This is a genomic window from Methylobacterium sp. HJ2, assembly GCF_056431005.1.
Map to the genome: position 1 here is coordinate 159,723 of NZ_JBWJYM010000005.1, position 57,311 is coordinate 217,033.

General features: G+C 73.0%; 47 protein-coding genes (2 of these 47 cut by a window edge). 24 read left to right on the plus strand and 23 right to left on the minus strand.

The annotated features are described in order from the left end of the window. The 5 genes from ACS5RC_RS14285 to ACS5RC_RS14305 all read left to right on the plus strand — a co-directional run. Nucleotides 1-90, plus strand: the 3' portion of a protein-coding gene (locus tag ACS5RC_RS14285; RefSeq protein ID WP_478344535.1) for an ABC transporter ATP-binding protein. Its footprint begins 654 nt before the window's first position; 90 of the gene's 744 nt are visible here — the last part of the coding sequence; its start codon lies beyond the left edge, outside the window; the stop codon is at nt 88-90. 25 nt (nt 91-115) lie between these two features. Beyond that, nucleotides 116-1,012, plus strand: a complete 897-nt coding sequence (locus tag ACS5RC_RS14290; RefSeq protein WP_478344536.1) for an ABC transporter permease — start codon at nt 116-118, stop codon at nt 1,010-1,012. An 11-nt stretch (nt 1,013-1,023) separates the two neighbouring features. Next, nucleotides 1,024-1,659, plus strand: a complete 636-nt coding sequence (locus ACS5RC_RS14295) for a hypothetical protein (protein WP_478344746.1) — start codon at nt 1,024-1,026, stop codon at nt 1,657-1,659. Between the two features lie 251 nt (nt 1,660-1,910). After that, a complete protein-coding gene (locus ACS5RC_RS14300) occupies nt 1,911-4,451 on the plus strand; it encodes a TonB-dependent receptor (protein ID WP_478344537.1) in 2,541 nt (846 codons plus the stop codon). A gap of 213 nt (nt 4,452-4,664) precedes the next feature. After that, nucleotides 4,665-5,021, plus strand: a complete 357-nt coding sequence (locus ACS5RC_RS14305) for a hypothetical protein (protein WP_478344538.1) — start codon at nt 4,665-4,667, stop codon at nt 5,019-5,021. Between the two features lie 46 nt (nt 5,022-5,067). Here ACS5RC_RS14305 and ACS5RC_RS14310 read toward each other — a convergent pair whose 3' ends face one another. Both ACS5RC_RS14310 and ACS5RC_RS14315 read right to left on the minus strand, forming a co-directional pair. Then, nucleotides 5,068-6,180 (minus strand): polyamine ABC transporter substrate-binding protein, encoded by a 1,113-nt coding sequence (locus ACS5RC_RS14310; RefSeq protein ID WP_478344539.1) that lies wholly within the window; start codon nt 6,178-6,180, stop codon nt 5,068-5,070. Then, nucleotides 6,177-6,533 carry a RidA family protein gene (locus tag ACS5RC_RS14315; RefSeq protein WP_478344540.1) on the minus strand — a complete coding sequence of 119 codons (357 nt, stop codon included), beginning with the start codon at nt 6,531-6,533 and terminating at the stop codon, nt 6,177-6,179. Before ACS5RC_RS14315 ends, ACS5RC_RS14310 begins: the two co-directional genes overlap by 4 nt. 244 nt (nt 6,534-6,777) lie before the next feature. Between ACS5RC_RS14315 and ACS5RC_RS14320 the strand changes: the two genes are divergently transcribed. Then, complete coding sequence (locus ACS5RC_RS14320) at nt 6,778-7,047, plus strand: GlsB/YeaQ/YmgE family stress response membrane protein (protein ID WP_478344541.1); 270 nt, start codon at nt 6,778-6,780, stop codon at nt 7,045-7,047. A gap of 167 nt (nt 7,048-7,214) precedes the next feature. Here ACS5RC_RS14320 and ACS5RC_RS14325 read toward each other — a convergent pair whose 3' ends face one another. The 5 genes from ACS5RC_RS14325 to rpsO form a co-directional block, all read right to left on the minus strand. Continuing rightward, on the minus strand, nt 7,215-7,436 hold the full coding sequence (locus ACS5RC_RS14325; RefSeq protein WP_478344542.1) for a YgaP-like transmembrane domain: 222 nt from the start codon (nt 7,434-7,436) through the stop codon (nt 7,215-7,217). A 131-nt stretch (nt 7,437-7,567) separates the two neighbouring features. Continuing rightward, nucleotides 7,568-8,209, minus strand: coding sequence for a glutathione S-transferase family protein (locus tag ACS5RC_RS14330; protein ID WP_478344543.1), 642 nt, complete (start codon nt 8,207-8,209; stop codon nt 7,568-7,570). Nucleotides 8,210-8,479: 270 nt separating this feature from the next. After that, on the minus strand, nt 8,480-10,444 hold the full coding sequence (locus ACS5RC_RS14335; RefSeq protein WP_478344544.1) for an autotransporter domain-containing protein: 1,965 nt from the start codon (nt 10,442-10,444) through the stop codon (nt 8,480-8,482). 274 nt (nt 10,445-10,718) lie between these two features. Further along, nucleotides 10,719-12,959 (minus strand): polyribonucleotide nucleotidyltransferase, encoded by a 2,241-nt coding sequence (pnp, locus tag ACS5RC_RS14340; protein WP_478344545.1) that lies wholly within the window; start codon nt 12,957-12,959, stop codon nt 10,719-10,721. 233 nt (nt 12,960-13,192) lie between these two features. Then, nucleotides 13,193-13,462 (minus strand): 30S ribosomal protein S15, encoded by a 270-nt coding sequence (rpsO, locus tag ACS5RC_RS14345; protein WP_478344546.1) that lies wholly within the window; start codon nt 13,460-13,462, stop codon nt 13,193-13,195. A 588-nt stretch (nt 13,463-14,050) separates the two neighbouring features. Between rpsO and ACS5RC_RS14350 the strand changes: the two genes are divergently transcribed. Beyond that, nucleotides 14,051-14,947: a hypothetical protein gene (locus tag ACS5RC_RS14350; RefSeq protein WP_478344547.1), complete on the plus strand. Its 897-nt coding sequence runs from the start codon at nt 14,051-14,053 to the stop codon at nt 14,945-14,947. A gap of 8 nt (nt 14,948-14,955) precedes the next feature. On the opposite strand, the gene ACS5RC_RS14355 is transcribed toward ACS5RC_RS14350, so the two are convergent. After that, the gene (locus ACS5RC_RS14355; protein ID WP_478344548.1) at nt 14,956-15,666 is read right to left on the minus strand and encodes a YoaK family protein; all 711 of its coding nucleotides are present in this window, start codon (nt 15,664-15,666) and stop codon (nt 14,956-14,958) included. 211 nt (nt 15,667-15,877) lie between these two features. Between ACS5RC_RS14355 and ACS5RC_RS14360 the strand changes: the two genes are divergently transcribed. Further along, a complete protein-coding gene (locus ACS5RC_RS14360; protein WP_478344549.1) occupies nt 15,878-17,290 on the plus strand; it encodes an amino acid permease in 1,413 nt (470 codons plus the stop codon). Between the two features lie 191 nt (nt 17,291-17,481). Here the strand turns inward: ACS5RC_RS14360 and xth are convergent, their stop codons facing one another. After that, on the minus strand, nt 17,482-18,291 hold the full coding sequence (xth, locus tag ACS5RC_RS14365) for an exodeoxyribonuclease III (RefSeq protein ID WP_478344550.1): 810 nt from the start codon (nt 18,289-18,291) through the stop codon (nt 17,482-17,484). A 118-nt stretch (nt 18,292-18,409) separates the two neighbouring features. Between xth and ACS5RC_RS14370 the strand changes: the two genes are divergently transcribed. Further along, a complete protein-coding gene (locus ACS5RC_RS14370; protein ID WP_478344551.1) occupies nt 18,410-19,177 on the plus strand; it encodes a lysophospholipid acyltransferase family protein in 768 nt (255 codons plus the stop codon). A gap of 22 nt (nt 19,178-19,199) precedes the next feature. On the opposite strand, the gene ACS5RC_RS14375 is transcribed toward ACS5RC_RS14370, so the two are convergent. Both ACS5RC_RS14375 and ACS5RC_RS14380 read right to left on the minus strand, forming a co-directional pair. After that, nucleotides 19,200-20,174: an outer-membrane lipoprotein carrier protein LolA gene (locus tag ACS5RC_RS14375; RefSeq protein ID WP_478344552.1), complete on the minus strand. Its 975-nt coding sequence runs from the start codon at nt 20,172-20,174 to the stop codon at nt 19,200-19,202. Between the two features lie 169 nt (nt 20,175-20,343). Continuing rightward, entirely contained in the window at nt 20,344-23,967 is a 3,624-nt protein-coding gene (locus ACS5RC_RS14380) for a DNA translocase FtsK (protein WP_478344553.1), read from the minus strand. Between the two features lie 325 nt (nt 23,968-24,292). Between ACS5RC_RS14380 and ACS5RC_RS14385 the strand changes: the two genes are divergently transcribed. From ACS5RC_RS14385 to ACS5RC_RS14395, 3 genes are all read left to right on the plus strand, one after another. After that, a complete protein-coding gene (locus ACS5RC_RS14385; protein WP_478344554.1) occupies nt 24,293-26,353 on the plus strand; it encodes an NAD(+) synthase in 2,061 nt (686 codons plus the stop codon). Between the two features lie 299 nt (nt 26,354-26,652). Beyond that, the gene (locus ACS5RC_RS14390) at nt 26,653-26,883 is read left to right on the plus strand and encodes a hypothetical protein (RefSeq protein ID WP_478344555.1); all 231 of its coding nucleotides are present in this window, start codon (nt 26,653-26,655) and stop codon (nt 26,881-26,883) included. Between the two features lie 102 nt (nt 26,884-26,985). After that, nucleotides 26,986-27,414 carry a PilZ domain-containing protein gene (locus ACS5RC_RS14395; protein WP_478344556.1) on the plus strand — a complete coding sequence of 143 codons (429 nt, stop codon included), beginning with the start codon at nt 26,986-26,988 and terminating at the stop codon, nt 27,412-27,414. 49 nt (nt 27,415-27,463) lie between these two features. On the opposite strand, the gene ACS5RC_RS14400 is transcribed toward ACS5RC_RS14395, so the two are convergent. The 12 genes from ACS5RC_RS14400 to ACS5RC_RS14455 form a co-directional block, all read right to left on the minus strand. Then, nucleotides 27,464-28,405, minus strand: a complete 942-nt coding sequence (locus ACS5RC_RS14400) for a glycosyltransferase family 2 protein (RefSeq protein WP_478344557.1) — start codon at nt 28,403-28,405, stop codon at nt 27,464-27,466. Then, on the minus strand, nt 28,402-29,424 hold the full coding sequence (locus ACS5RC_RS14405; protein WP_478344558.1) for a glycosyltransferase family protein: 1,023 nt from the start codon (nt 29,422-29,424) through the stop codon (nt 28,402-28,404). The genes ACS5RC_RS14400 and ACS5RC_RS14405 overlap by 4 nt, the downstream gene beginning before the upstream one ends. Nucleotides 29,425-29,585: 161 nt before the next feature. Further along, nucleotides 29,586-31,376 carry a histidine kinase famiy protein gene (locus ACS5RC_RS14410; RefSeq protein WP_478344559.1) on the minus strand — a complete coding sequence of 597 codons (1,791 nt, stop codon included), beginning with the start codon at nt 31,374-31,376 and terminating at the stop codon, nt 29,586-29,588. Nucleotides 31,377-31,500: 124 nt separating this feature from the next. Then, nucleotides 31,501-35,022: a PAS domain-containing protein gene (locus ACS5RC_RS14415; protein WP_478344560.1), complete on the minus strand. Its 3,522-nt coding sequence runs from the start codon at nt 35,020-35,022 to the stop codon at nt 31,501-31,503. Nucleotides 35,023-35,289: 267 nt separating this feature from the next. Further along, on the minus strand, nt 35,290-36,909 hold the full coding sequence (locus tag ACS5RC_RS14420; RefSeq protein ID WP_478344561.1) for a cytochrome c: 1,620 nt from the start codon (nt 36,907-36,909) through the stop codon (nt 35,290-35,292). 14 nt (nt 36,910-36,923) lie between these two features. Then, nucleotides 36,924-37,376 carry a hypothetical protein gene (locus ACS5RC_RS14425; RefSeq protein WP_478344562.1) on the minus strand — a complete coding sequence of 151 codons (453 nt, stop codon included), beginning with the start codon at nt 37,374-37,376 and terminating at the stop codon, nt 36,924-36,926. A gap of 1 nt (nt 37,377) precedes the next feature. Then, on the minus strand, nt 37,378-37,896 hold the full coding sequence (locus ACS5RC_RS14430) for a TspO/MBR family protein (RefSeq protein ID WP_478344563.1): 519 nt from the start codon (nt 37,894-37,896) through the stop codon (nt 37,378-37,380). Then, nucleotides 37,893-39,197 carry a geranylgeranyl diphosphate reductase gene (locus ACS5RC_RS14435; RefSeq protein WP_478344564.1) on the minus strand — a complete coding sequence of 435 codons (1,305 nt, stop codon included), beginning with the start codon at nt 39,195-39,197 and terminating at the stop codon, nt 37,893-37,895. Before ACS5RC_RS14435 ends, ACS5RC_RS14430 begins: the two co-directional genes overlap by 4 nt. After that, on the minus strand, nt 39,194-40,585 hold the full coding sequence (locus tag ACS5RC_RS14440) for a BCD family MFS transporter (protein WP_478344565.1): 1,392 nt from the start codon (nt 40,583-40,585) through the stop codon (nt 39,194-39,196). The genes ACS5RC_RS14435 and ACS5RC_RS14440 overlap by 4 nt, the downstream gene beginning before the upstream one ends. Then, nucleotides 40,585-41,481: a chlorophyll synthase ChlG gene (chlG, locus tag ACS5RC_RS14445; protein ID WP_478344566.1), complete on the minus strand. Its 897-nt coding sequence runs from the start codon at nt 41,479-41,481 to the stop codon at nt 40,585-40,587. Before chlG ends, ACS5RC_RS14440 begins: the two co-directional genes overlap by 1 nt. Nucleotides 41,482-41,736: 255 nt before the next feature. Continuing rightward, nucleotides 41,737-43,167 (minus strand): transcriptional regulator PpsR, encoded by a 1,431-nt coding sequence (gene ppsR / locus ACS5RC_RS14450; RefSeq protein WP_478344567.1) that lies wholly within the window; start codon nt 43,165-43,167, stop codon nt 41,737-41,739. 33 nt (nt 43,168-43,200) lie between these two features. After that, nucleotides 43,201-44,154: a cobalamin B12-binding domain-containing protein gene (locus ACS5RC_RS14455; protein ID WP_478344568.1), complete on the minus strand. Its 954-nt coding sequence runs from the start codon at nt 44,152-44,154 to the stop codon at nt 43,201-43,203. Between the two features lie 446 nt (nt 44,155-44,600). On the opposite strand from ACS5RC_RS14455, the gene bchF reads away from it, so the two are divergent. The 12 genes in view from bchF to acsF are tightly spaced (at most 28 nt apart) and all read left to right on the plus strand, a layout consistent with a single transcriptional unit that may run on beyond the window. Beyond that, nucleotides 44,601-45,107 (plus strand): 2-vinyl bacteriochlorophyllide hydratase, encoded by a 507-nt coding sequence (bchF, locus tag ACS5RC_RS14460; protein WP_478344569.1) that lies wholly within the window; start codon nt 44,601-44,603, stop codon nt 45,105-45,107. Between the two features lie 20 nt (nt 45,108-45,127). After that, on the plus strand, nt 45,128-46,396 hold the full coding sequence (locus tag ACS5RC_RS14465; RefSeq protein ID WP_478344747.1) for a ferredoxin:protochlorophyllide reductase (ATP-dependent) subunit N: 1,269 nt from the start codon (nt 45,128-45,130) through the stop codon (nt 46,394-46,396). A gap of 4 nt (nt 46,397-46,400) precedes the next feature. After that, nucleotides 46,401-48,044 carry a ferredoxin:protochlorophyllide reductase (ATP-dependent) subunit B gene (bchB, locus tag ACS5RC_RS14470; protein WP_478344570.1) on the plus strand — a complete coding sequence of 548 codons (1,644 nt, stop codon included), beginning with the start codon at nt 46,401-46,403 and terminating at the stop codon, nt 48,042-48,044. Continuing rightward, complete coding sequence (locus ACS5RC_RS14475) at nt 48,019-51,762, plus strand: magnesium chelatase subunit H (protein ID WP_478344571.1); 3,744 nt, start codon at nt 48,019-48,021, stop codon at nt 51,760-51,762. The genes bchB and ACS5RC_RS14475 overlap by 26 nt, the downstream gene beginning before the upstream one ends. Then, nucleotides 51,759-52,649 (plus strand): ferredoxin:protochlorophyllide reductase (ATP-dependent) iron-sulfur ATP-binding protein, encoded by an 891-nt coding sequence (bchL, locus tag ACS5RC_RS14480; protein WP_478344572.1) that lies wholly within the window; start codon nt 51,759-51,761, stop codon nt 52,647-52,649. Before ACS5RC_RS14475 ends, bchL begins: the two co-directional genes overlap by 4 nt. After that, nucleotides 52,649-53,389 (plus strand): magnesium protoporphyrin IX methyltransferase, encoded by a 741-nt coding sequence (bchM, locus tag ACS5RC_RS14485; protein WP_478344573.1) that lies wholly within the window; start codon nt 52,649-52,651, stop codon nt 53,387-53,389. The genes bchL and bchM overlap by 1 nt, the downstream gene beginning before the upstream one ends. Beyond that, entirely contained in the window at nt 53,386-54,825 is a 1,440-nt protein-coding gene (locus ACS5RC_RS14490) for a BCD family MFS transporter (RefSeq protein ID WP_478344574.1), read from the plus strand. Before bchM ends, ACS5RC_RS14490 begins: the two co-directional genes overlap by 4 nt. A gap of 28 nt (nt 54,826-54,853) precedes the next feature. Beyond that, entirely contained in the window at nt 54,854-55,624 is a 771-nt protein-coding gene (gene puhA / locus ACS5RC_RS14495; RefSeq protein WP_478344748.1) for a photosynthetic reaction center subunit H, read from the plus strand. Beyond that, nucleotides 55,621-56,277: a photosynthetic complex putative assembly protein PuhB gene (gene puhB, locus ACS5RC_RS14500; protein ID WP_478344575.1), complete on the plus strand. Its 657-nt coding sequence runs from the start codon at nt 55,621-55,623 to the stop codon at nt 56,275-56,277. Before puhA ends, puhB begins: the two co-directional genes overlap by 4 nt. Nucleotides 56,278-56,299: 22 nt before the next feature. Then, the gene (gene puhC, locus ACS5RC_RS14505; RefSeq protein ID WP_478344576.1) at nt 56,300-56,758 is read left to right on the plus strand and encodes a photosynthetic complex assembly protein PuhC; all 459 of its coding nucleotides are present in this window, start codon (nt 56,300-56,302) and stop codon (nt 56,756-56,758) included. After that, entirely contained in the window at nt 56,758-57,054 is a 297-nt protein-coding gene (locus ACS5RC_RS14510) for a hypothetical protein (protein ID WP_478344749.1), read from the plus strand. The genes puhC and ACS5RC_RS14510 overlap by 1 nt, the downstream gene beginning before the upstream one ends. Next, a protein-coding gene (acsF, locus tag ACS5RC_RS14515; RefSeq protein WP_478344577.1) for a magnesium-protoporphyrin IX monomethyl ester (oxidative) cyclase crosses the window boundary here: on the plus strand, nt 57,051-57,311 show its 5' end (the start). It continues 843 nt past the right edge of the window; only the first 261 of its 1,104 coding nucleotides appear in the window; its start codon is at nt 57,051-57,053; its stop codon lies off the right edge, out of view. The genes ACS5RC_RS14510 and acsF overlap by 4 nt, the downstream gene beginning before the upstream one ends.

A 57,311-nucleotide genomic window follows, 5' to 3' on the forward strand; every position in this document is an offset into this window, starting at 1 on the left:
GGCACGGCCGCCTCGATCGGGCAGGGGACGGAGAGCCTGGAGGACGCCTTCCGGCGCCTCGTGGCCGAGCCTGGGAGGAAGGCGGCGTGAGCGGCGTCCCCATGAGCAGGTCCCCATGAGCACACCCGCCGGCACCACCGCCGCCCCGCGCCTCGACGCGCCGGCCGGGCGCACGCCCGCCCATCTCGGCCGCCTCGACGCGGTCGGCTATCTGATCTGCCTCGGCGGCATCGTGCGCCGCGAGCTGCTGCGCTTCTTCAATCAGAAGGAGCGGTTCTTCTCCGCGATGGTGCGGCCCCTCGTGTGGCTCTTCATCTTCGCGGCGGGCTTCCGCAACACCCTCGGGGTCTCGATCGAGCCGCCCTACCAGACCTACGTGCTCTACGAGGTCTACGTGGTGCCGGGCCTCGCCGTGATGATCCAGCTCTTCAACGGCATGCAATCCTCGCTCTCGATGGTCTACGACCGCGAGGTCGGCTCGATGAAGGTGCTGCTGACGAGCCCCTATCCGCGCTGGCTGCTGCTGCTCGCCAAGCTCGTCGCGGGCGTCTCGGTCTCGGTGGTGCAGGCCTACGCCTTCCTGGCGGTGGCGTATTTCTGGGAGACCGACATCCCGCCGCTCGGGTATCTCGCGGCGCTGCCGGCCTTCCTGGCCTCGGGGCTGATGCTCGGCGCGATCGGGCTGTTCCTGTCCTCGCTGGTGCGCCAGCTCGAGAACTTCGCCAGCGTGATGAACTTCGTGATCTTCCCGATGTTCTTCGCCTCCTCGGCGCTCTACCCGCTCTGGCGGATCCGGGAATCCTCCGAGACCCTGTACTGGATCTGCGAGTGCAATCCCTTCACCCACGCGGTGCAGCTCGTCCGCTTCGCGCTCTACGGCCAGTTCGAGCCGGTGGCCGCCGCGGTGGTGGTCGGCACCACGCTCGCCTTCTTCAGCCTCGCCGTGATCGCCTACGATCCCGGCCGCGGCATCATGGCCCGGCGCGGCGGCCCGGCCGGAGACAACGCATGACCGTTTGCACGATGAGCACCCGCCCCCTCGCCGGGGCGATCCTGACGCTTCTCCTCCTCGCCGGCACGGCGCAGGCGCAGCCCAAGGGCGATCCGGACTGGCCCTGCGTCCAGCGCAAGGTCGCGACCTTGAGCCCCGGCCAGTTCTGGACCGGGCCCGATCTCGCGGCCGCCGCCGGGGAATGGGGCAACGACGTCGACGCGGCGCCGCTCGCCCAGAAGCTCGCCTCGCGCCGCACCGAGCTGTCGGAGGTCGACGGCCTGCTCGACGGCTACGTGGAGAAGGTCGGAGCGGACAAGGACGCCAAGGAGAAGGGCCTGACCCGCGTCTACGCGGGCGTGTTCGAGGTGATCAACGGCGAGCGCGACAAGATCATGCACGGCATCGCCCGCTACGCGCAGGGCCAGCGCCGCATGGCCGAGCGCATCCGCGAGGAGGCCGACCAGATCAGCCAGACCAAGGACGCCCCCTCCGCCACGGATGCGCGGGAGCTGCCCAAGGAGCAGTCCGACCTCGAGAGCAAGTTCGCCTGGGACCGGCGCATCTTCCAGGAGCGCAGCCAGTCGCTGACCTACGTCTGCGAGGTCCCCCAGCTCCTGGAGCAGCGCCTCGGCGAGATCGCCCGGAAGATCCAGGCGCGGCTCTGAGGCGCGTCCGCCCTTGCCGGATCATCCCGGGCAGCCTTGCCGGATGGTCCCATAACCGACTGAAAACGCTGGCGAATCTGTTGCAGCCGCGTCACGCGGCCTGAGTTTCGAAGCCCCGTCGACGCCCGCCTCCGGAAAACCCTCCGTCCGGGAGCGTTCGGCAATTGTCCGCCCCGGCCGAGCCTGCGATGACACCCCCATCACGCCCCGGATGACAAGGGGCGAGGCCGGGTCGAGAAGAGGGGCGGGGGATGTTCAGCTGGGGGCTTCGGAGCTGCCTGTTCGCGTCGGTGTCGCTGCTGCCGCTGGCCGCGCAGGCGCAGAGCGCGGTGACGCTGGGCGAGATCAGCGTCGTGGCGACGACGCCGGTCGGCGGAGCGGGCGGCGCGGTCGGCCCCGCCTCCGGCGAGGCGCCCCCCGGCGCGATCCCGACGACGCCGGAGCCGCGCCTGCGCGGCGGCGCCCAGCCGCTCTACAAGATCCCCAGCACCGTGGAATCGGTCACGGCGAAGGATCTCGATTTCGACCGCGCCACCTTCAACGCCGTCGAGACGCTGGCCCGGCGCGTGCCCGGCCTCAACCTGTCGGACAGCCAGGGCAACAACAACCGCGTCGACATCAACTACCGGGGCTTCCAGGCCTCGCCGGTCACCGGGGTGCCGCAGGGGCTCGCCGTCTACCAGAACGGCGTGCGCATCAACGAGGCCTTCGGCGACACCGTCAACCTCGACCTGATCCCCCAGGTCGCGATCAGCCGCATCGACGTCGTCACCGGCAACCCGGTCTTCGGCCTCAACGCGCTCGGCGGCGCGATCAACATCCAGATGAAGAACGGCTTCACCTGGCAGGGCACCGAGATCACGGCGCTCGGCGGCTCGGACGGGCGCATCGCCGGCTCGCTCCAGTACGGCAAGATGATCGGCCCGTGGAGCTTCTACTTCGCGGGCGACGGCCTGAACGACCGCGGCTGGCGCTACGAGAGCCCGAGCACCCTCGGCCGCGTCTACGCCGATGTCGGCTACCGCACGCTGGATTCCGAGTTCCACCTCATCGGCCAGCTCGCGCGGACCTATTACGGGGCCGCCGCCGCCGCGCCCGTCGACTTCACCCATGCCGACCCGCGGGCGATCTTCACCTTCCCGCAGACCACCACGACGGAGCTCGGCACCATCCAGCTCACCGGTCGGGTCGACCTCTCGCCGACCTGGGACCTCGCCGGCAACGCCTATGTCCGCCGTTTCAGCCAGAGCTACGTCGACGGCAACGACGGCAACTTCGAGAATTGCAGCACGCGCTCGTCGTTCCGCGGCCGGCTCTGCTTCGAGGACGACGGCTTCAGCCCCTCGGTCGGCCAGTCGCAGCTCGCCTTCCGCAACCAGTTCCTGATCCTCGGGCGCGGCAGCGCGGCCAACGGCATCCCGTTCACCGCCAACACGCCCTACGGCACCCTCGACGTGACCAACACGGAATCCCTCGGCTACGGCGGCTCGCTCCAGGCGGCCAACCGCGACAAGGTGTTCGGGTTCGGCAACAGCTTCGTGGTCGGCGGCTCGATCGACGTGGCGAGCTTCAGCTTCAAGTCGTCGAGCACGCTGGGCGTGATCAATCCCGACCTCTCGATCACCACCAACCCGAACAACCCCTATTACGGCACCATCCCGGGGCTCGGCACCGACTTCCTGCGCACGGCGGGCGCGCTCGGCATCGCGCCCTCGAACGCCAGCGGCTCCAACCTCTACATGGGCCTCTACACCACCGACACGATCGACCTGACGAGCGACCTCTCCCTCACCGCCGGCGCGCGGCTGAACTTCGCCCGCATCGCCACCCAGGATCTCTCCGGCTTCTCGCCCGACGTGACCGGGACGCACTACTACAGCAAGATCAACCCGCTCGCGGGCCTGACCTACCGCTTCACCCCGAACCTGTCGCTCTACGGCGGCTACTCGGAATCGAACCGCGCCCCGACCCCGCTGGAGCTCGCCTGCGCCAACCCGCAGCGGCCCTGCCTGCTGCCGAACTCGCTGGTCGCCGACCCGCCGCTCAAGCAGGTCACCGGCCAGACCTACGAGGCCGGCATCCGCGGCAGCCTGCCGAATTTCTACGACGGCGGTCTCGTGAGCTACAAGGTCGGCGCCTTCCGCACCGATCTCACCAACGACATCCTGCAGCTCGCCACCCCGGGCAACGCGGCGCGCGGCTACTTCGTCAACGTGCCGGCGACACGCCGCCAGGGCGTCGAGGTCGGCGCCGAGTACGTGGCCGACTGGCTGACCGTCTACGCGAACTACGCGCTGATCGACGCCACCTACCAGTTCACCGGCACGCTCTCCTCCCCCAACAACCCGCTCGCCGCCGACGGGGCGATCTTCGTGCGGCCGGGCAACAAGGTGCCGCTGATCCCCGACCACCAGTTCAAGGTCGGCTTCGACGTGGAGGTGCTGCCGCGCTGGCGCGTCGGCCTCGCGCTGCAGGCCTTCTCGGCCGCGTATTACCGCGGCGACGAGTCGAACCTGAACCCGAAGCTGCCGGCCTATTACGTGCTCAACCTCAACACGAGCTATCAGGTCACGCCCGCGTTGCAGGTCTTCGGCTACGTGACGAACCTGACGAACAACCGCTACGCCAATTTCGGAACCTTCGCCGAGCCGGGCGCGGTCAACCGCGTGCTCTCGATCAACGATCCGCGCACCACCACGCTGGCCCAGCCGCTCTCGATCTACGGCGGCCTGCGCTACTCCTTCGGCGAGGCGCCGGCGCCGATGCCCGAGCCGGTCATCCGCAAATATTGATCCGTCCCGTCTCGATCTGTCCGCCTCGATCGCCTGATCCGCTCAGTATCGAGAAAGCATCGGCAGGCCGGCTCTCCTGGTCCGCATGGTAGGGAGTGCCGGCCTGCGGCCTCAGGTCTCGGGAACGTCCTCGGCGCCGGCCGATTGGCAAGGGCTAGATGCCCCTGCGAATCCGCGGGGCGCCGATGACCGAGATCGACGGAGAGACGCCCGATGCGGATGACCTGTACCCTGGCCGGATTGCTGCTCGCCGCGAGCCTGGGCCCCGCCCTCGCGACGCCCTGCGCGGACGAGGTCGCAACCCTGGAGAAGCGCCTCGACAGCGCGGGCGCGGCGCAGGTGACCGGCACGGTGCCGCCGGGCGGCACGACCTCCTCGCATTCCGACAAGGCCCTCGACAAGGCCCCGAACGTCAAGCCCAGCGACCCGGCCGCCCAGCCCAGCGCGTCCGGCGTCGAGGAGGCGCGCAAGCTCGTGCAGCAGGCCCGCGCCGAGGATCAGGCCGGCAAGGCCGATGCCTGCCGCGACACCATCCTGAAGGCCAAGGAAAAGGCCGGCGCCCTGCCGTAGGGCCCTGTGCCGGTCGCAGCCACGGGCCCCGCGACCGGCACGGATCTCACCGCCCGGTCCGCACCCGCGTCCACAGCCGGGTGACGAAGCGCTGGGTGCGATCGTCCCAGGCGGTGTTGACGGCGAGGCGCTGCATCGTGGCCTCGTCCGGGTAGATCCCGGGATTGTTGAGGATCTCGGGCTTCACCCGGGCCTTGGCCGGCAGCACCCCGCTGGCATAGGCGACGAAGTTGGTGTTGGCCGCCGCCACCTCGGGCCGCAGCATGTAGTCGATGAAGGCCAGCGCCTCGGCCGTGTGGGGGGCGTCCTTCGGGATCGCGAAGGCGTCGAACCACATCAGCGTGCCCTCCTTCGGGATGACGTAGGCGATCTCGATGCCGTTCTTCGCCTCGTCCGCCCGGCGCTTGGCCTGGAGCACGTCGCCCGAATAGCCCACCGCCACGCAGAGATCGCCGTTGGCGAGCGCCTGGATGTACTCGGAGGAATGGAACTTCCGCACGCTGCCGCGCACCTTGTAGAGCGCGTCGGTGACCTGGGTCAGGTCGTCCCAGCGTTTCGAGTCGCTCTTCAGGCCGAAGGCCGGGAGCATGCTGGGGATCAGGTCCTCGGGGCTGTCGAGCATCATGATCCCGCACTCCTTCAGCTTGTTGGCCGAGGCGGGGTTGAGGAGCGTGCTCCAGGTGTTGAGCGGGGCGTTGGGACCCAGGCGCTCGCGCACGGCCGCGAGGTTGTAGCCGATCCCGGTGGTGCCCCACATGTAGTCGACGGCGTAGGCGTTGCCCGGATCGTAGACCGCGAGGCGCCCGGCGATCTCCGGCCAGACGTTGCCGAGGTTCTTCAGCTTCCCCTTGTCGAGGGGCTGGAAGGCGCCGGCCCGGATCAGCCGCTGCAGGAAGGGCCCCGAGGGCACCACCACGTCGTAGCCCGAGCGGCCGGCGAGCAGCTTGGTCTCCAGGATCTCGTTGTTGTCGTAGGTGTCGTACACGACCTTGATCCCGGTCTCCCGGGTGAAGGCCTCCAGCACCTTCGGGTCGATGTAGTCCGACCAGTTGTAGACGTTGACGACGGATTCCGCGGCCGCCGGACCGAGGCCCGCCGCGAGGCCGACGAGGCCGAGCGCCGCGGCCAGGAGGGCCCGGCGCGGGCGGCCCGCGCTCACCGGCGCCTCGCGGCGACGACCACGATCTCCACGAGGTATTCCGGCCCGGCGAGCTTGGCCTCGACCGTGGCGCGGGCGGGCGGGTTCTCCTTGGAGACCCAGGCGTCCCAGGCGGCGTTCATCTCCCCGAAGGTCGCCATGTCGGCGAGGTAGATCGTGGTCGAGAGGATGCGCTCCTTGTCGCTCCCGGCCGCCGCCAGCAGGCGCTCGATCTGGCCGAGGATCTGCTGCGTCTGCGCGGTGACCCCGGTGCCCACCGTGTCGGCGGCGACCTGCCCCGCGAGATAGACCGTGTCGCCGTAGGCGACGCCCTGCGCCATGCGCGCGCCCGGCTCGAACCGCTCGATGTCCATGTCCGTCCCCAGTCTCCGGCGCCCGCGGGATCGTCCGGGCGAGCCCGCTTCTGCGATCCCGACGCGACCGGCGTAAAGGGCTTTTTTCGCGCCGCCGCGGGTCGGCCCCGCGCGGCCTGCCTCTCTGCCCGTAAGCCTGCAGGAAGCGCGGCAAGAAATTCGACACGGCCAAGGTTTGTGCGGCAACCTGCCGCCCTGCTTGCGCGTTCAGACGACATTCGCAGTTCACGCACAGGGGTTTGTCATGGGTGGTATTCTCGGAACGATCATCATCGGGTTCCTGGCAGGCATCATCGCCAAGTTCATCATGCCCGGCCCGAACGAGCCCTCGGGCTTCATCCTGACCACGATCCTCGGCATCGTCGGCGCCTTCGTGGCGACCTTCATCGGCCAGGCGGTCGGCTGGTACGGACCGAACCAGGGCGCGGGCTTCATCGGCGCGATCGTCGGCGCGGTCGTGGTGCTCGCCATCTACGGCTTCATCGCCGGCCGCAGCCGCACCACCACGCTCTGACCGGACAGATCCCGGGCGGACACGACCGAGAGGGGATACGGTGAGGGGCGCCCTGCGGGGGCGCCCCTTTTTCGTGCCGGTGCCGTGTCTGACCGGATCGCGATCATCCCTGCGGGCGGCGGATCCGGGCTGCCTGCGGTCGCCGCCCGCGTCGGGCGGCAGACCGGTCAGAGACGCTGCGACGCGGCCTTCATGGCGCAGTGCCCGGTGGCGCCGCGCAGGGCGAGGCCGACGCCGATCACCAGGGCGGCGAGGCTCAGGAACTTGTTCGGGCGGGGCTGGGCGGCGGCGGCGGCCATGCCGAGGCCGAGCGCCACCGAGACGGCGCGCTCCGTGGTGGTCAGGTTCGGCTCGCCGCTGAAGATGTCGTGGATCAGGTCGTTGGCCATCGGGGTCTCCGGGCTGGTCTCTGGCTGGGAAAGCGCGGGGCGAACGCGGCGCGCGCGGCGGCGTTCCCCGGCCGGGTGCGGGGGCGCACCCGCAATGCCCGGAACGGCCTCGCGGCGGCTCCGCGCGAGGCTCAGCCCGCAGCGGCCTGCCCGGCCAGAAGCGCGTCGTCGATCGCGCGCGCCCGGACGGCGGCGGGGCGGTCGATCAGACGGGCGACATAGGCCGCGTAGGCCGGACGCCGCTCGATCGTCCCGAACTGCATGCCCCAGGCGAGGTGCGAGCCGACATAGAGGTCCGCCGCCGAGAACCGCCCTCCAGCGAGATACTCCGTGCCGGAGACGGCGCCCTCCAGGGCATCGAGCACCTGAGCCAACGAGCCGTAGCCGACCATGCCCTGCTTGCGCGGGTCATCCGGGACGACGACGCCGAGGTTCTGATTGGTGACCGCCGCCTCGACCGGGCCGGCGGCGAAGAACAGCCAGCGGTAATAGGAGGCCCGGGCCCGGTCGCCCGGGGGCGGCGCGAGCCCGGCCTCCGGGAAGGCGTCGGCGAGATAGGCACAGATCGCGGCGGTCTCGGTCACGCAAGCCGCGCCGTGGCGCAGCGCCGGCACCTTGCCGAGCGGGTTGATCGCCCGGTAGGCCGCCTCCTTCATCGACGTGCCGTAGCCCAGGATCTCGGTGCGGTAGGGCGCGCCCACCTCCTCCAGCATCCAGCGCACGATCCGGCCGCGGGACATCGGATGGGTGTAGAAGACCAGTTCGTCGCTCATGACCGGCTCCGGGTGGGTGCGAATCGCCGCGCTGGGAACAAATCATAAACGCGCCCCGGGCGTCGCCCAACCCGAAAGCGCGGCCCCGAAAGGCCCACGCTCCCCGGTCCCCCGCGCCGCGGTGCGGCCTCCCGTTTCCCGGCGAGGTCCTCGCCGATCTGCGGGGCGACGACCCGCATCGAGAGACGGATCTCGCCGCGCTCGCCCCGGCCGACCCCACCGCCGCGGCCCCGGTGCGGCCCCGTGCGGAGGCCGGCCGGGACGGCGGGCTCAGAACCGGTAGCGCAGGCCCGTGCTGACGGTGCGGTCGTCGCCGCCGGCGCGGGCGAAGCTCGCCGAGCCGGTCAGCACCCCGCTCAGGCCGTTGCCGAGATCGAGGTCGAGGCCGCCCGAGGCGCGCCCGTAGACGTCGTCGCCGACCCGCCCGGTCTGGGTGCGGATCAGCAGGGTCGGCGCGTAGGTCTGGAACGAGGTCACGGTGCGGACGCCATCCAGGAAGGCGTGCTGGGCCGTCAGGTTCACGAACGGGCTGACCAGGCCGCCGAACAGCGGCAGGGTGGTGCGCACCTGCACGCCGCCGCCGGCCGTCAGCCCCTCCAGGCTCTGCCGCCTCGTGCCGATGGTCAAGAGCGCGTCGCCCCGCTCCCGGTAGGCATCGACGTCGACATGGGCGTAGGCCACCTCGCCGACCGGCCCGGCCCGGAAGCTGCCGAAGTCGAACAGGTAGCCGGTCCGCGCCGCCACCGTGACCGTGTCGCCGGACGGCGTGGCGGTCAGGCGATCGTTCAGCACGCCCGGCCGGTCGAGGGTGTAGCCGTTGCGGCCGTAGGTGCCGACCACGTCGGCGAAGAAGTCCGGGAACGACAGCGAGGCGAAGCCCGCGCCCTGGAAGCTGTCCATGTCGATCCGGCCGTTCGAGAGCCCGCGCAGGTCGACGCTGGTGTTGAGGTAGTTGAAGGCCGCGCCCAGCACGAGGTTGGGGCTCGCCCGGTACATCAGGCCCGCGGTGACGCCGCCGAAATCCGCGCTGAAGCTGTTGCCGAGGCCACCGCCGCCCGCGCGGTTCTGGGCGGTGCGATCGACGTTGAGGTAGGTGCCGAGCGCGAAGACCGAGAGCGGGCTGCCGACCTGGACCGGGATGGTGACGGGCGGGGCGGCCCGGCCCGGCAGGTCGGCGGTGAAGGTCGCGGGCACCGACAGGGCCTGGTTGCGGCGGCGCTCGGCGCTGAGGAAGTCGACGAGGGTGCCCGAGAAGGCGAGGCCGGCGCTCTGCCCGAGATCGCCCTGCGGGCCGAGGGTGAGCGGCGCGTTGAGCTGGTTGGCCAGGAATCGGGCGATCCAGGTGTTGGTGCGGCCGGTGTTGTGGATGCCGTCGGGCGAGATGTACTGGTTCTCGATCGCGCTGTTGTTGGCCGTCCCGTTGGCCAAGCAGACGGCCACGAGGGTGCAGGGCGTGTTGGCGTCCGGCCCGAAGCCGTAGGCGGTGGGGTCGGCGCGCAGGCGGGTGATCAGCGCATCGACGTCGACGTAGTGGATGTTGAGGCCCTGCGCCGAGAGCGCGGCGAGCGCGCCGGGCAGGGCCGCGTTGACCGCCTGGGCGACGTCTTGCCCGCCGATCTGACCGGTCAGAAGCGGGGGGAGGCTCACGAAGCCGCGGTCGGTCTTCTGGTTGAAGACGACGAACTCGCGACCGCCGGCGGCGGCGAGGCGGCCGATCGCCGTCGCGGTGTTGGCGAGGATGTCGCCGACCGCCTGGGCCTTCTGCGCGGCCGTGCCGAACGCGACCGGCGTGATGTCGTTGTAGCCGATCCAGAGGTTGATCAGGTCGCGCGACCCGAAGCGTCCGACGCGCGCGAGCGCCTGATCGACCTGATCCGGCAGGCCCCAGGCGAAGGCCGGCGAACTCAAAGGATCGGGCGCCTGCCGGATGGACCGGGCGCCGCCGACCGCGAAGTCGTTGGCGGCGGTGTAGGGCGTGCCGATCAGGCCCGGCACGACCTCGAAGAAGTTCGGTGCGTTCGACCAGCGGCCGCCCTCGAAGACCTTGGCCCCGGTGAGATTCTGCAGAGAATCCGAGACGCTGTAGCCGCCCACCTCGCGCGGGATGCGCCCGTTGTCGGTCAGACTGTCGCCGAAGCCGTAATACCGGGTGAAGTAGGCGTCCGCCGCCTGGGCGGCCTGCGACATCAGAAGAGCCGGCGCCAGGGCGAGCGCAAACCGGAATTCCCGCTTCATCGTTTTCCTCCGCGATCGATTTGATCGATCTTGATGCGAAGTTTTGCAGGCTGCCCGAAAATTCACCAGATCTCGCGTGCGCTCCGAAGCACATTCGTGCCGTACACGGCAACGTGTTGATATATTACAACAGAAAATCAATTCATGGATGTTGGAATTCTTATCTGCAACTTTCGGTTTGAACAGTTCATGGTCACGGCGCGATCCGAGACCCGAAACGCAAAGAGCGCGGCCCGGGGGCCGCGCTCTCCATCCGTCAGCGCTGCGCCTCGGGCTATTCGCCCGACTCGCGGCGGCCGCGGCTGCGGTTGCGATCGCGGTCGCCGCGATCACCCCGGTCGCCGCGGTCCTGGCGCTCCTCGCGCTCCGGCTCGCCGCGCTCCGCGCGCTCGGCCTTCAGCTTCTCGGTGAGGTCCTCGCCGGTCTGCTGGTCGACGACCTTCATGGAGAGGCGGATCTTGCCGCGGTCGTCCTGGCCGAGGAACTTCACCTTGACCTTGTCGCCTTCCTTGACGACGTCCGTCACCTTGGCGACCCGCTGGGCGGCGAGCTCCGAGATGTGGACGAGGCCGTCCTTGGCGCCGAAGAAGTTGACGAAGGCGCCGAACTCCATCGTCTTCACCACCGTGCCGTCGTAGATCACGCCCGGCTCGGCCTCGGCCACGATCGAGCGGATCCAGTTGTAGGCCGCCTTGATCGCCTTGCCGTCGGACGAGGCGATCTTCACCGTGCCCGAATCGTCGATGTTGATCTTGGCGCCGGTCTTCTCGACGATCTCGCGGATCACCTTGCCGCCGGTGCCGATCACTTCGCGGATCTTGTCGGTGGGGATCTGCATGGTCTCGATGCGCGGCGCGTACTCGCCGAGCTCGGGCCGCGCGCCGGTGAGCGCCTTGGCCATCTCGTCGAGGATGTGGGCGCGCCCGTCGCGGGCCTGGTCGAGGGCGACCCGCATGATCTCCTCGGTGATGCCCGCGATCTTGATGTCCATCTGCAGGGAGGTGACGCCCTCCGAGGTGCCCGCCACCTTGAAGTCCATGTCGCCGAGATGGTCCTCGTCGCCGAGGATGTCGGAGAGCACGGCGTAGCGCTCGCCCTCGAGGATGAGGCCCATGGCGATGCCCGCGACCGGCCGGCGCAGCGGCACGCCCGCATCCATCAGCGACAGCGAGCCGCCGCAGACCGAGGCCATCGAGGAGGAGCCGTTCGACTCGGTGATCTCGGACACGACGCGGATCGTGTACGGGAACTCGTGGGCCGGGGGCAGAACCGGGTGGATCGCCCGCCAGGCGAGCTTGCCGTGGCCGATCTCGCGGCGGCCGGGCGAGCCCATGCGGCCGGTCTCACCCACCGAATAGGGCGGGAAGTTGTAGTGCAGCAGGAAGGTCTCCTTGTAGGTGCCTTCCAGCGCGTCGATGAACTGCTCGTCCTCGCCGGTGCCCAGCGTGGCGACGACCAGCGCCTGCGTCTCGCCGCGGGTGAACAGAGCGGAGCCGTGGGCGCGGGGCAGCACGCCGACCTCGGAGACGATCGGGCGGACCGTCTTCACGTCGCGGCCGTCGATGCGCGAGCCGGTGTCGAGGATGTTCCAGCGGACCACCTTCGACTGGGCCTCCTTGAAGGCGGCCTTGACCTTCTCGGGGGCGAACTTCTGCTCGCCGTCAGTCGGGCAGAGGGCCGCCACCACCTTCGCCTTCACGGCGTCGACGGCCTTGTAGCGCTCCTGCTTGACGGTGATCTTGTAGGCGTCGCGCAGCTCCGCCTCGCAGACGCCGAGGACGGCCTGCTCGACGTCGGCGTTCTCGGGGGCCTGGAAGTCGCGCGGCTCCTTGGCGGCCTTCTCGGCGAGCCGGATGATCGCCTCGATCACGGGCTGGAAGTGCTTGTGGCCGAACATCACGGCCCCGAGCATCACGTCCTCGGAGAGCTCCTTGGCCTCCGATTCGACCATCAGCACGGCGTCCTGGGTGCCGGCGACGACGAGGTCGAGGACCGACTCGTCCTTGGTCTCGGTGACGAGCGGGTTCAGGCGGTAGCCGCCGTTGACGTAGCCGACGCGGGCCGCGCCGATCGGGCCCATGAAGGGCACGCCCGAGAGCGTCAGCGCGGCCGAGGCCGCCACCATGGCGACGATGTCGGGATCGTTCTCAAGGTCGTGGGTCAGCACGGTGACGACGACCTGGGTGTCGTTGCGCCAGCCCTCGATGAAGAGGGGGCGGATCGGACGGTCGATCAGGCGGGAGACCAGGGTCTCCTTCTCGGAGGGACGGCCCTCGCGCTTGAAGTAGCCGCCCGGGATGCGGCCGGCGGCGTAGGCGCGCTCCTGGTAGTTCACGGTCAGCGGCAGGAAGTCGATTCCGGCCTTGGGCTCCTTGCTGGAGACCACGGTGGCGAGCACGGAGGTCTCGCCGTAGGTGGCCACGACCGCGCCGTCCGCCTGGCGGGCGACCTTGCCCGTCTCGAGGACGAGGCGGCGGTCGCCCCACATCAGCTCTTCGCGTTGTACGTCGAACATTCTCTCTGGCCTTCCTGCGGCGGGCGAACCCGGCGCCGCCAGGGGCAAGACGGCGCGGCACTCCCGATGCGAAGTGCCCCGCGATCCTGTCCCTGACGCCCGCGCCTCGAAGTCGCCCGGGTCGGGCGGCCGGACCTATTCCGGCAACCCGCGTCGTGGATGTTTTCGATCGGAGGCGCGGCCCGGAGCCCGGGGCAGAGGAGCCCGGGGCTCGGGCCGCGCGTGGTGGCGCCTTAGCGGCGGATGCCGAGGCGCTCGATGAGGCCGCGGTAGCGGGCCTCGTCCTTGCGCTTGACGTAGTCGAGCAGCGAGCGGCGCTGCGAGACCAGCTTCAGCAGGCCGCGGCGGGAATGGTTGTCCTTGCCGTGGGTCTTGAAGTGCTGGGTCAGGTTCGAGATCCGCTCGGTGAGGATCGCCACCTGGACCTCCGGCGAGCCGGTGTCCTTGGCGTCCTTGCGGTAGTCCTTGATGAGCGCGGTCTTGCGCTCTGCCGTGATCGACATCGCAGTACCTTTCGGTGAGGGTCGGATGAGGCGGCAGCCCGTCGTGGCGGCGCGCCTGGGGCCCGGGCAAGGGCCGGTGCCGGGATGTCGTCCAGCACGGTCTTTGATGCCCAAGCGGCTGAGGCCCCGCCCGTCACCGGGTCGAGGCCGCGCGCACCTTACACGAAACGCCCATCGGCGCCAGTCCCCGGAACCGGCCCGCCCCGAGCCCCCCGCATGCGCCTTGGGGGCGCGTCGCGGAAGAGCGCGAAATTTAATGCCGGACAGTTCGCCCGACGCGACGGTTCCACGTTGGCATCGTTGAGCCGGCTCACTAAGCCTGGAACCGGGGTCGTGCGCCGCGGTTTGCCCCGGGCGAGGCCGTCGGCATGTTGGACCGCGGCCGGATCCTTCCGTCCAGGATCGCGACGTGCTCGATGCCGCGGGCTCGCGGCGTGCAAGGGGACGACGGACGGCGGTCCGGAACCGGACGCTTGAGGACGTGGAACGTGCGGAGCGGCAGGGCGATGGAGTTCCGGACCGGACCGAGGCCCGACGCGTTCGCGTCCGGCACGACGCTCGCCGCCTGAGCCCCAGGGAACCGGTCCATTGCCGAGCAAGAAGAAGGCGCCGCGCGCCGCCCCCGATCCGGCCGAACCCTCATCCGCCGCGTCGTCCCCGTCCGACACGGCTCGAGCCGAGAGCGCGGAGAGCGAGAGCGCGGGGGGCGAACGGTCGGACGCCAAGATTGCTCCGACCAAGATTCCTTCGACTAAGATTCCCCGGACCAAGATTTCCCGCGCCAAGGCGGCTCTGACCCAGGTCTTCGGGATCAAGAAGGTCTTCGGGACCAAGAAAGCCATCGGGACCAAGAAGACCATCGGGACCAAGAAAGGTGCGGCCAAGCCGGCGCCCGCGAAGGGGGCTCCGGCCCGGCCGTCGGACGCCGGGTCGGAGCCTGCGCCGGGGACGGCCGCGCTCGCCGGGAAACTCCGGCCGAAGAAGCCGCGCGCGGAAAAGTCAGCACCCGAGAAGACGACGGGAGGGGCCGCCGGCGACGAGGCCCTCGTGCCCGAGGACGGCGGACAGGCCGGGGCGGCCGCCCGCAGGGCCAAGGCCAAGAACACTGGCAAGAGCATCGGCAAGGGCTCCGGCAAGGGGGCGACCAAGCGCGCGGCCAAGGGAGCGGCCAAGGGCGCGACCAAGGGAGGCACGAAGGGAGCGGCCAAGGCAGGCGCGAAGGGAGGCGCGAAGCGGGGGGCCGGGGGGCCGGCCGGTGCGCCCGCCGAGTCCCTGAAGGCCAAGCGGCACGCCTATCTGGTCGCCGTGGAGCAGAAGCGCGAGCAGACCCGCATCTACGCGGTGATGGCGGATTCGGAATCCGCGGCGCTCGCCATCCTGGAGCCGCTCGCCATCGCGGCCACGCGCCTCTCGGTCGTCGGCGGCCTGTCGCGCGACCTGGTGCGGCGGATGAAGCTGAAGCCGGGGGAGATGCGGCTGATCTGACGGGCGCCTCAGCGCGCGCGCCCGTCGCGGGTCAGGACCGCGAGGGCGGCGAGCACGGCCACCGGGACCGCCGCGCACCAGAAGGCCCCGCGCGCCACGCCCAGCGCCCCGGCGAGCGCACCCGCCGCGAAGGCCAGGACGGCGGGCAGCATCCGGCGCAGCCGGTCGCGGGCCGGGCCGTCCGCGCCGGCGCTACGGGCGCCGAGGCGGATCCGGTCGACGGCGTCGATCACCGCCTGGGTGACGTTGACGGTCATCACCGTGGTGGCGGCGAGCTGCGGCAGGCAGAGCCGTCCGAGGGCGTTCTGCGCGCCCATCGCGGCGACCGCGAGCATGCCGGTGACGAGGGCGCGGGCGCCGTCGGGATCGCCCAGCGGCGACAGGGCGACGCCGCAGGCGCCGAAGCCCGCGAGCAGGGCGGCCTCCGCCGCGAGCAGCCGGGGCAGGGGCGCCCGGCCCGCCCGCTCCAGCGCCAGGGCGAGGAGGCGCGTGCCCGCCACCGCCAGCACGAAGACCGGGAGCGCCAGCAGCTTGGCCACGACGCCGCCCGAGGCCGAGACCAGCTCCGCCCCGATCAGCACGAAATTGCCCGTGACGTGGGCGGTGAACAGGCCCGAGAGGGCGATGAAGCCGGCGGCGTCCACGAACCCGGCGACGAAGCTCAGCGCCGGCCCGACCGCGCCCGGCACGGCCCGCTCCGTGGAACGCTCGCCACCCATGCCCGTCCCTCTCCGATGCCGCCCCGACGGGCGATCTCCCGGCGCGGCGGCGGCGTCAAGGCCCGGCTACGTCCGGGCGGGGATCGTCACGAGCGATCGTCGCCACGGGCGAGCGTCGCCATGGGCGGCGCGCTGGAGGGCGCGGCCCGTGACGGGCTTGCGACGCGGCGCGGGATTTGCGCTATCGCGGCGATGACCCCAGGACACAGCGATGCCGCGCCCGATCGATCCTGACGACGGCGGCGCCGCGGCGCTCGCCCGCGACCTCTCGGCCTTCAGCCTCGTCTGCATCGGACTCGGTGCGACGATCGGGGCGGGGATCTTCGTGCTGACCGGGACGGCCGCCGCCCAGTACGCGGGGCCGGCCCTGGCGCTCTCCTTCGTGCTCGGCGGCATCGCCTGCGCCTTCGTCGGGCTCTGCTACGCGGAACTCGCCGCGACGATGCCGGCGGCGGGCTCGACCTACAGCTACACCCGGGCGACGCTGGGCGAGACCTGCGCCTGGATCATCGGCTGGGACCTCGTGCTCGAGTTCGCCATGGCGGCGGCGACCGTGGCGGCCGGCTGGTCGGGCTACGCCCAGAGCCTGATGGCCGATCTCGGCCTCCACCTGCCGCAGGCCCTGCGCGCCGCGCCGGGGGCGGGCGGCCTCGTCGACCTGCCGGCCGCCGCGATCGTGCTGGCGCTGACGGCGCTGCTCGTGCGCGGCACCCGCGGCGCGGCGCGGGCCAACGCCGCCCTGGTGGCGCTCAAGGTCGCGATCATCCTGGCCTTCGTGGCGGTGGGGCTCGCCCACCTCAAGCCCGATCTCTGGTCGCCCTTCGTGCCGGAGAACACCGGCACCTTCGGGTCCTACGGCTGGAGCGGGGTGCTGCGCGGGGCCGGCGTGGTGTTCTTCGCCTTCATCGGCTTCGAGACCGTCTCGACGGCGGCGGCCGAGACGCGCGACCCGCAGCGGGACGCGCCGGTCGGGCTCCTCGGCTCCCTGGCGGTGAGCACCCTGCTCTACGTGGCGGTGGCGGCGGTGCTCACCGGGCTGGTGCCCTACCGCGACCTCGACGTGGCCGACCCGATCGCGCGGGCCGTCGACGCCATCGGGCTCGGGCACTTCGCCGTGGTGATCAAGCTCGGGGCGCTCGTCGGGCTCACCACCTCGGCGCTCACCGCCCTCTACGGGCAGGCCCGGATCTTCTACGCCATGGCGCGGGACGGGCTCCTGCCCGCGGCCTTCGCGCGGATCGACCCGGTGCGGCGCACGCCGGCCCTGAGCCAGGGGCTGATCGGGCTGGCGACGGCCGCCGTCGCGGGCTTCGTGCCCCTGGAGGTGCTGGGCGAGCTCGTCAGCATCGGCACGCTGCTGGCCTTCTGCCTCGTCTGCGCGGCGGTGCCGATCCTGCGCCGGCGCGAGCCCGGGCGGCCGCGGCCCTTCCGGGTGCCGGCGGCCTCCCTCGTCGCCGGGCTCGGCATCCTGTCCTGCCTCGCCCTGATGGCGGGCCTTCCGGGCGACACCTGGATCCGCCTCGGCCTCTGGCTGGCGCTGGGGCTCGCGCTCTACGCCGGCTACGGACGCGAGAACGCCCGCCGGGTGAGGGCGGGCGCTGCCGAACGGATCCGTGCGGAATAGGTCAGTACGGGCGGGTGCGCTGGTGCGGCGCGCCGTAGCGGCGGCGGAGCCAGGAGACGACCTTCGGCAGGACGAAGGCGAGCAGGATCTTGCGCATGGTGGGGCGGCCCTCTCATCGGCGTGATGGTGGGCAATGCGGGATGCGCGCGTCCGTTCCGTCCTCCCCCTTCCGGGGGGCCTCCGGAGCGGCCTCACAGCTCCAGGGCGAGGGTCACCGGCGCGTGGTCGGAGGGGCGCTCCCAGCCCCGGGCCTCGCGCGAGACGCTGACGCTGCGCACCGTGCCGGCGAGATCGGGCGAGACCCAGGTATGGTCGAGGCGCCGTCCCTTGTCGGCCGCCGCCCAGTCGGGCGAGCGGTAGCTCCACCACGTGTAGATCTTCTCCGGCTCGGGGGTGAGGTGGCGGGCCGCGTCGATCCAGCCGGCCTCGCCGCGCAGCGTCTCCAGGGCCTCGGTCTCGGCGGGGGTGTGGCTCACCACGTCGAGGAGCTGGCGGTGCGACCAGACGTCGTGCTCCAGCGGCGCCACGTTGAGGTCGCCGACGAGGATCGCCGGGCCCGAGACCCGGCGCCCGCCCCAGGCGCGCAGCTCGGCCAGGAAGTCGAGCTTGTGCGCGAATTTCGGGTTGAGGGTCCGGTCCGGCACGTCGCCGCCGGCCGGCACGTAGAAATCGTGGAGCACGATGCCCGCGGCCTTGCCGGCCTCCGGCCCCAGCACCGCCGAGATGTGGCGCGCGTCCGGGCGCTCGCAGAAACCCATCACGTCCCGGCTCAGCAGGGGGAAGCGCGACAGGATGGCGACGCCGTTGTAGCCCTTCTGCCCGGCGAAGACGACGTGCGCGTAGCCCGAGCCCGCGAGCGCCGCCAGGGGGAAGGCCTCGTCCGGGCACTTGGTTTCCTGCAGGCAGAGCACGTCCGGGCGGTTCTCGGCGAGGAAGCGCAGCACGGAATCGATGCGCAGGCGCACCGAGTTGATGTTCCAGGTGGTGACGGTGAGGCGCACGGGCGGGGTCCCGAACCGGTCGGAGGAGGGGCGATGCTCTAGCCGATTCCGGCGCCCGGGACGATGCGTCCGGGCCGCGCCCGCGCGATTTGCCGTGCACCGGGCCGGCGAAGGCGGTATGGGCGCGGCTCCGATCCCGTCCGAGGCATCCCTCGTGCCGTCCGTCCGCTCCGCCCTCTTCAGCGCCTACTGGGCCGCCTGGACCGCGCTGTTCCTGCTCCCCCTCGCGGTCTTCGCCGCGAGCGGCTCCCCGGCCCGCCCGATCCGGGCGGCGACGCGGCTGTGGGCCCGCGGCATCCTGTTCGGCCTCGCCCGGATCGTCGGGCTGCGCTACGTCGAGGAGGGCCGCGAGCACATCCCCGCCGGGCCCTGCCTGATCGTGGCCAACCACCAATCCGCCTGGGAGACGCTGGCCTTCCTGATCCTGGTGCCGGACGTGGCCATCATCGCCAAGCGCGAGCTGGTCTCGATCCCGGTGGTCGGGTGGTTCCTGCGCCGCTCGCCGATGATCATCATCGACCGGGCGAACGGCACCCAGGCCCTGCGCACCATGATCGACGAGAGCAAGGCCGCGGCGGCGGCGGGGCGCTCCGTGCTGATCTTCCCCGAGGGGACGCGCGGCACGATCAACGCGCCGCTGCGCTTCAAGCGCGGCGTGGAGCTGCTCTACGGCCGGCTCGGCCTGCCGGTCCTGCCGGTGGCGGTGAATTCCGGACTGTACTGGCCCAGCGGCTCGCGCACGCGGGCCGGCACCGTGACGGTGAGCTACCTCGCGCCCCTCGAGGCGGGCCTGCCCGCGAGCGCCTTCATGGACGGCACCGAGGGCGCGATCGAGCGCGAGCTCGATCGCTGGCGCCCGGCGGCCCGCGCCCTCGAGCCGGCCTGATCCGCCGACCGGGCGGGCGGGATCACGGGTTCTGCGACTGGCGGATGCGCTCGGCCATCGCCTTGTCCTCGGGCCGGCCGTAATTGATGAAGAACAGCGTCCCGTCGACGGGCTTGCCCTTCTGCAGGTTCGAGAGCTGCACCGTGGTGAGGTAGCCCTGCGGATCGGTGATCCGCCACTGCGACAGGGTCTTCATCTCGGCATCGAAATAGAGCTGAATCTTCGAGGTACCGCCGAAGGTGGAGCGGTCCTCCAGCGCGATGCGGATACCGCCGGGCTCGTTCGTCACCTCGGAGACGCTGAGGTCGCGGGCGAGGTCGATCTTCTCGCGCAGCAGGAATTTCAGCGGCGTCTGGGCGATGAAGTAGGTGTCCTGGGTGTTGAGCTTGCGGTCGCGCACGGCCACCGACTGGCCGTCGGCGACCACCTCCAGCGGCGAGGGCTGGTCGTAGTCGAAGCGCAGGCGCCCGGGCTTGGCGAGCGTCAGCTTGCCACCGATCCGGCGCCCGTCGCCGCTGATCTGCATGAAGGTGCCGGTCAGCGTGGTCAGGCCGTTGAAGTAGGCGTTGGCCTGGGCGAGCACGGTGGCGGGGTCGGCGGGCTCGAGCGCGGCGGCGGCCGCCGGCGCGCCGACGGCGGCGACCTTCGGCTCCGTCGGGACGGACTTGGCCCCCGGGCCGCCCTTGATGCTGCCGGTCTTGTCGTTCGGGGCCTTGTCGGCCGCGCCCTTCTCGGCGCCCTTGTCGACGGCTTTGCCGTGCTCCCGGGCCGCGTCCTTCTGGGGCTTGGTGGCGGGCTTCCTGGCGGCCGGCGCGGGCGCGGCGGGGGGCGCCTCGGGCGCGGCCTCGGGCGGGGGGGCCGGGGCCGGCTGCTCCTTCCGGCCGAACAGGTTGTCGAAGAAGGCGCCGACCTGGGCGTCCGCGGGCGCGACGGGGGCGAGCCAGGCGGCGAGGACGAGCAGCGAGCCGGCGACGGGGCTGGTGCGGCGGCCGATCATCGTGGGCGTTCTCCTGCGGGCGCGCCCGGACGGGGCTCTGGCGGGGGCCCGCCGGGAGGGACGGGATTGCGCTTAGAGACCGCCGCTGTGGCGAAGATGCGACGCCGGCCCGGGATCGGGCCGGCGGGTGTTCCCCTGGAGGCGACGCGGGGGCATCGCCGAGCGGGGGTCAATCGTCGTCGTAGAGGCCGACGCCGGCCGCGTGGTGGCCGCCCTCGACCAGGATCTCGCGCTTGCCGGCATGGTTGGCCGGGCCGACGATGCCCTCGATCTCCATCCGCTCCATCAGCGAGGCGGCGCGGTTGTAGCCGATCTGCAGGCGGCGCTGGATGTAGCTCGTCGAGGCCTTCTGGTCGCGCAGCACCACCTGCACCGCCTGCTCGTAGAGCTCGCCGCCCGCCTCGCCCCCGGTGGCGGCCACGAAGGCGCCGACGTCGAAGACCGGGGCGTCGGCCTCCTCGCGCTCCTCGGCGCGCTCGGCCCGGGCCTTGCCGTCACCCTTGCCCTCGCCCTTTCCGCCCTTGGCGGCGGGCTCGTCGGCGCCGTCGTCGGCGGTGACGGCGTCGAGATAGGCGGGCCGGCCCTGGCGCTTCAGGTGGGCCACCACGCTCTCGACCTCGGCATCCGAGCAGAACGGGCCGTGCACCCGCGTCGTGCGCCCGCCCCCGGCCATGAACAGCATGTCGCCCTGGCCCAGAAGCTGCTCGGCGCCCATCTCGCCCAGGATCGTGCGCGAGTCGATCTTGCTCGTCACCTGGAAGCTGATCCGCGTCGGGAAGTTCGCCTTGATCGTGCCGGTGATCACGTCCACCGACGGGCGCTGGGTCGCCATGATCAGGTGGATGCCCGCCGCCCGCGCCATCTGCGCCAGCCGCTGGATCGCGCCCTCGATGTCCTTGCCCGCCACCATCATCAGGTCGGCCATCTCGTCGACCACGATCACGATGTAGGGCAGAGGCGTGAGGTCCATCGCCTCGTCCTCGTACACCGCCTCCCCCGTGTGCCGGTCGAAGCCCGTCTGTACCGTGCGGGTGATGGTCTCGCCGCGCTCCTGCGCCTCCTTCATCCGGGCGTTGTAGCCGTCGATGTTGCGCACGGCGATCTTGGCCATCTTCTTGTAGCGCTCCTCCATCTCGCGCACGGCCCATTTGAGGGCGATGACCGCCTTCTTCGGGTCGATGACGACGGGCGACAGGAGGTGCGGGATGCCGTCGTAGACGGACAGCTCCAGCATCTTGGGATCGACCATGATCAGGCGGCACTCCTCCGGCTTCATCCGGTAGAGCAGCGACAGGATCATGGTGTTGATGGCCACCGACTTGCCCGAGCCGGTGGTGCCGGCCACCAGCAGGTGGGGCATGCGCGCGAGGTCAGCGATAATCGGCTCGCCGCCGATGTTCTTGCCGAGGCACAGCGCCAGCTTCTGCTTCGTCTCGGCGAAGTCCGGGGCGCACAGGAGCTCGCGCAGGTAGACCGTCTCGCGGGTCTCGTTCGGCAGCTCGATGCCGATCACGTTGCGGCCGGGCACGACGGCGACGCGGGCGGAGACCGCCGACATCGAGCGGGCGATGTCGTCCGACAGGCCGATCACGCGGGACGACTTGGTGCCGGGCGCGGGCTCCAGCTCGTAGAGGGTGACGACCGGGCCGGGCCGCACCGCCAGGATGTCGCCGCGCACCCCGAAATCCTGCACGGTCTGCTGCAGGTTCAGCGCGTTCTGCTCCAGGACGTCGGCATCGACCTCGGCGCTGCCGCCGACGGGCGGCAGGGCCAGAAGTTCGAGCGACGGCAACAGGTAATCGGCGTTCGCGAAGGCCGCGACCTCGAGATGGCGGCCGGCCGGGATCAGGTGCGGGCGGCCGACAAGCGGCAGGTTCGTCGGGGCGCTCGGGGCGGGGAGGGGGGTCGCGGCCGGCGCCTCGGGCTCCGCCGCGACGGCGGGCCGGGCGAGCGCGACGATCAGGCCGTCCGGGGCGACGGCGGGAGCGGCTTCCGCCGGCTGCTGAACGGGAGCCGCCTCCTGCGCCGGGGCGGCTTCTTGCACCGGAGCGGGCTCCTGCACCGGGGCAGCCTTGCCGCGCAGCAGGACCGGGCGCGCCGGGATCGGCGTCGCGACCGTCGCGACCGTGCCGGCCGGGCCGGGCAGCGGCGCCTCGGACGGGATCGGGGAGGCGGCAGGCGCTGCGTCCACGGGGCCGGACGTCGCGTCCGCGGGGCCGGACGTCGCGTCCGCGGGGCCGGACGTCGCGGCGGACGGCTCGGGCTGGCGGGCCGGGCGGATCGCCGCGCGGGCGGCCATCGCCGAGAGCGCCGCCGGGCGGGACGCCGCGGCCCCGGCGAGGGGCGCGGGCTCGGCAGCGGGCGCCTCGGCGCCCGGTCCGAACACCAGCGACAGTACGGGGCGCGGCGGCAGGAAGGCGGCCTCGGCGGCGCGGGCGTCGGCGTTGTCCTGCAGGTCGGCGGGGCGGGGCGGCATGTCGAAGCGCACCAGCCGGTCGAGCACGTAGACGGGCTTGGGCGGCAGCGAGCGCAGGTGCGAGATGTCGACGGGCACCGAGACGTAGCCCGCGCTCCCGCCGGGCTGGATCGCCGGGGCGGAGGGCGTCGGCGCGTCGCCGCCGGCCGCGGCGGACTCCGGCTCCACGGACGCTTGCGGCTCGGCGCAACCTTCGGGCTCGGCGGGGGACTCGGATTCGAGCGCGCTCCAGGCCTCGACGGCGGTGAAGCCGTCCTCGCCGAACCAGGGCTGCACGGCCGACCATTCGGGCAGGTCGGAGAGGTCGCCGGTCTCTGCGGCGGGCTCGGGCGCGGCGATCATCGGCACCGGCGGCACCGGCCCGTCGGAGACGTGCTCGGCCTGGAGCTCGATCTGAAGCTCGACCTGCGGCCGGGCCGGGCGCCGGTCCGGGGTCCGGAAGAAGCGCACGCCCGGGGGCGCCACGAAGGGCTGGCGCCACAGGGGCACCGGCGTGGCGGAGAGCCGGGCGGCCTCCGCGGCGTCGCGCTCGGCCTCGGCCTCGAGGCGGGCGGCCTCCGCGCGCTCGGCCTCGAGCCGGGCCGCCTCGTCGGCGCGGGCGGCAGCCTCCCGGGCACGGGCCGCCTCCGCCTCGGCGAGAGCGGCGGCCTGCGCCTCGGCGCGAGCCCGGTCGAGGGCGGCGCGCTCGGCCTCCAGGGCGCGCTGGCGGCGTTCCTGCAGGATGGTGTCGGGCGTGCGGGTGAAGCGCACGGCCGAGGCGGGGCCGGGCGCGGCGGAGGCGGCGTAGCCCGTCGCGAGCGGCCGGCCCGGGGCGACGGCCTGTGCGGGCATCGGCGCGGCGGGCAGGGGCGCGCCCTCGGGCGCGATCGCGGCCGGGCGCCGGGGCTGGCGCACCAGCATGCCGGGCGTCGAGGCGGCGTGGTCGATGCGGCTCTCCGCCCGCTGCGGCTCGACGCCCTCGAAGCCCGCGCGGTCGTCGAAGACGTGCTCGGGCCAGCCGGACGCGGCCAAGCCCGGATCGGCGGCGCCCTGCCAGACCGGCGCGGCGCGGCCTTGCCAGGCGGGCTCGCCCGCATCGGACGCGCGCGCGCCCTCGCGGCCCGTCATCGCGGCGGGCGCCGTGAGCCAGGTCTGGGTCGGACGGGGCAGGTTGTAGGCCGGATGGCGCGGTGCGCCGCCCAGGCGCCGGGTCAGGCTGGCGCGCAGCGACATCAGCCGGTGGGCGAGCGCCCCGAGGGTCAGGCCGGGCCGGTCGACGCCGCGGCCGGGACGCGAGGGATCACGGTGTGAGTAGGGAGGCCGTCCCGATGCGCGCATGGGTGCTCAAGCAAACTCGGATACAGGGGCCGCCGGAGGGCGGGGCGGGTCACCCGTGAGTTAGGCGCGTCGTCGTTAACAGAGGCTTGAGCCGGCCTCTCGGCCGCGGTCCCGTCCGCTCCTGTCCTTCCGCTCCGGTCCCTGGCCCCCTGCCCCGCCCGCATCCGGGCCGGAGCGGTCCGCGCCGCCCGCGCTGCAACGGACGCGGCGCTCGCGCTCTTGTCCCCGTGTGCCGGCGGCGCCCATTTCGGCGGCGGCGCGCTATAGAGGATCCGCCAGCGCATACCCGCATGCCCGCTCCTACCCCACGCGAGGTCGGCCCACCGTGACGCAGCCCGCTTCCGCTCCCGAGTTCCGCTCGCTCTACCGCCATGGCTTCGCCCGCGTGGCCGCCTGCACCGGGCACAGCCACCCGGCCGATCCGGAGCGCAACGCCGAGGCCGTGCTGGCCCTGGCGCGCGACTGCCACGCGGCCGGGGCGGTGCTGGCGGTCTTCCCCGAGCTCTGCCTCTCGGCCTACGCCATCGAGGACCTGCTGCTGCAGGAGACGCTGCTCGACGCCGTGGAGGAAGCCGCCGCCCGGGTGATCGCGGCATCCGCGGCCCTGCGTCCCCTCCTCGTCGTCGGCGCGCCCCTGCGCTGGCGCAACCGGATCTACAACGCGGCGCTGGCGATCCAGGGCGGCCGGCTCCTCGGGGCGGTGCCCAAGAGCTACCTGCCGAACTACCGGGAATTCTACGAGAAGCGCCATTTCGCCTCCGGCATCGGGCTCTCCGGCGAGACCGTGCGGGTCGGCGGCCACGCGGCTCCGTTCGGCACCGACCTGCTGTTCACGGCCGAGGACCTGCCCGGCTTCACCCTCGGCATCGAGATCTGCGAGGATCTCTGGGTGCCGGAATCCCCCGGCATGCGCGCCGCCCTCGCGGGCGCCAGCGTTCTCGCCAACCCCTCGGGCAGCCCGATCACCGTGGGGCGGGCGGACGCGCGCGCGCTCCTGACGCGGTCGGCCTCGATGCGGGCCTCCTGCGCCTACGTCTACGCCGCGGCGGGGACGGGCGAATCCACCACCGACCTGTCCTGGGACGGCCAGACCTCGATCGACGAGGCCGGCGTGCGGCTGGCCGAGGGCGAGCGCTTCGCGACCGGCCCCGTGGCGACGCTGGCCGACATCGATCTCGACCTCCTCGCCCAGGACCGGCGCCAGGCCGGCAGCCTCGACGACAACGCCGTCGCCGCCGGCGGCGCGCCCTATCGCCGGATCGGCTTCCGGCTCGACCCGCCGGCGGGCGATCTCGGCCTGATGCGCCGGGTCGAGCGCTTCCCCTTCGTGCCGGCCGAGCCCGCCCGCCTCGAGAAGGATTGCTACGAGGCCTACAACATCCAGGTGGCGGGGCTCGCCCAGCGCCTCGCGGCCACCGGCACCCGCAAGGCGGTGATCGGGGTCTCGGGCGGGCTCGATTCGACCCACGCCCTGATCGTCATCGCCAAGGCCTTCGACCGGCTCGGGCTGCCGCGCTCCGACATCCTCGCCTACACGCTGCCGGGCTTCGCCACCTCGGCGGGCACCAAGGCCAACGCCCACGCGCTGATGCGGGCGATGGGCTGCACCGCCGCCGAGATCGACATCCGCCCGAGCGCCCGCCAGATGCTCGCCGACATGGACCACCCCTACGCGCGGGGCGAGGCGGTCTACGACACCACCTTCGAGAACGTGCAGGCGGGCCTGCGCACCGACTACCTGTTCCGCCTCGCCAACCGGCACGGCGGCATCGTGGTGGGCACGGGCGACCTCTCGGAGCTGGCGCTCGGCTGGTGCACCTACGGCGTCGGCGACCAGATGAGCCATTACGCGGTCAACGCGGGCGTGCCCAAGACCCTGATCCAGCACCTGATCCGCTGGGTGATCGCCTCCGGGCAGGTGGGGGCGGAGGAATCGCGCACGCTCCAGGCGGTGCTCGACACCGAGATCTCGCCCGAGCTCGTGCCGATGGACGCCGACGACAGCCCGCAGAGCACGGAGGCCACGATCGGTCCCTACGCCCTGCAGGACTTCACCCTGTTCTACACCCTGCGCTACGGCTTCCGGCCCTCGAAGATCGCCTTCCTCGCCCTCCACGCCTGGGGCGAGGCGGAGCGCGGGGTCTGGCCGCCGGACTTCCCCGAGGCCAAGCGCGTCGCCTACGGCCTGCCCGAGATCCGGCGCTGGCTCCACGTCTTCCTGGCGCGCTTCTTCGGCTTCAGCCAGTTCAAGCGCTCGGCCCTGCCGAACGGCCCGAAGGTCGCGGCCGGCGGCGCCCTGTCGCCCCGCGGCGACTGGCGCGCGCCCTCCGACGGCTCCGCCCGAATCTGGCTCGACGAGCTGGAGCGCAACGTTCCGCAGGCCTGAGCCGGGCCCGGCAACGCGGCCTCGCGGCGGTGGGGCGCGAGCCCGCGCGGGCGAGAACCGGGCAAGCGAGAACCCGAGCAAGCGAGAACCCACGCGGGCGAGGCCTCGGCCCGCCGACCCGAACCTCCCGGCGCCGGGAGCGGGGGCGCCATGCCGGATCCGCAGGCGCGAAACCGACGCGCAAAACCCCCGACACAAACCGGACCGATTGTGTGATTATACACACGGTCAAGCTGATTCTTCGCGGCGCACAACGCAGAGGCGAATCGGCAGAGGGGCAGCCACGCGGAGGAGTTCCGATGCGAAGCTACAACCTGTTCCGCCTGCGGAGCGTCGAGGGGCTCTGCTGCGCGGTGCCCGAGGTCTGCACGGTGCCGGCCTTCCTGGGGGGCGGGCGCTGGACCTTCGAGGGCAAGCTCGGGAACGGGGACGGCCTGCCCCTGGACTTCGACGGGCGCGCCGCCGACGCCTCCGTGCGCTTCAACGGCTTCTACCTGTTCCAGACCGTGGACCGGCGCTACACGGCCTGACGAGCGCGGCGGCCGGATATCCAAGATGCCTGCGCGATCACGAGAAATGTTCCTTAAGGGCTGCTGTGCCAGGATCGGCGAAACGATCCGGAGTTTGGCACGATGTCGATGGAGCATCGCAACGAGGTGCGGCAGCGGGTTTTCCTGAAGGGGCGGATCCGATTCAACAACGGCGCCTCGACGATGGATTGCCTGGTACGGGATTTCTCGGCCGCCGGCGCCCGCCTCGCGCTCAGCGAGACGGCGACCCTGCCGGAGATCTTCGACCTGCACATCCCGCAGAAGGAGCGCACCTACCGGGCGACCCTGCGCTGGCGCCGCGAAGACGGCGTCGGCGTGACCTTCGCCGACGATCCGGTGCGCGTGCCGGCGCCCGCTCCCGCGGCGGCGCCCGTGCCGGCCGAGCCCCCGGTCGACGGCTCGATGACGCTGCTGCTGCGCCGGGTGAGCGAGCTCGAGGCGGAGAACGCGACGCTGCGCCGCCTGCTCGCGGACATGGTCCAGCCGGGCACGGAGGCCGGCACGGCCTGAGCGGAGCGCGGCGAGGACCGGCGGCCTCGGGGCCGGCCAGCGGACGGCCTCAGGACCGGCCGCGCAGGAGATCCCGGGCCAGCGCGGGTGCGGCCCGCGCGAGAAGGGCGGCCCCGCGCAGCACCTCGGCGATCTCGGCCCCCGAGCGGCGCAGCGCCGCCTGGGCGAGCCGCATCGGGATCTGGGCCAGGAAGGCGGCGGCGAGCAGCGCCAGCGCGACAACCCGCCCGTGGTGCTTGCCCGCATACTGGACCTGGGCGCGCAGGAAGCAGAGCAGGCGGTGCGCCTTGGCGGCGCGGGTCGTCCCCTGGCCCTCGTGCCGAATCACCGCCCCGGCCACGTGCCGGACCCGGAAGCCCGCCGCGCGGGCGCGCACGCAGAGGTCCACATCCTCGTAATAGACGAAGAAGCGCGGGTCGAAGCCGCCGAGGCGCGCGAAGAGCGGACGGCGGATCATCAGGAAGGCGCCCATCACCTGATCGACGTCGCGGTCCTCCAGATGGTCCCACCCGGTCAGGAAATGCCCCGGCACGAGGCCGAGCCGGTCGAGGCGCAGGGCCTGCCCGAGGAGGCTCGCGGCGGTGGGCGCCCGGGCGCAGCTGCGCTCGACCGTGCCGTCCGCACCGACCTGACGGGCACCGACGATCCCGATCCCCGGATCGGCGAGCAAGGCGGCGTGCGCCGTCGCGAGGGCGGCCGCGTCGACGCGGGCATCGGGGTTGAGGAACAGGATCGCCTCGGCGGTTCCCCGCGCGGCGCCGAGGTTGCAGGCCCGGCCGAAGCCGAGATTTCGCCCGGCGCGGATCAGCGCGGCGCCGTCCGGCAATCCGTCCGCGGAGCCGTCCCGCGAGGCGTTGTCGACCACCACGACCCGCAGGTCGAGGGTCTGCCCCAGGGCCTGCCCCGCCGCCGCGAGGCTCCGCACGCAGGCGCGCACGAGGTCGCCCCCGTTCCAGTTTACGATCACCACGTCGAGGGCGGGCAGGCTCACGGCAAGCCCCGCGGCGGAGCGTCGGACGAGCCCCGCGGCGGAGCGTCGGACGCGCCCCGCGGGTGAGCGTCGAGGAAGCCGTCCGGCGACGCGTCGGGCAGGTCGCCCGGCGGCCCGAGGCGGCCGGACAGCCCGTCGCGCACCGCCCCGAGCAGGCGCCGCAGCACGGCAGGGCGGAAGCCCGCATCCGCCCAGTACAGCCCGGCCTGGACCGGCAGGTAGGCGAGCTGGCGCAGCTTCCAGCGCAGGGGCACATGCGGCAGGCGCAGCCCGTAGGCGGAATTGCGCAGGTAGGTCGCCATGCGAAAGAGCGGCTGGCGCGGCATGGCGATGCCGAGCAGGGGCGCGCGGATCACCCCGCCGCCGACGTGATGGGCGATCACGGCGTCCTCCTCCATCCAGCAGCCGTAGCCCGCGGCCCAGGCGCGGAAGCACCATTCGAGATCGACCGCGTCGATGAAGTAATCGGCTCGGAACGGCCCGATCCGGGCGAAGGCCGAGAGGTCGATCAGGGATCCGGTGGTGGCCAGGAACGCCACCGGCACGCGCGAGCCGCGCCGCGCGACCCCCGGCCAGGCCGGGTAGGCCGGCGCCTTGTGGGCGGGATCGTCCGTGGCCGGGCGCGGGCCCACCACCGCGGCGGGGCGGGGCGCCTCGGCCAGGGCGGTCATCGCCGCGGAAAGGGCCGGGACGAGGCCGAGCGAGGAGCCGGCATCCTGGTCGAGGAGCAGGAGGCGCTCCAGGCCCAGCCCGGCGGCCTCCGCCGCGATAGCGTTGAGGGCGGCCGCGATGCCGAGGTTGCGGCCGGCCGACAGGAACCGGATGCCGGCCGCCGCGAGGGCCTCGGCCGCCCCCGCGGGCAGGCCGCCGTTCTCGAAGGCGATGACGGGCCCGGCCTCCCGCGCGGCGAGGCGCAGCAGACCGGCGACCTGCTCCGCGCTCGGCCGGTAGAGGGTGACGCCGATGGCGATGGGGGGCTCGCCGCGGTCGGGGGCGTTTGCGGCGGCTCTCGGGTCCATCGGGTCCGTGGGGCGGCGTCGGCCGGGCGCCCGCGCGGGCGGGGCGGCCCCGGGCTACGCCCCCGCGCCCGCCCCCGTCAATCGGCGCATGGGCCGGGCCGGCGCGGCGCCCGCGCGACGCCGACGACCCGCCGTCCCGAACGGCGCGTCCGGATCGCGGCTCACTCCTCCACGGTCCCGTGCGGCGAGGGGACGCGGCGCCCCTTGCGGGGAGGGGCCGAGCGCCGGGCCGCGGCGGCGTTGAACGAGGCGCGGACCCGGTCGGCCAGTTCCGAGCGGCGGTAGGGCTTGCCGAGCACGTCCATGTCGGTCGCCCGCGGCCCCTCGGCCACCAGTTCCTCGTTGTAGCCCGTGGTCAGCAGAACCGGCAGGCCGGGGCTCAGGCCGCGCAGGCGCTCGGCCAGGACGAGGCCGTTGATGCCGCCCGGCATGACGAGGTCGGTGAACAGGAAGTCGACCCGGCCCTCCGCCTGGTCGTACACCCGCAGGGCCTCCTCGCCGCTGCGGGCCGAGAGCACCGTGTAGCCGAGGCGGCCGAGATGGCCGCAGGCGAGATCGAGCACGTCCTCGCTGTCCTCGACCACCAGGATCGTCTCGGCGCCGCGCGGATCCTCCCGGACCGGGGAGGCACGCTCGCCGTGGCGCGGCTCCGTCATCTGGGCGGCGTGGGCGGCGGTGGGGAAGATCATCCGGATCGTGGTGCCGCGGCCCGGGACGCTGTCGATCTCCAGGCGCCCGCGCGACTGCTGCACGAAGCCGTGCACCATGGCGAGGCCGAGCCCGGTGCCCTTGCCGACGTCCTTGGTGGTGAAGAACGGCTCGGTGGCGCGCTCGACCACGTTGGCGGGCATGCCCTCGCCCTCATCGCGGATGGCGAGCACCACGTAGTCGCCAGGGGGCAGCGGCTGGTCCTCCGCCTCGCCGTCCTGGAGGCGCAGGAGCGAGGTGGCGGCGGTGACGGTGCCGCCGCTCGGCATCGCGTCGCGGGCGTTGATCAGCACGTTGAGGAGGGCCATCTCGAGATGGTCGGGATCGACGAGGCAGGGCGGCAGGCGCTGCTTCAGGTCGAGGCGCATCTCGATCTGCGAGCCGAGCGTCGTCTCGAGCATGTCCTCCATCTCGATGAAGATGGCGTTGAGGTTGGTGGGCTTGGGCTCGAGCCGCGTCTTGCGGGCGAAGGCGAGGAGCTGGCGCGTCAGCTTCGAGCCGCGGTCGACGGAGCGGCGCGCGGTGTCCAGCGCCCGCCTCTGGCGCTCGCTCAGGGACTCGTCGCCCAGCACCTCGATCGTGCCCTCGACGATCTGCAGCATGTTGTTGAAGTCGTGCGCGAGGCCCGCCGTGAGCTGGCCGATCGCCTCCATCTTCTGGGCGTGCCGGAAGGCCTGCTCGGAGGTGCGCCGCCGGGTGATGTCGAGCTGGCTCGCGAAGAAGTACAGCAGCCGCCCGTCGGTGTCGTAGACCGGGCCGATGAAGACGCCGTTCCAGAACGGGGTGCCGTCGCGCTTGTAGTTCAGGATCTCGGTGGCGATCGCGCGCTGCTCCTGCACCGCCTCGCGCAGCTCCCGCACGGTCTCGCGGCTGGTCTGCGCGCCCTGCAGGAAGCGGCAGTTGCGCCCGAGGATCTCGTCCTCCTCGTAGCCGGTAAGGTCGAGGAAGGCGCGGTTGGCGAAGGCGATCGGGTTGTCGGGGATGTTCGGATCCGTGAGGATCATCGGCATCCGCGTCATCTCGATCGCGGCGAAGAACACGTCGCTGCGGTCGTCGAGGCCGGGGCGCGAGATCGTGCCCTCGCGCCAATGCATGACGCCCGGCCCGCCGGTGGGCGAGAACGAGATGCCCTCGACCTGGCCGGCCGCGGGCCGGCCGCGGCTGCCCGCACGCACGTCGACGGCGGCGGGCTTGCCCGCATCCGCGCCGCGATGGGGCTGGCGCCCCGTGTCGTCGTCCGTCATCCGCATCCCCCGGTCCGTCGGCGTTGCAGGCCGCGCACGTCCCTCCACAACACCGCCCGGACCCGGACGTTGCCTCGACGGCCGTTGCGCCGGCACGCGGGGGGACCGGGATCGCGCCTCCGGCTCACCGGCGCGCGGCCTCGCGCCGGCCGACACCCAGCGCCTCATTGACCTTCGCCAGCAGGTCGGCCCGGCGATAGGGCTTGTCGAGGATCGGAAATTCGCCGGGGCTCGATCCGTCGCCGCGCAGGTGCAGCGCGGCGTGGGCGTAGCCGGTGGTGAGGAGCACCGCGAGGCCCGGCCGGAGCGTGCGGGCCGCGCGGGCGAGATCCAGCCCGTTCAGGCCGCCGGGCATCACCACGTCGGTGAACAGCAGGTCGATGCCGGTCTCGGCCCGCGCCAGCACGGCCTGCGCCTGGGCCCCGTCGGCCGCCCGCAGGACGCGGTAGCCGGCATCGCTCAGCACCGATTCGGCCACGTCGCCGACCTCGGCCTGATCCTCGACCAGCAGCACCGTCGCGCCGTCGACCGGGCGCGGGCCCGGCTCCGGGGCGGCCGGGGCGGCGATCGCCTCGGGCGCATCGGCCTCGCAGGCCGGCAGCAGCAGCCGCACGGTGGTGCCGCTCCCGGGCGTGCTGTCGACCAGAACGCTGCCGCCCGATTGCTTCATGAAGCCGAACACCATCGCGAGCCCGAGCCCGGTGCCCTTGCCCTGCTCCTTGGTGGTGAAGAACGGCTCGAACACCCGGGCGCGCACCGCCTCGGACATGCCCGCGCCCGTATCCTGCACGGCGATCTCGACGTAGCGGCCGGGCGCGAGGTCGGCGACGACCGCCTCGGCGGCTCCGAGGACGCGGTTGCGGGTGGCGATGACGAGGCGCCCGCCGCCCGCGAGCCCCTCGCCCTCCAGCATGGCGTCGCGGGCGTTGACGGCGAGGTTGAGCAGGGCGTTCTCGAGCTGGTGGGGATCGACCCGGGCGGGCCAGAGGTCGGCCGACAGGTCCGTCTCCAGGGCGACGAGTTCGCCCAGCGTCCGGCTCAGGAGCTCGGTCATGCCGCCGACGAGGGCGTTGGCCACCAGGGTGTCGGGGGCGAGCTGCTGGCGCCGGGCGAAGGCGAGCAGGCGATGGGTGAGCACGGCGGCGCGCTCGGCCCCCTTCAGGGCGTTGGCGATGAGGCGGTGGGTGCGCGCCTCGTCCCCGGCCGCGACGCTGCGCCGGGCCATGTCCATGTTGCCGGTGACGACGGTGAGCAGGTTGTTGAAATCGTGCGCGATGCCGCCGGTGAGCTGGCCCACCGCCTCCATCTTCTGGGCCTGGGCGAGCGCCGCCTGGGCCTCGACCAGCTCGCAGGTGCGTGCCTCGACGCGCTCCTCCAGGGTCTCGTTCAGGCGGCGCAGCTCCTCCTCGACGCGGTGGCGGGCGGTGACGTCGAGATTGACTCCCGTCATGGTGCCGGGCGATCCGGGCTCGCTGCCCTCGATCCAGCGCCCGAGCGCGGCGAGCCAGCGCACGGCGCCGTCCTCGGGCACCACCCGGAACTCGCTGCGGAAGGGCACGCCCTCGCGCAGGGTGCGCTGGATCTCGGCATCCACCCGGCCGCGATCCTCGGGATGGATCGCGGCCAGCATCTCGCCGATCGGCAGGGTGCCGCCGCCCTCCGTCGGCGGGGTGCGCGCCCAGAGCCGGAAGGCGCGCTCGGACCAGCGCATGGTCCCGGCCGCGACGTCGTAATCCCAGATGCCGACATCCGCCGCGTCCTTGGCGAGCTGCAGGCGCTGCTCGCTCGCGCGCACGCGCTCCTCGGTCTCGCGCCGCTCGGTCACGTCCTGGGAGACGCCGTACATCACCACGGGACCGCCGTCGGTGATCGCCGCGAGCTGCCCGCGCACCTGCACCCAGTGCACCGAACCGTCCGGCCAGATCACCCGATACTCGACGTCGAGATCGGCGCCCGTGGCGATCGACCGACGCACCGCCTCCGCCTCCCGATCCCGGTCGTCGGGATGGATCGCGGCCACGAGGTCGTCGTAGCCGAAGGGATCGTCCGGCCCGCGCCCGAAATTCGCGCGGCAGGCCGCCGACGCCTCCAGGCGACCGGCGACCGGGTCGAAATCCCAGCGCCCGAGCCGGCCGGCTTCCAGGGCCAGGCGCAGCCGGGCCTCGCCCGCCCGCAGCTCCGCCTCGGCGCGGCCCCGCGCCACCGCCTCCCAGGTGCGGTTGCCGACCTCGCGGGCGAAGTCGCGATCCTCGGGGGGCCAGTCCCGCACCGCGCGGTCGTGGACGTAGATCAGGGCCGAGAGGGTGCCGCCGACGACGAGGGGCACCGAGAGTTGCGACACCGCTCCGTAGGCGGCGTAGCGCCCGGCCGCGTCCGCGGTCAGCGGGTCGGTGGCGAGATCGGGGATGGCCACGGTCTCGCCGAGCCGCAGGCGCTCGGCGTAGGGACGGCCGAAATCCGCGACCGCGAAGCGCCCGACGACGCTCGGCACCCGCCCGTCCGTCCAATCGCGCTCGATCACGTAGAACCCGTCCTCGACGACCGCGTAGCCGGCGCGCGCGCCGCCGAGGGTCCGGCCGAGGATGCGCGCCCCGACCTGCATCGCCGCCCCCGGATGCTCGGCCTCGCGCAGGCGGTCGTCGAGTTCGACGAGGGCCGATTTGCGGATCTCGGCGGCGCGGAGCGCCGCGGCCGTTCGGGCCCGGGCGAGCAGCGCGTGCAGGCGCTCGGCGACGGCCACCGCGAGGGCGACCTCGTCCGGGCGCCAGCGGCGCGGCGCCGGGGCAGCCGCGAGGAGCAGGACGGTGGAGCCGGTCGGCGCCTTGGCGCCGGCCGGAGTTTTGGCGCCCAGGGGAGCGCCGGCGGGCGCCACGGAGCCGAGGAGGGCGCCGGCCGCCGGAAAGGCCGCGCGCAGGCGAACGTCTCCCGGAGCGCGGGCGATGTCGTGCAGCGCGAGGCCGCGCCCGCCCTGCGGCCCGGGCTCCAGCAGGGTGTCGAGGGCTGCGGCGAGGTCGGGGTCGACCGGACCGTAGCGGACGTCCTCCACCCCGAGATGGCGCCCGAGCTCGGCCTCGGCGACGGCGACCAGCGTGGAGGGGTCGTCGATGCCGCGCAGGCGCTGCTCCAGATCGAGCAGGAAGGCTTGGCGCCGCTCGGCGAAGACCCGCCGCGTCGTCTCGGCGACGATGCAGAGGACGCCCCCGACCGCGCCGTCGTCGTCCGGCACCGCGGAGTAGGAGATGTCGAAATAGACCTCTTCCGGGTAGCCGTGCCGGTCGATGTCGAAGCGGCGGTCCTTGGCGACGACGGAGCGGCCGGTCTCGCGCACGCGCCGCAGCAGCGGCTCGAGATCGTCCCAGAGCTCGCGCCAGTTCTCGCGGCCCGGGCGGCCGAAGGCGCGGGGATGCTTGTCGCCGATGGTGGGCGCGTAGGCCTCGTTGTAGAGCGCGGTGAATTCGGGCCCCCAGAACAGCACCACCTCGGCCTCGGCGCAGAGGAGGATCTGCACGGCCGTGCGCAGCGCCGGCGTCCACGTCTGCGGCGGCCCGATCGGCGAGCCCGCCCACTCGGCCGCACGCATCAGCGGGCTCGGCTCGCCGGCGGCGTTGCGGAAGAGCGGCATGGTCGAGGGCAGGGCGACGTTCACCGCGCGCCCGATCCCGGTCGTGGCCGGCCCGTGGGCCAGAGGGCAGGTCCGTCGAGACCGGGCGGGGCCCCCGGCGCGGGGCTGTCCGCTCCGTCAGCGGAAGCGCAAGGCAATCGGTGCAACCTCGGGATGCAGAATGTAGCCGAGCTTAGCGGAGCCGTATTGGCGAGGCCAGACGCGCGCGGGTCACAACCTCGAAATCCCGGCGCGGCAAAGTGGATTCGCGCCCGGGACAGGAGCCCGGGCGCGTCGCCCCTCGCGTGCGTCTCAGTTCCGGGCCGGCGCCGCCGCGGGCCCGTCGGCGCTCGCCCGCTTCTCCGGGTTCTTCGCCTGGCTGTAGGCGACGTTGGAGAAGTTGCCGATCACCGCCGACCAGGGCCGGGCCGCGTCCGTGGAACCGGCCTGCTGGTCCTTGAGGTAGGGCTCCTTGGCCACCTGGCAGAAGACCGTGGTCAGGCCGTTGACGAGGGCGTCGTCGGTGTCCTGGCCGCCGGTCTCGACGGGCTTGCCGCCCTGGGCGGCCTTCACCTGCGGCACCAGCTTGGCGAGCACGGGGACGAACTGCTCCTGGCGCAGGCCCTTGAGCTGGTCGGCGACGCCGACGGTCTCGAAGGTCTTGAGCACCGAATCCTGCGCGACCTCGGCGCAGGGCGCGTTGCCCGCCAGCATGGTCTGGGTCGCCTTGCGGGCGTCCGAGGCGGCGCTGTCGGAGCTGATCGCCGGGGCGCTGTTGCCCCAGGCGTTGCGGATGTAGTCGGTGACGTTGCGGACCTCGACGTCGGTCATCTCCTGGCCGATGGCGATCATCGGGGCGTAGCCGCTCTGGGCGGCGAGCCCCCCGTAGATCACCCGCAGCACCGTCTCGGGTCCGTAGGACTGGACCGAGGTGTTGCCGGCGAGCGCCGGGACCGCGCCGGCGATGCCCTTGCCGTCCGGCTGGTGGCAGGAGGAGCAGTAGGTGAGATAGGTGTCCGCGCCCGGCGCGCCCGGCTTGTTGAAGGCCTGGAGGTCCTTCTCCTTGTAGGTCTGCTTGGCGGGGATCGTGCGCAGGTAGGCGACCATCGCCTTGAGGTCGGCGTCCGTCATCTTGGAGAGCGATTCCTCGATGGTCTGGCGCATCGGGCCGGCGGCGACGCCCGGCCGCGCCCCCGGCGCCGTGCCGGTCTTGAGGTAGGTCACCACGTCGGCGTCGCTCCAGGCGCCGATGCCCTGGTGCCCGTCGGGCGTGATGTTGGGGGCGTACCAGCCGTCGATGACGCCGCCGCCGAACTTGCCCGCGAGGCTCGAATTGCCCACGAGCTTGCGCTCGTTGTGGCACATGCCGCAATGGCCGAGCCCCTCGACGAGGTAGCCGCCGCGGTTCACCTCGGCGCTGGCGTTCGGGTCGGGCTTGAAGCGGTCGTCGCTGAAGAAGGCGGTCCGCCACGTGATCAGCGCGGTGCGGACGTTGAACGGGAACGGGATCTCGTTGTCCTTGCGCTTCTCGCTCACCGGCTCCAGCGACTTGAGGAACGCGAAGATCGCCTTGGTGTCCTCGTCCGAGACCTTGGTGTACCAGCCGAACGGGAAGGCGGGGTAGAGGTACTCGCCCTCGTCGCCGATGCCGTGCCGGAACGCCTTCTCGAAGGTCTCGTAGCTCCACTTGCCGATGCCGGTCTCGGGATCCGGCGTCAGGTTCGGGGTGTAGATCGCACCGATCGGCGTGTTGAGCTTGTAGTTGCCCGCGTAGGGCTTGCCGCCGGGCGCGGTGTGGCAGGCCACGCAATCGCCCGCGGTGACGAGGTAGCGCCCGCGCGCCACGGGATCCTGATCCGCGCCCTGGGCCAGAGCGGGCAGCGGCACCAGCGCGAGTCCCGCCAGGAGCGAGAAGGCAGCGAGGCGATCCATATACCCTCTCCTCATCAACGTTGGGGACGCAGCGGCACGACGGTGTCGGATTCCGTGCGGGCGGGCAACGCGGCCGATTCCCGGGTTGTTGCGACGGGTTCCCTGCGGCGAAGCGCCTCCGCCCGCGGAACGGCGCGCGGGGGGGCGGAGCCGCGGGATCGGGCGGGGACGGAGCGGGCCTCGGCCCGTGCCGCGGCCCGGTTGGCGGCGAGGTGCGCAGCGAGCGAGCCCGTGAGCGCCGCCGCGATCCAGGGCCAGGGCGCGGCGACGAGGGCCGCGCGCAGGGCCAGCATCAGGCAGGCGCCCGCCCCGAGATTGGCGAGCGGCGCCAGGACCGGGCGGCCGGCGCGGCGGCGGCGCGTCGCCACGAGGCCCGCCTCGGCCGCCATGAGGACGAGGATGGCGTCGACGATGCGGCCCGAGGCGAAGAGCGGGGCGAAGACGGCGTCGAGGGGCGGCACCGCCATCTCACGGCTCCGCCGGCTCGGCGCGCCCGCGCGCGAGATCGGGGTTCAGGTGCAGGATGCGCAGGTTCAGGAACGCCGCGGTGCCGACCCAGGCGAGGTAGGGCAGGGTGAGGAGCGCGGCCGTCGCGGAGACCCGGGCGAGGACGGCGACGAGGAGCGCCACGGAGAGCCAGAGCAGGACGATCTCGGCGAGCGCCCAGTCGGGCCGCCGCATCCGGAAGAAGATCACGCTCCAGGCGATGTTGAGCCCGGCGTTGAGGGCGAAGGCCCAGAGCAGGATGGCGCGGGCGGCCGGGCTCGGATCGGCGCTCCAGGCGAGCACCCCCGCGACGGCGGTGAGGCTGAAGATCAGGGCCCAGATCGGCCCGAAGGCCCAGTCCGGCGGCTTCCAGGCCGGCACGCGCAGGCGCCGGTACCAGCCGTCGGTGCGCGTCGCGAGGCCGCCCGCCACCGCCACGAGGACGGCCGCGCCCGCGGCGATCACCGCTGGCAGGAGGCTCGGGGCGATGACGGGGCTCACGGCGAGACCCAGCGGAACAGGTGCGCGAGGTCCTTGAAGAAGATCCGCACGTGGGCGACGGGCTTCTTCCGGACCAGCTCCTTGTTCATGTAGGCGTCCCAGGTGAGCTGCTGCACGTCGCGGTCGCGGCAGATCGCGACGAAGCGCTCGCGCAGCGGGTCGTTGCGGTACCAGACCCCCTGCATCAGCCGGAGGATCCAGAACACCCGCCCGTGCAGCCGCATGAAGCGGGACCGCGCCCGGGCGAGCGCCTTCGCCTGCCCGGTCGCCAGGAAGGCCAGCGCCGCCTCGGCTGCGAGCTCGCCCCCGAGCATGGCGTAGTAGATGCCCTCGCCCGAGGCCGGGGCGACGAGGCCGGCGGCGTCGCCCGTCAGCAGCACGTCGCGGCCGTTGTCCCAGCGCTTCAGGGGCTTGAGGGGCAGGGGCGCCCCCTCCCGCCGCAGGGTCTCGGCCCGGTCGAGGCCGGAATCGGCGCGCAGGGTCCGGATCGCGCCGCGCAGGGAGAAGCCCTTGCGGGCGCTCCCGGTGCCGATGCTCACGGTGTCGCCGTGCGGGAAGACCCAGGCGTAGAAATCGGGCGAGAGCCGCCCCTGATAGTAGACGTCGCAGCGCGTGGCCTCGTAATCCGCGCTCGCCTCCGGGCGGCGCACGATCTCGTGGTAGGCGAAGACCTGCCGCATGGCGGCGTGGCCCGGGATCTCGGCCCGGCCGACCGCGGAGCTCGCCCCGTCGGCGCCGATCACCAGCCGGGCCCGCACCCGGACCTCGCCCGCGCGCCCCGCCTCCGCGGGCTCCTCCGCCGTCTCCCCGGGCACCTCTCTGGCCGCCCCCTTGGGGACGTAGTGCACGGTGGCGAGGCCCGAGCCGTCGCGGGTGATGCGGGTGAACAGCCCGTCGCGCCGCACGGCGCCGGCCTGGCCCGCGCGCTCCCGCAGCCAGGGATCGAAATGCTCGCGGTCGACCATGCCGACGAAGCCCTCGCCCACCGGCATGTCGACGGCGCGCGCGCTCGGGGCGATCATCCGGGCCGCGCGGATGCGGGCGACGAGGAGGTGGTCGGGGACCGCGAAGTCGCGGATCAGGCGGGGCGGGATCGCGCCGCCGCAGGGCTTGATCCGGCCGGCCCGGTCGAGGAGCAGCACGCGGGTTCCGGCCCGGGCGAGGGCGGTCGCCGCGGTGGCGCCCGCCGGCCCGCCGCCCACCACCACCACGTCGAACTCCGCATCCGCGACGGCGTCGTCGACGGGGGCGGGACCGCGCGCGGCGGTCGGATGGCTCTCGGGGGCGGCGGGACCGGTCATGGCGACCTCGCTTCGAGTCCGGGGCTGAGATGGAACCGCGCCGCCCGCACCAGGGGGTTGCCGGAGGCGGCGACAGGCGAGAGGCGGGCGGCGAGGATCGCCGCGCCGACGAACAGGACCGCCTCGGCGGCGAACACCGCCGCATAGGCATGGAGCGGGTCGGGGGTGAACAGGCGCGCCGCGTCGACCGCGAGCGTGCCGAGCACGCCCCCCGCCCCGAAGGCGACGCCCTGGGCCGCACCCCAGACGCCCATGCGGGTGCCGCGCGTCTCCGCGCCGCCCGCGCCCGCCAGCGCCATCATCGAGCCGATCGCCGAGACCGCGTAGACCCCGTTCGAGACCCCGAGGGCGAAGACCGCGGCGCGCAGGGGGAAGTCGGGGCCCATCGGCCCGCCCGCCGCGATGGCCGCGAGCGCCAGCGCCGAGCCGAGGCAGCCCACCACCGTCCAGAGGCGCAGGGAGCCGAGCACCGGGCCGCCGATCCCCGCCGTGATCCCGGCGACCGCCAGCATCCCGGCGAGCACGCCCCCGTGCTGCAGCCCGGCGAGCTTCGTGGTCGCCCCCGGGCTCATGGCGAAGACGAGGCCCGCATAGGGCTCGAGGATGAGTTCCTGGGCGCTGTAGGCCAGCATCGAGACCAGGATGAAGACGGTGAAGCGCCGGGCGGTCGGGTCGGCCAGCACCTCGGCCAGCACCGCGCGGAACGGCGCCTTGCGCTCCCGGGGGGCCTCTCCGGCCGCGCCGGCGGGGGCCTCGATCCCCGCCACCGCGAGGCAGGCCACCGCGAAGGCCGCGAGGGAGACGACGCCCGAGACCGCGACGAGGCGCGGGCCCGAGAACGGATCGAGGAAATGGCCGGCCAGCGGCGCGGTGATCGCGAAGCCCGCGATCATCATCACCCAGACGATGGTGGCGGCGGCCCCGCGCCGCTCCGGGGCGACCCCGCCCGCGAGCAGGACGAGGAGCGAGGTGCCGGCGGCGCCGACCCCGATGCCCACCGCCAGGAAGGCGAGGGCGGCCAGCGCGAGGCCCGCGACGAGATGCGTCTCGGCGAGGGCGGTGCCCAGCGCCGCGCCGGCCCCGCCGAGGCAGAGCGCGGCCATGCCGCCGACGATCCAGGGCGTGCGCCGCCCGTGCCGGTCCGAGCCGTAGCCCCAGCGCGGACGCAGCACCTGCACGGCGTAGTGCAGCCCGACGAGGAGCCCCGGCACCAGGGCGGGCAGGGCGAGTTCCACCACCATCACGCGGTTGAGCGTCGAGGTCATCAGCACGACGACGGCGCCGAGCGCCGTCTGGACGAGGCCGAGGCGGGCGATCTGCGCCCAGCAGAATCCGGAAGACCGGAATCCGGAGGACCGGGAGCCGGTGGATCCGGGCTGGGCCGCCATCACGCGCCTCCCGCGACGAGCGCGCCCACGAGGGGGCGCAGGGCGAAGGCCGCGACCAGCATGCCGATCACGTAGAGGGTGGTGCCGGTGCCGTTGTACCAGGCGGCCCGCGCCCGCGGATCCTTCAGGAAATGCGCCATCAGGGCGAACTGGCCGGCGAGCAGCAGGGCGACGATCCCGGCATGCCAGGGCCGGCCCCAGGCGGCGAGCAGGGCGATCACCACGACCTGCGGCACGGCCATCACCAGGCAGGCGAGGCGGGCGGCGGCCTCCTGGCCGAGCTGGACGGGCAGGGAGGCGAGGCCCATGCGGCGATCGCCCTCGACCGACTTGAAGTCGTTCAGCGTCATGATCCCGTGCGCACCCACCGAGTAGAGCAGGGCGAGGAGGAGGACCCGCGCGTCGGGCAGGGCGGCCGCCATCACGGCGGCGCCGGTGAACCAGGGCAGGCCCTCGTAGCAGAGCCCCACCGCCGCGTTGCCCCACCAGCCGTTGCGCTTCAGCCGGACGGGCGGGGCGGAGTAGATCCAGGCCAGCACCAGCCCGATGATCGCCGCGCCGAGGATCCAGGGCCCGAGCATCGCGGCGACCGCGAGCGAGAGCGCGGTCCAGCCCGCCGCGAGGTAGAGGCCCCAGCGCCCCGGGATGCGGCCGGAGGGGATCGGCCGGTCCGGCTCGTTGATGGCATCGACATGCCGGTCGAACCAGTCGTTGGCGGCCTGGCTGGTGGCGCAGACCAGGGGACCGGCGAGCAGCACGCCCGCGGCGATCACCGGCCACTGCCCGGAGGCCGGGTGACCGGAGGAGACCACGCCGCAGGCGAAAGCCCACATCGGCGCGAACCATGTGATCGGCTTGAGGAGCTCGACGACTGCGCTCGGTGCGGGCGTTGCCATGCACCGAGGCTAGGTTTTGACGGCCCGAAGTGTCAACTCAAATTTACACGCGGGACGCGGAATCGGTCTGTCCGCGGCAAGACGCGCGCCGACCGCGGCGCACCAATACTGCGCTGCACAGCAATACGGATGTATTCCGAATTCAGATCTTGGGCAGACCTGTCCGCGGCGGCCTCGGCGACGGCCGCGCCCGGCTACCGTTTCGGCGCGGCGGCCGGGCGGAACAATCCCCGCTTTCCTCAGGCAGAGCCCGGATCAGACCTCGTCCACGACCCCGTCGAGATCGCCGATCCCGTAGCGGCGCATCTTGGCATAGAGGCCCTGGCGGCTGAGGCCGAGCATGTCGGCGGCCGAGGCGCGATTGTCGCGGGTGATGCGCAGGGCCGCCTCGATGCAGAGCTTCTCGATCAGGTCCGTGGTCTCGCGCACCAGGGTCTTCATCGAGACCCGGCCGACGAGCTCGGTCATCTGCTCGACCGAGCGGGGCAGGGCGGCACCGGCGGAGGGCGCGGCGCGGCGCCCGCCGGCCCGGATCGAGAAGCCGAGGCAGGGCTGGCCGGGCACCGCGACGGCGGCGACCTCGACATCCTCGACCGAGCCGTACTGGCCGCGCAGCACGGTGGCGAAGCGGCGCACGCTGCGATGGTCCTGCAGGGTGTCGAACAGGGCCCGCGCCTCCGTCGCGTCGTGGCCGAGCCAGCGCTCCAGCCCCTGCCCGCGGGCCTGCTCCTCGGTGGCGAGCTGGGCCAGCTCGAGGAAGGCGGTGTTGGCGGTGAGCACCCGCCGCCCGAGATCGGTGACGACGAAGCCCTCGGGCATCGCCCGGACCACGTCGAGGGCGTAGGTGGCCAGGGGCGGCCCGTCGTCCCGCTCGGGCGCCGGGACCGACAGGCGCAGGAGCACGCTGGTGGCGGTCTCGCCCCGGAACAGGGAGGCCGAGACGGTGGTGGCGCCGCGGCCCTGCGCCAATCGGGCGGCCAGCTCCGGCGCCTCGCCGGTGACCCGCAGCGTGGTGAACAGAATCTCGAGATCGCGCGCGCTGCCGGGCTCGAACAGGTCGATCACGTCCTGGCCGGAGATCCGCTTCTGGGCGCGGCCGAGGAGGCGGACGGCGGCCGGGTTGATCTCGCTGACCCGCCGGGTGCCCGCATCCACGATGAGGACGGGCTCGCCCGAGAGCTGGAACAGCAGGCGGTAGCGGGTCTCGGCGGCGCGCAGGCGGTCGTAATCGCGCTCGAGCGCCTGCTGCGCCTCGGTCAGCCGGCGCTGGAGCGCGGCCACCGCGCGCATGTCCTGGCCGATCAGCAGGACCGGCCCGTCGGCCTTCGGCCGCAGCGCCGCGTAGCGCACCGGCAGGTCGGCGCCCTCGGGGCTCGGATGGTTGACCTGCCGCCAGCGGGTGAGGCCGCTGGCCTTGGCCTCGCGCAGAAGCGCCTGGACCTTGGGCCGACTCTCGACCGTCACGGTGTCGAGCACCGGCTGGCCGCGCCAGGCCTGCAGCCGGCCGGAATCGAGATCGCCGCTGCCGCTCGCCGCGTCGCGGATCACCCCGTCCGTGTCGATCACGAGGGAGAGGTCGGTCGCCGCGGCGATGACGAGCCCGGCCGCCTCGCCGTCGAGGAAGCTGGCCGCGTACGGCAGGGCCGGTTGCGGCGCGTGCGGGGCGGGGCGCGCAAGGGAGTTCAACGGTCACCACTTCTGATAGGTCGCGGGGTCCTTTCAGCAGGCCCGGGCTCGCAATTCAAGCAAGCCCTCTGCGATTTCCGGGGCTGCGCGGCCGTCGAGGACGCAGGCATCGGCCCCGACCCGCTCGGCCTGTTCCGGGTGGCGGGCGAAAAAGGCACCCCCCACGAGGATTCGCAATCCTTGGTTGTAAGAGGCTTGACGCAGGCTGGCGATCAGCGCGGCGAGCTCCGGCAGGTGCACATCGCACGCAAGAGACAGGCCGACCACGTCGAACCATGTGGCCGAGACGGCCTCGGCCCCGACGACCATTCCCGGGGCGGCGACGTCCCAGCCCGCCTCGCGGAAGAAGCTCGCCACCACCGAGAGGCCGAAGAGATGGGTCTCGCCGGGGCCGGGCACGAGCAGGACGCTGCGCCCGGAACAGGATTCCGAGACCTCGAGCTCCGCGCAGAGCATGCGGGCGATGATCTGGATCCGGCCGAGCCCCTGCGTCACCGCCAGGAAGTCGCACTCGTCCTCCTCCCAGAGCGTGCCGAGATGGCGGGCGGCGGGCGCGAGCAGGTCGACGAGCAGGCTCCCGAGCGGCAATCCGTCGGCGAGCAGGGCGCGCACCTGCGGGCGGAGATCCTCGCGGCCGTCGGCGGGGGCGGGGGCGAGGAGCATCGCGGCGAAGCGGGCGATCTCCTCGGGGGCCGGCCGGCGCAGGACGGGCAGCCGGGTCGGCGGCGGCGGGTCGCGCTCCAGCGCCGCGCAATGGGCGAGCATCAGCCGCGGCAGGATCTCGCCCTCGACGATCCGCGCCAGCGCCTCGGGGCAGTCGAAGGCGGGGTGCGGGCTCCCGCTGGATCCCGCCCCGCCCCGCGGCCTGAGGCCCGCGCCGAGTTCCGCGAGTGCGGCGGCCCCGAACTCGGCCGGGGTTTCCAGCAGGGCGCAATCGGGCGGAAACGCACAGCTCGAGGGTCTGCGGATGTGCCTCCAGTCACCCATCGGCGCTCTCCCTGTGCGCGACCGGCTCGGCGCTTGGCGCGGGACGTCTCGCGTGTCGGCCTCGGATCGTTCGAGCGCCGGTCTGTGCCGGCCTGCTGCCTGATTCTCTGGAGGCGCGCGCCGGGGACGCGCGTCTCTGAAGCCCGCGGACGGGGCGCCGGGACTGCGGCCGAGGCCGCGCCCCTGTGGTGGGATCGTCCGGTCCGTGCCCGAACGCTGCGGGCGCGGATCACGGCTCGAATCCGCGAAACGGTGTGACGATAAACCTCCGGCTGCGCTTGGCAATGGTCGAGACCAAACAAATTCGTGACACCTCCGACGAACACTGTCAGTTGGCATTGACGTAAAGCTGGATTGACACTTGGCGGGGGGCCGGCCTAGGCTTCGTGACAGACGGGGCTCCGCCCAGCGGTGCCCGGCTCAAGAAGCGGACGAGGGCGGACGCGATGGCTTCAGGCCGACCCACAGCACCGCTCTACACGCGGGCCGAGCGCCTCCGGCGCGACGCCACGCCCTGGACCCTGGTGCAGGGCGTGCTCGCGCCGGTGCAGTTCGCCGCCTTCCTGATCAGCCTCGGCCTCGTGCTGCGCACCCTCGCCACCGGCGAGGGCTTCGCCGCCGCCAACGCCTCCGTGGTGATCAAGACGGGGCTGCTCTACGCCATCATGATCACCGGCTCGATCTGGGAGAAGGCGGTGTTCGGGCGCTACCTGTTCGCCCCGGCCTTCTTCTGGGAGGACGTGGTGAGCATGCTGGTGCTGGCGCTGCACACCGCCTACCTCGCAGCGCTCGCCAGCGGCGCCCTCGAGCCCCGCGCCCTCCTCCTCCTCGCGCTGTCGGCCTACGCCACCTACGCGGTGAATGCCGGGCAGTTCGTGCTGAAGCTGCGCGCGGCGCGCCTGCAGGCGAGCGCCCGGGACGACCGGGCCGGCTTCGCCGGAGCCGCCTCGTGAACGCCCGCGTCGACCTTCCCGTGCCGGCCGCCATCGCCGTGGCCGCGCCCGGCGGCTGCGCCGACATCCGCCAGGAGACCGGGCAGCGCGCGGTGTTCTGCGGGCTCACCGGCATCGTCTGGCTCCACCGCAAGATCCAGGACGCGTTCTTCCTCGTGGTCGGCTCGCGCACCTGCGCGCACCTGATCCAGTCGGCCGCGGGCGTGATGATCTTCGCCGAGCCGCGCTTCGCCACCGCGATCCTCGACGAGCGCGACCTCGCGGGCCTCGCCGACGCCAACGAGGAACTCGACAAGGCCGTCGAGCGGCTGGTCGCGCGACGCCCCGACATCCGCCTGCTGTTCCTCGTGGGCTCCTGCCCGTCCGAGGTGATCAAGCTCGACCTCTCCCGCGCGGCGATGCGGCTCTCGGCCAAGCTCGCCGGGGTGCGGGTGCTGAACTACTCGGGCAGCGGCATCGAGACCACCTTCACGCAAGGGGAGGATGCCTGCCTCGCCGCCCTGGTGCCGGGCCTGCCGCCGGCCGCCGACCCGGGCGCCGAGCTGCTCGTGGTCGGCGCGCTCGCCGACGTGGTCGAGGATCAGTTCGCCCGGCTCTTCGCCGAACTCGGCATCCCGGTCCGCTTCCTGCCGGCCCGCCGCGCCGGGCAGATGCCGCCGGTCGGGCGCGGCACCCCCTACCTGCTGGCCCAGCCCTTCCTCGCCGACACGGCTCGGGCGCTGGAGGAGCGCGGCGCCCGGCGTCTGGCCGCCCCGTTCCCGCTCGGCGCCGAGGGCACCACGGCCTGGCTCCGGGCCGCGGCCGAGGCCTTCGGCGTCGCGCCCGCGCGCTTCGAGGCCGTCACCGCGCCGGGCCTGCGCCGCGCGAACCAGGCGCTCGCCGCCCATCGCGACAGGCTCGCGGGGAAGCGGATCTTCCTGTTCCCCGATTCGCAGCTCGAGGTGCCGCTCGCCCGCTTCCTCGCCCGCGAGCTCGGCGCGGCGCTCGTCGAGGTCGGCACGCCCTACCTGCATCGCGGCCACCTCGCCGAGGAGCTGGCGCTGCTGCCCGCCGGCACCCGGGTGACCGAAGGCCAGAGCCTCGACGACCAGATGGACCGCTGCCGCGCGGCGCGGCCCGACCTCACGGTCTGCGGCCTCGGCCTCGCCAACCCGCTGGAGGCGGAGGGGCTCTCGACCAAGTGGTCGATCGAGCTGCTGTTCACCCCGGTCCAGGGCTACGAGCAGGCGGGCGACCTCGCCGAGCTGTTCGCGCGGCCGCTGCTGCGCCGCGTCCGGCTGGAGGTCTGAGGCCATGCAGCTCACCGTCTGGACCTACGAGGGACCGCCCCATATCGGCGCGCTGCGGGTGGCCTCCGCGATGCGGGGCCTGCACTACGTGCTGCACGCCCCCCAGGGCGACACCTACGCCGATCTCCTGTTCACCATGATCGAGCGGCGCGACACCCGCCCGCCCATCACCTACACCACCTTCCGGGCCCAGGATCTCGGCCGCGACACCGCGCAGATCTTCAAGGACGTGGTGGAAGCGGCCTACGCGCGCTTCCGGCCCCAGGCCATGATCGTCGGCGCCTCCTGCACGGCGGAGCTGATCCAGGACGATCCGGGCGGCCTCGCCAAGGCCCTCGCCCTGCCGATCCCGGTGATCCCGCTGGAGCTGCCGGCCTACCAGAAGAAGGAGAACTGGGGCGCCTCGGAAACCCTCTACCGGCTGGTGCGGGCGCTGGCCGGCCAGCCCCGGGACGGCGCGGCGGAGCGCAAGCCCGGCCGCCGCCCCCTCTGCAACCTGCTCGGGCCGACGGCGCTCGGCTTCCGCCACCGCGACGACCTCGTGGAGGTGGAGCGGATCCTGGCCCAGCTCGGCATCGACGTGAACGTGACGGCGCCGCTCGGCGCCACGCCGGCCGATCTGGGGCGGCTGCGCGACGCTGACTTCAACGTGGTGCTCTATCCCGAGATCGCGCGCGCGGCGGCGCAGTACCTCGAGAAGACCTTCCGGCAGCCCTTCATCGACATCGTGCCGATCGGCGTCGGAGCCACCACCCGCTTCATCGAGGCGGTGGCGGCGCTGGCCGGGGTCGATCCGGCGCCGGCTTTGGCCGGCACGCCCTCGCGGCTGCCCTGGTACGCGCGCTCGGTCGATTCGACCTACCTCACGGGCAAGCGCGTCTTCGTGTTCGGCGACGCCACCCACGCGCTGGCGATCGCCCGGGTCGCCGCCCAGGAACTCGGCTTCCGGGTGGTCGGGCTCGGCAGCTACGACCGCAGCTTCGCCCGCGAGATCCGGGCCGAGGCGGCTCTGCACGGCATCGAGGCCACGCTCAGCGACGACTACCTCGACGTCGAGGCGGCGATCCAGGCGGCCCAGCCCGAGCTGGTGCTCGGCACCCAGATGGAGCGTCACGTCGCCAAGCGGCTGGGCCTGCCCTGCGCGGTGATCTCGGCGCCCGTCCACGTGCAGGATTTCCCCGCCCGCCACTCGCCGCAGATGGGGTTCGAGGGCGCCAACGTCCTGTTCGACACCCTGGTCCACCCCCTGATGATGGGGCTGGAGGAGCACCTCCTCGGCATGTTCCGCGAGGACGGCGAGTTCCACGACGGCGCCGCCCCCTCGCACCTGCCCCGCCACGGCGGCGCGGCGCCCGAGGCCGTCACGGAAGCGGCCGAGCCGATCCGGGTCGCCGAGCCGATCCGGGTCGCAGAGCCGATCCGGGTCGCAGAGCCGGCAAGGGCCGCCCCCGCGTCCGATCTCGCCACCCTCGAGGCTCCCACCCTCGTCGCTCCCTGGGCCCCCGAGGCCGAGAAGGAGCTGAGGAAGATCCCGTTCTTCGTCCGCGGAAAGGCCCGCGCCAACACCGAACGTTTCGCCCGCGAGCGCCGGCTGCCGCTCATCACGCTCGAGACCCTCTACGATGCCAAAGCGCATTTCGGCCGATAGGCCCGACATCCGCGTCGTCATCGTCACGCTCGACAATCACTTGGCGAGCGCGGTGGAGCGGGCGCGCCTGAGCCTGCGGGCGGAGATGCCGGGGCTCGAACTCGGCTTCCACGCCGCCGCCGAGTGGGAGAACGATCCCGCGAGCCTCGCCCGCGCGGAGGCCGACGTGGCGCGGGCCGACATCGTGCTCTGCGCCATGCTGTTCCTCGACGAGCATGTCCGCGCCATCCTGCCGGCGCTGAAGGCCCGGCGCGAGGCCTGCGACGCGATGGTGGGCTGCCTCTCGGCCGGCGAGGTCGTGCGCACGACGAAGCTCGGCCGCTTCGACATGAGCGGCAACAAGCGCAGCGCGCTGGACTTCCTCAAGCGCCTGCGCGGCAAGCCGGGCGGGGAGGGCAACGCCGCCCGCCAGATGGCTCTGGTGCGCAAGCTCCCCAAGATCCTGCGCTTCATCCCGGGCTCGGCCCAGGACGTGCGGTCCTACTTCCTCACCCTGCAATACTGGCTCGCGGGCTCGGACGCGAACGTCTCGTCCCTGGTGCGCTTCCTGGTGCAGCGCTACGCGGCGGGGCCCCGCGCCGGCTGGCGCAGCCTGCCGGCCGCTCCCGCGCCGGTGGAGTATCCCGATACCGGGCTCTACCACCCGCGGCTCGCGGGCCGCGTCACCGAGGATCCCGCCCGGCTGCCGCGATGCCAGGGCATACCGGGCGTCGCCCGCGGCCGGGTCGGCCTGCTGCTGATGCGCTCCTACGTGCTGGCCGGCAACACCGCCCATTACGACGGGGTGATCGCGGCGCTGGAGGCCCGCGGCCTCGACGTGGTGCCGGCCTTCGCCAGCGGCCTCGACAACCGCCCGGCGGTGGACGCCTTCTTCAGTCGTGAGGGCGGCGCCGATCAGCGCAAGGCCACCATCGACGCGCTGGTCTCGCTCACCGGCTTCTCCCTGGTCGGCGGCCCGGCCTACAACGACGCGGCCGCCGCCGAGGCGATGCTGGCGCGCCTCGACGTGCCCTACCTCGCCGCCCAGGCCCTGGAGTTCCAGACGATCGAGCAGTGGGAGGCGGGCGACCGCGGCCTCTCGCCGGTGGAGGCCACCATGATGGTGGCGATCCCCGAACTCGACGGCGCCACCGCCCCGATGGTGTTCGGCGGGCGCTCCTCGGCCTCCGGCACCGACAATGCCCGCGACATGCGCGCCCATCCCGAGCGGGTCGCGCGGCTGGCCGAGCGCGTCGCCAAGCTGGTGGCGCTGCGGGCCACCCCGAAGCGCGAGCGCCGGGTCGGGATCGTGCTGTTCAACTTCCCGCCGAACGCGGGCTCCACCGGCACCGCGGCCTTCCTCTCGGTCTACGCCTCGCTCCTCAACACCCTGCGGGCGCTCGCCGCCGACGGCTACGCGGTCGAGGTGCCCGAAAGCGTCGATGCGCTGCGGGACAAGATCCTCGGCGGCAACGCCGCGCGCCACGGCACCCACGCCAACGTCCACGCCCGCGTCGCGGCCGAGGACCATGTCCGGCGCGAGCCACACCTCGCCGAGATCGAGGCGCAATGGGGCCCGGCGCCGGGGCGCCACCAGAGCAACGGCGCGGATCTCCTCGTGCTCGGCGTCGGCTTCGGCAACGTCTTCGTCGGGGTCCAGCCCGCCTTCGGCTACGAGGGCGACCCGATGCGGCTGCTGTTCGAGCGCGGCTTCGCGCCGACCCACGCCTTCTCGGCCTTCTACCGCTGGCTGCGCGAGGATTTCGCCGCGGACGCGCTGCTGCATTTCGGCACGCACGGCGCCCTCGAATTCATGCCCGGCAAGCAGACCGGGCTGTCGGCCGCCTGCTGGCCCGAGCGCCTGATCGGCGCCACGCCCAACGTCTATCTCTACGCCGCCAACAACCCCTCGGAGGGGACGCTGGCCAAGCGCCGCTCCGCCGCGACGCTGGTGAGCTACCTGACGCCGAGCCTCGCCGCCGCCGGGCTCTATCGCGGCCTGATCGACCTCAAGGGCTCGCTGGAGCGCTGGCGGGCGCTGCCCCCGGAGGACGCCCACGAGCGCATTCGGCTGGCCGGCCTGATCCAGGTCCAGGGCGCCGCCCTCGACCTCGTGGCGGCCGAGCCCGCCTGGACGAGCGACCCGGCCCCGGTCACGGCGCTCTGGGAGGCCGTGACCGAGCTGGAGCAGACCCTGATCCCGCACGGCCTGCACGTGGTCGGCGAGGGCGTGCCGGAGGCCGAGCGCGTCGATCTCCTCGGGGCGCTCGCCGAGGCCTCGCACGGGCTGCGGCCCGAGCGGGCGGGGCTGGAGCGCCTGGCCGCGGGGGCGAGCCCGGATTCGGCGCTCGCGGTCGCCGGCCTCGGCAGCGCCGAGGAGACCCGGGCGGCCTTCGCGGAGCTCGCCGCCACCAACCGCCTGCTCTCCGAATCCGCCGAGCTTCCCGCGCTGCTGCGGGCGCTCGACGGCCGCTTCATCGCGCCCGTCGCCGGCGGCGACCTGCTGCGCAACCCCGCGATCCTGCCCACCGGCCGCAACCTGCACGGCTTCGACCCCTACCGCCTGCCCTCCGCCTTCGCGGTGGCGGACGGCGCGGCGCAGGTCGCCCGGATCCTCGCCCGCCACGCGGCGGAGGGGCGCCCGCTCCCCGAGAGCGTGGCGCTGGTTCTGTGGGGCACCGACAACCTCAAGAGCGAGGGCGGCCCGATCGCCCAGGCGCTGGCGCTGATCGGCGCCGAGCCGCGCTTCGACGGCTACGGTCGGCTCGCGGGCGCCGCCCTGATCCCGCTGGAGCGGCTCGGGCGCCCGCGCATCGACGCGGTCGTCACCCTGTCGGGCATCTTCCGCGACCTGCTGCCGCTCCAGACCAAGCTGCTCGCCGAGGCGAGCTTCCTCGCCGCCACCGCCGACGAGCCGGAGGCGGACAACTTCGTGCGCAAGCACGCGCTCGCCATCCAGGCCGAGCAGGGCTGCGACCTCGAGACCGCGGCGCTCCGGGTGTTCTCGAACGCGGAGGGGGCCTACGGCGCCAATCTCGGCCACCTCGTCGAGTCGGGCCGCTGGGACGACGAATCCGAGCTGACCGAGACCTTCTCGCGGCGCAAATCCTTCGCCTACGGCCGCACCGGCCGCCCGGCGCCGCAGCGCGCCCTGATGCAGGCCGTGCTCGCCCGCGTCGACCTCGCCTACCAGAACCTCGATTCCGTCGAGGTCGGGGTGACGAGCGTCGACCACTATTTCGACGGGCTCGGCGGCATGGGCCGCGCCGTGGCCAAGGCCAAGGGCCAGGCCGTGCCGATCTACATCAGCGACCAGACCCGGGGGGAGGGGCGTGTCCGCTCCCTGGAGGAGCAGGTGGCGCTCGAGACCCGCACCCGGATGCTCAACCCGAAATGGTACGAGGGCCTTCTCGGCCACGGCTACGAGGGCGTGCGCCAGATCGAGGCCCACCTGACCAACACGGTCGGCTGGTCGGCCACCGCCAACGCGGTCCAGCCCTGGATCTACGAGCGCATCACCGAGACCTTCGTGCTCGACCCGGCCATGCGGGCGCGCATGGCCGACCTCAACCCCACCGCTTCGGCCAAGGTCGCGAGCCGCCTGATCGAGGCGCACCGCCGCGGCTTCTGGACCCCCGACGCCGCCACCCGCGACGCGCTCGCGCGTGCCGAGGAGGAGCTGGAGGACCGGCTCGAGGGCGTGACACCGCTGAGCGTGACACCTGGAGTGGCCGCATGAACATCGCGATCCGGAACCCGATCCCGCGCCGGGAGGAGGGCAGCCTCCAGGTGGCCCTCGACCCCGACCTCAAGATCGAGACCGCCAAGGTCTTCGCCGTCTACGGCAAGGGCGGCATCGGCAAGTCGACCACCTCCTCGAACCTGTCGGTGGCCTTCTCCAAGCTCGGCAAGCGGGTGCTGCAGATCGGCTGCGACCCCAAGCACGATTCGACCTTCACCCTGACGAAGCGCCTCGCCCCGACGGTGATCGATGCCCTCGAGGCGGTGCAGTTCCACTCCGAGGAGCTGCGCGTCGAGGATTTCGTGGTCGAGGGCTACAACGGCGTGCGCTGCGTCGAGGCCGGCGGTCCGCCCGCCGGCACCGGCTGCGGCGGCTACGTGGTCGGCCAGACGGTGAAGCTCCTCAAGGAGCACCACCTCTTGGAGGACACCGACGTGGTGGTGTTCGACGTGCTGGGCGACGTCGTCTGCGGCGGCTTCGCCTCGCCGCTCCAGCACGCCGACCGGGCGCTCATCGTCACGGCCAACGACTTCGACTCGATCTTCGCCATGAACCGGATCGTCGCGGCGATCCACGCCAAGGCCAAGAACTACGACGTGCGGCTGGGCGGCGTCATCGCCAACCGCTCGGCCAAGACCGACGAGATCGACCGCTTCAACGACGCGGTCGGCCTGAAGCGCCTCGCCCACTTCCCCGACCTCGACATCGTGCGGCGCTCGCGCCTGAAGAAGTCGACCCTGTTCGAGATGGAGCGCTCGCCGGAGCTCGACGCGGTCACCGCCGAGTACATGCGCCTCGCCGAGACGCTCTGGGCCGGCGCGCCGGCCCTCGACGCGGTGCCGATGAAGGACCGCGACCTGTTCGAGTTCCTGGGGTTCGACTGATGGCCGGCATCACCCAAGGCGCCCTGCAAGGCTCCCTGCAAGGCACCACCTACGAGGCCCGGCGGGGCGAGCTGACCACCTATTTCGACCGCACCGCGGTCGAGGCGTGGTCGCGCCTCACCTCCGACGCGCCCGTCAGCCGCATCCGCGCCACCGTGCGGGCGGGCCGCGACGCCATGCGGGGCACGCTGCTCGCGTGGCTGCCCGACGACCTCACCGGGATGCGCCTGCTCGATGCCGGCTGCGGCACCGGCGCCCTCAGCGTCGAGGCGGCGCGCCGCGGCGCCGAGGTGGTGGCCATCGACGTCTCGCCGACGCTGGTGGGCCTCGCCCGCGAGCGCCTGCCCGCGATCCCGGGCGCCGGCCGCATCGATTTCCGCGTCGGCGACATGCTGGACCCGGGCCTCGGGCGCTTCGACCACGTGGTGGCGATGGATTCGCTGATCCATTACGGGGCCGCCGACATCGTGCGGGCGCTCGCCGCCCTGGGGGAGCGGACCTCGGGCTCGGTGCTGTTCACGGTGGCGCCGCGCACCGCCCTGCTCACCCTGATGCACACGGCCGGCAAGCTGTTCCCGCGCGCCGACCGGGCGCCCGCCATCGTGCCGGTCACCGAGGGGACCCTGCGCCGCCGCATCGCGCGCGAGCCCGCCCTCGCCGGCTTCGCGGTTGCGCGGACGCGGCGGATCAACAGCGGCTTCTACCTCTCGAACGCCATCGCGCTGGGCCGGACGCGATGAGCGCCGGCCAGACCCTCACCCGCGCCCTGATGCGCCTCGGCCCCGCGATCCTGCCCTTCGCGGACGCGGCGACGCCGGAGCTGCCGCTCGGGCGCCTGCTGCGGCTCGCCTTGTTCCAAGTCACCGTCGGGATGGCCGCGGTGCTGCTGATCGGCACGCTCAACCGGGTGATGATCGTCGAGCTCAGCGTACCGGCCTGGATCGTGGCGGCGATGCTCGCCCTGCCGCTGGTCTTCGCGCCGCTCCGCGCCCTGGTCGGCTTCCGCTCGGACACGCACCGCTCGGTGCTGGGCTGGCGGCGGGTGCCCTACATCTGGTTCGGCACGCTGCTGCAGTTCGGCGGGCTCGCGATCATGCCCTTCGCCCTGCTGATCCTGTCGGGCGACACCACCGGCCCGCTCTGGGCCGGGCACGTGGCGGCGGCGCTCGCCTTCCTCCTCGTCGGCGCCGGCCTGCACGCGGTGCAGACGGTGGGCCTCGCGCTGGCCACCGATCTCGCCCCGGCCCATGCGCGGCCGAAGGTGGTGGCGCTGCTCTGCGCGGCGCTGCTCGCCGGCATGATGGGCAGCGCGCTGCTGTTCGGGCTGGCGCTGGCGCAGTTCTCCCCCGTCCGGCTGATCCAGGTGATCCAGGGCGCGGCGCTCCTCACCCTCGTCCTCAACGGCATCGCCCTGTGGAAGCAGGAGCCGCGCGATCCCGGCCGCGCCGCGGCGCCGCGGGGCCCGGGCTTCGCCGAATCCTGGCGCGGCTACGCGGGCCGCGGCCGCGCGCGGCGGCGCCTGGTGGCGATCGGGCTCGGCACCGCGGGCTTCTCGATGCAGGACATCCTGCTCGAGCCCTACGGCGGCGAGATCCTGCACCTCTCGGTCGGGGCGACCACGGCGCTCACCGCCATGCTGGCGGCGGGCGGCGGGCTCGGCCTCGTCCTGGCGGCGCGCTGGCTCAACCGCGGCGGCGACCCGTTCCGGGTGGCGGGGGCGGGCACCGTGATCGGCATCCTGGCCTTCTCGGCGGTCGTCTTCGCGAGCCCCCTCGATTCCGTCCGCCTCTTCGCCGTCGGCGTCACGCTGATCGGGCTCGGCGGCGGCCTGTTCGCCCACGGCACGCTCACGGCCTCGATGGCCAAGGCCGGCCCGGAGGATACCGGCCTCGCGCTGGGCGCCTGGGGCGCGGTGCAGGCCACCGCCGCCGGCCTCGCCATCGCGGCGAGCGGCGTGGTGCGCGATCTCGGCGCCGCGATCGCCCAGTCGGGCGCGCTCGGCGAGGGCATGAACGAGCCCGCGATCGGCTACCTCATCGTCTACCACATCGAGATCGCGCTGCTCTTCGCCGCCCTCGTGGCGATCGGGCCGCTGGTCCGCGAGCGGAGCCCGCGTGCGCGCCACGCCGACACCCGCGAGGCGGCGCCCCGCCGCCTCGCGCCCCGAACCACCTGAGCCAGGGAGGACCCTCATGCCGAACGGCCTGCCATCCGGAGCATTGACCGGCTACGTCGACGTCGCCCAGGTCGTGCTCTACACCTTCTGGTTGTTTTTTGCCGGGCTGGTCTTCTACCTGCGCCGCGAGGACCGCCGCGAGGGCTATCCCCTGGAGAACGAGTCGGTCGGCCGCCTCAAGGCGCCGGACCCGATCCTGATCCCGACCCCGAAGGCTTTCCGCCTCTCGAGCGGGCACACGATGTACGCGCCCCAGACCAACGTCGCGGTCGACGGCGCGGTGCCGAGCCGCAAGCTCGAGCCCTGGCCGGGCGCCCCCTACGAGCGCACCGAGACCTCGCTGCGGTCCGGCGTGGGCCCCGGCTCCTGGGTGCAGCGCCACGACGAGCACGACCGCACCTGGGACGGCCAGTACCGCATCGTCCCCCTGCGCGTCGCCGACACCTTCGTGGTGCACGAGGACGGCCCGAACCCGATCGGCCTCACCGTGGTGGGCGCCGACCGCAAGGCGGCGGGCGTGGTGGTCGATCTCTGGGTCGACCGGGGCGAATCGTTCGTGCGCTACTACGAGGTCGAGCTGATGGACGGCAGCCGCCGGCTGATGCCCGTCACCTTCTGCCGCACCCCGCTCTTCGGCCGGCAGGTGACCACGGAAGCGCTCCTCGCCGCCCAGTTCGCCGAGATCCCGACGACGAAGGACCCGGATTCCGTGACGCTGCTCGAGGAGGAGCGGATCATGGCCTGCTTCGGCGCCGGAACCCTCTATGCCAGCCCCGAGCGCGCGGAGCCGCTGCTGTGAGCGAGTCCGATTTCCTCCCCGAGGGCACCCTGCGCGGTCTGCCCGGTCCGCTGCCGAAGGGCGAGCGCATCCTCTGGCAGGGCGCGCCGACGACGGCCGGCGTGTGGCTCCACGTCTTCCACGTCCGCCTCGTGGCGGCGTGGTTCGTCGGCGCGGGCCTGATGGCCGCGCTGGTCTCCGGCCGGCCGGCGCTGGCCGTGCTCACGCCGACCCTGGCGATCCTGGGCGCCGCCGTCGCGCTGCTCTGGGTCCTGGCCTGGCTCTGCCACCGCACCACGGTCTACACCCTCACCAACCGCCGGCTGGTGCTGCATATCGGCATCGCCCTGCCCATCACCCTGAACCTGCCCTTCGCCAAGATCGAGACCGCGGCGCTGCGGCGCTTCCGCGACGGCAGCGGCGACCTGCCGATCCGGCTACAGGCCGGGGTGCGCGTCGCGTATCTCCAGCTCTGGCCGCACGGAAGGCCCTGGCATTTCTCGCGGCCCGAGCCCATGCTGCGCGCCGTGCCGGATGCGGGCGCGGTGGCCGAGTGCCTCGCGCAGGCGCTGCGGCTTTATCGGGAGGACGGGCCGGAAGACGCCCGCCTGCCGGTGATCGTGACGCGGCCCGACCGGGTGGAGAACCCGGGACGGCTCGTGGCGGCGGAATAGGGGGAGGGGGACGATGGCCAGCATGTCCGAACCCGCGCGCGGACCGGGACCGGGGCTCGCCCTGATCGGGGCCGGCGCGCTCGTCGGCTTCACCATGCTGGCCGTGCTGATCGGGCGCGGGGGCGCCGGCATCAGCCTGCCGCCCGCCCAGCCCGTGGCCGAGATCGACTTCCGGGCCGAGGACCAGGTCGACGGCTCGATCGTGCTGCGGGACGCCGGCAGCCGCCGGGTGGTGGGCACGATCCGCCCCGGCGAGGACGGCTTCGTGCGCGGCACCCTGCGGGGCCTCGCCCAGGCCCGCCACCGCGAGGGGCTCGGGCCCGAGCGGCCCTTCCGCCTCACCCGATTCGACGATGGGCGCCTCGCGCTGAGCGACGACGCCACCGGGCGCCGCGTCACGCTGGAGGCCTTCGGCCCGACCAATGCCGCGGCCTTCGCCCGGTTCCTGCCCGAGACGCCCAGCAGCGCGGAGGTCCGATGATGGCGTGGCTCTCCAGAACCGTCGTCGAGGTGCCCTGCACCGTCGAGATCGAGCAGACTCCCGAGAGCCTGCACGCCCACGTGACCCTGGATGCGGGCTTCGAGATCGAGCCCGGCGACGCGGTGCAGGTGCACGACGCGCCGGCCCTGCCGCCCTACGGCGAGCGCATCAGCGTGCGCCGCCGCGCCACCGTGACCCGCGCCTCGCGGCTCGAGCGGGCCTGGACCAAGCTGATCGCCCATCTCGAGCTGACCGAGCTCTACGAGGTGAGCTTTTCCGAGAGGAGGACGCTGTGAACCTGCATGTGACGCCGAACGCGAGCCTCCAGCCGGCCAAGCTCCCGGCCACCAAGCTCCCGCTGAACGAATCCACCAAGGCCGCGCAGGAGACGACCTTCCTGTCGCCCCGCTTCTACACCACGGATTTCGAGGAGCTCGACCGCACCGACGTCGAGCCGGTCCGCGCCCAGTGGGACGTGCTGATCGCCGAGCTGCGCTCCGACCCGAACAAGCGCCACTTCGTGCGCAACGACGAGTTCGACTGCGACCTGTCG

Excerpts from the sequence above, each read along its gene's own strand:
- ACS5RC_RS14395 (WP_478344556.1), top strand. The coding sequence starts at position 26,986 with ATGTCGATGGAGCATCGCAACGAGGTGCGGCAGCGGGTTTTCCTGAAG.
- ACS5RC_RS14290 (WP_478344536.1), top strand. The coding sequence starts at position 116 with ATGAGCACACCCGCCGGCACCACCGCCGCCCCGCGCCTCGACGCGCCG.
- bchL (WP_478344572.1), top strand. The coding sequence starts at position 51,759 with ATGAACATCGCGATCCGGAACCCGATCCCGCGCCGGGAGGAGGGCAGC.
- ACS5RC_RS14475 (WP_478344571.1), top strand. The coding sequence starts at position 48,019 with ATGCCAAAGCGCATTTCGGCCGATAGGCCCGACATCCGCGTCGTCATC.
- ACS5RC_RS14305 (WP_478344538.1), top strand. The coding sequence starts at position 4,665 with ATGCGGATGACCTGTACCCTGGCCGGATTGCTGCTCGCCGCGAGCCTG.
- rpsO (WP_478344546.1), bottom strand. The coding sequence starts at position 13,462 with ATGTCGATCACGGCAGAGCGCAAGACCGCGCTCATCAAGGACTACCGC.
- ACS5RC_RS14355 (WP_478344548.1), bottom strand. The coding sequence starts at position 15,666 with ATGGGTGGCGAGCGTTCCACGGAGCGGGCCGTGCCGGGCGCGGTCGGG.
- ACS5RC_RS14425 (WP_478344562.1), bottom strand. The coding sequence starts at position 37,376 with ATGGCGGTGCCGCCCCTCGACGCCGTCTTCGCCCCGCTCTTCGCCTCG.
- chlG (WP_478344566.1), bottom strand. The coding sequence starts at position 41,481 with ATGGCAACGCCCGCACCGAGCGCAGTCGTCGAGCTCCTCAAGCCGATC.
- ACS5RC_RS14325 (WP_478344542.1), bottom strand. The coding sequence starts at position 7,436 with ATGGCCAACGACCTGATCCACGACATCTTCAGCGGCGAGCCGAACCTG.
- ACS5RC_RS14360 (WP_478344549.1), top strand. The coding sequence starts at position 15,878 with ATGCCGCGCCCGATCGATCCTGACGACGGCGGCGCCGCGGCGCTCGCC.
- ACS5RC_RS14300 (WP_478344537.1), top strand. The coding sequence starts at position 1,911 with ATGTTCAGCTGGGGGCTTCGGAGCTGCCTGTTCGCGTCGGTGTCGCTG.
- pnp (WP_478344545.1), bottom strand. The coding sequence starts at position 12,959 with ATGTTCGACGTACAACGCGAAGAGCTGATGTGGGGCGACCGCCGCCTC.
- ACS5RC_RS14440 (WP_478344565.1), bottom strand. The coding sequence starts at position 40,585 with ATGGCGGCCCAGCCCGGATCCACCGGCTCCCGGTCCTCCGGATTCCGG.
- ACS5RC_RS14435 (WP_478344564.1), bottom strand. The coding sequence starts at position 39,197 with ATGACCGGTCCCGCCGCCCCCGAGAGCCATCCGACCGCCGCGCGCGGT.
- bchM (WP_478344573.1), top strand. The coding sequence starts at position 52,649 with ATGGCCGGCATCACCCAAGGCGCCCTGCAAGGCTCCCTGCAAGGCACC.
- ACS5RC_RS14335 (WP_478344544.1), bottom strand. The coding sequence starts at position 10,444 with ATGAAGCGGGAATTCCGGTTTGCGCTCGCCCTGGCGCCGGCTCTTCTG.
- bchF (WP_478344569.1), top strand. The coding sequence starts at position 44,601 with ATGGCTTCAGGCCGACCCACAGCACCGCTCTACACGCGGGCCGAGCGC.
- puhC (WP_478344576.1), top strand. The coding sequence starts at position 56,300 with ATGTCCGAACCCGCGCGCGGACCGGGACCGGGGCTCGCCCTGATCGGG.
- ACS5RC_RS14510 (WP_478344749.1), top strand. The coding sequence starts at position 56,758 with ATGGCGTGGCTCTCCAGAACCGTCGTCGAGGTGCCCTGCACCGTCGAG.
- ACS5RC_RS14390 (WP_478344555.1), top strand. The coding sequence starts at position 26,653 with ATGCGAAGCTACAACCTGTTCCGCCTGCGGAGCGTCGAGGGGCTCTGC.
- ACS5RC_RS14420 (WP_478344561.1), bottom strand. The coding sequence starts at position 36,909 with ATGGATCGCCTCGCTGCCTTCTCGCTCCTGGCGGGACTCGCGCTGGTG.
- ACS5RC_RS14370 (WP_478344551.1), top strand. The coding sequence starts at position 18,410 with ATGGGCGCGGCTCCGATCCCGTCCGAGGCATCCCTCGTGCCGTCCGTC.
- ACS5RC_RS14330 (WP_478344543.1), bottom strand. The coding sequence starts at position 8,209 with ATGAGCGACGAACTGGTCTTCTACACCCATCCGATGTCCCGCGGCCGG.
- ACS5RC_RS14410 (WP_478344559.1), bottom strand. The coding sequence starts at position 31,376 with ATGACGGACGACGACACGGGGCGCCAGCCCCATCGCGGCGCGGATGCG.
- ACS5RC_RS14315 (WP_478344540.1), bottom strand. The coding sequence starts at position 6,533 with ATGGACATCGAGCGGTTCGAGCCGGGCGCGCGCATGGCGCAGGGCGTC.
- ACS5RC_RS14295 (WP_478344746.1), top strand. The coding sequence starts at position 1,024 with ATGAGCACCCGCCCCCTCGCCGGGGCGATCCTGACGCTTCTCCTCCTC.
- ACS5RC_RS14320 (WP_478344541.1), top strand. The coding sequence starts at position 6,778 with ATGGGTGGTATTCTCGGAACGATCATCATCGGGTTCCTGGCAGGCATC.
- bchB (WP_478344570.1), top strand. The coding sequence starts at position 46,401 with ATGCAGCTCACCGTCTGGACCTACGAGGGACCGCCCCATATCGGCGCG.
- ACS5RC_RS14375 (WP_478344552.1), bottom strand. The coding sequence starts at position 20,174 with ATGATCGGCCGCCGCACCAGCCCCGTCGCCGGCTCGCTGCTCGTCCTC.
- ACS5RC_RS14455 (WP_478344568.1), bottom strand. The coding sequence starts at position 44,154 with ATGGGTGACTGGAGGCACATCCGCAGACCCTCGAGCTGTGCGTTTCCG.
- ACS5RC_RS14405 (WP_478344558.1), bottom strand. The coding sequence starts at position 29,424 with ATGGACCCGAGAGCCGCCGCAAACGCCCCCGACCGCGGCGAGCCCCCC.
- ACS5RC_RS14380 (WP_478344553.1), bottom strand. The coding sequence starts at position 23,967 with ATGCGCGCATCGGGACGGCCTCCCTACTCACACCGTGATCCCTCGCGT.
- ACS5RC_RS14490 (WP_478344574.1), top strand. The coding sequence starts at position 53,386 with ATGAGCGCCGGCCAGACCCTCACCCGCGCCCTGATGCGCCTCGGCCCC.